Genomic DNA, 57,671 nt, shown 5'->3' with positions numbered 1-57,671 from the left:
GTCTTGGCCATCAAGCAGACGCTTTACCGCGTGGGAAAAGATTCGCCGATCGTTCAGGCGCTCATGCGCGCGGCGGAGGCGGGCAAGCAGGTGTCGGTCGTGGTCGAACTCCGGGCGCGGTTCGATGAGGAGAAGAACATCGAATGGGCGCGTCAGTTGGAAGACGCCGGCTGCCATGTGACGTACGGGCTCGTCGGTCTGAAGACGCACGCCAAGATGACGCTCGTCGTCCGCCGCGAAGCCGGGCATCTCGTGCGCTACGTGCACCTTGGGACGGGGAACTACAACCCGCAGTTGGAGCTGTACCTGCGCGACAGCGTGAACGCGCGGGAGCTTCTGCCCGACGGCCGCTACGTGCGCGTCCGACCGAAAGACGGCGAAGCGGCGGTCGACGCGCAGATGGACATCTTTGCGCTCCTCCGCGACGAGGCGCGGCGCCTTCGCCGCCGGCGGGCGTAAAAAGGCGCAAAATCAAACGATCGTGTTCAGTAGAACACGATCGTTTTATTTTGATAGGTGAGGATGCGGTCTTCCAGGTGCCACTGCACCGCCCGGGCGAGGACGATGCGTTCGATGTTCCGGCCGATCTTTTTTAAGGTCGCGACGTCCGCCCGGTGGGTGACCCGCTCGACGTCCTGCTCGATGATCGGCCCTTCGTCGAGTTCTTCGGTGACGTAGTGGGCGGTGGCGCCGATGAGCTTGACGCCCCGGGCGTAGGCCCGCTCGTACGGTCGGGCGCCGACGAAGGCCGGCAGGAACGAGTGGTGGATGTTGATGATGCGGTTCGGGTACCGCCGGACGAATTCCGGCGAGAGGATCTGCATGTAACGGGCGAGGACGAGGAGGTCGACGCGGTATTCGGTGAGCAGGGCGATCTGCCGGGCTTCGGCCTCCGGCTTCGTCTCCGGGGTGACCGGGATGTAAAAGTAGGGAAGGCCAAAAGGTTCCACCGCCGGCCGCAGCGTCTCGTGGTTGGAGATGACGAGGACGATGTCGCCGGCGAGTTCTCCCGTCTTCCATTGATAGAGGAGCTCCAGGAGGGCGTGATCGGCGGTGGAGACGAAGACGGCGATCCGCTTTCGATCGGCGGCGTAGCGGATCTCCCACTGCATATCCAGGCGGCGCGCGACCTCGGCAAAACCGGCTTCGAGCGCCTTTTTTTGTGCCGGAAGGTCGGGGAGATCGAATTCGACCCGCATGAAGAGGAGCCCGCCGGCCGGATCGGTCGTGTACTGATCGAGGGCGACGATGTTCGCCCCCTGCCGGTAGAGGAAGGACGCCGTCTCGGCGACGATGCCCGGCCGGTCGGGGCAGGAGAGGAGAATGCGGGCCCGGTTTTGGAGGATTTCCGGTCGCAGCTTTTGGGACATCGCGCTTGCGCTCCTTTTTGGGGATGTCGTAGGAAGTCGCAGATTCCGAGGCGGCGGGCGCCGACCGGTGGCCGCCGCCGTCGGATCGGCGGGAAGGGGGCGAAGAAAATTTCCGGGGCACCGGTCGAGTGGGCGCGTCGAGCGTCGCATTGGGGTTCGCGGGAGGCGCAACGTGATTTCCGCACTGAGCGGTATTCTACTCAAGCCGGGGATGCTTGACAATTTTTGTTGCGGCGGCCGGCTGGGTTTGCAAGGGGATCTTTCGGGCAGCCTTCGACGCCCCGATGCGAAAGCGGCCGCCCGCCGGCGGAGCAGATGCAGCGTCATTTAAAAACATGATACGAAGCCTTCATAGAAACTTAACCAAACCTTTACGGGACGTTAAAAGACGTCTAGTAAACTTAGAATTGCACGCGATGTCGAACCAAGGCGCTTACGGGGGGCTCGGCATGGCGTCAGCTTTCACGACCGTTGAAAAGAGGGGGAACGGAATTGGACGCGGCATCGCCATGCGCCGGGCGGTCCGGCGCCGTCCGGTGACGGTGCGGAAGGCGCAAGCGGCTTGCGGCGGACCGGCTGAGACGATGTGAGCGTTGGGGAAGCAGCCGGGCAGCAGGAAAAGTGCGGAGGAGGGGGAGCGAGAGTATGGGAGACCGAGTCATGCGCAAGATGCGACCGCTGACGGTGGCTTTGGTGCTGGCGCTCGTCGTCACGCCGCTTATGCCGCCGTTCGGCCTCCCGGCGGCGCAGGCGGAGGCGGCCGGTGAAAGCACGACGGTGACCGAGGATGTTTACGCCGGGAAAACGGTGACGTTTGCGGTGTCCGACGTCGAGCAGCGCCCGGTGCCGGCGGCGACGATGACCATCTTTACCACCGATGCGGAGGGCAAGACCGTCGGCGAGGACGTTTATGCGGGACTCGCGGTGAGCGGCGGTCAGGCGACGGTCACGCTCCCGGAGGGGACGTACGGCGTCACGCTGACCGTTGACGGCAAAGACTACCGCTATCCGGGGGTTGTGACCATCAGCGCCACGTCCCCGGATACGATCTCCCTCTTTGTCCCCGTCGTTGAAGATGATCCAAACCGCGGGCCGAGCAGCTCGAAGCCGCCGTACCTCGTGCCGACGATGGACGGCGTCGAGATCAAGTCGCTTTTGACCGTCGGGGACGCGGTCCCCGGGAAGGACGGGAAGCCTTACCGGATGGTCGGGATCCCCGACGGCCTCGGCGCTTACGACAACGGCGACGGCACGTTTACGCTCCTTATGAACCACGAACTTCGGGACACCGACGGAGCGGTCCGCGCCCACGGGGCGAAAGGCGCCTTCGTGTCGAAGTGGATCATTGATAAGGAGACGCTGGAAGTCAAAGGCGGAGAAGACCTGATTCAGCGATTTGTGCTGTGGAATAAGGAAAAGAATCAATACGATGCGCCGGTCCAGGACGTCGCCCTGTCCCGCCTGTGCTCGGCCGACCTGCCGCCGCAAAGCGCCTTTTATGATGAAAAAAGCGGCAAGGGCTATCCGGGTCGCTTGTTCATGAACGGCGAGGAAAAAGGCCGTGAGGGCCGCGCCTTTGCCCACGCCCTGGACGGGACGAGCTATGAACTCCCGGCCCTCGGGAAGGCCAGCTGGGAAAACATCCTCGTCCATCCCAAGACGGGCGAAAAGACGGTCGTCATCGGGCTGGATGATACTTCCCCTGGACAAGGGTCCGGGACGGTCTTCGTCTATATCGGCGAAAAGCAGTCCGAAGGAAATCCGGCCGAACGAGCCGGGCTGAACAACGGGACGCTGTACGGGCTCAAGGTGGAAGATTTGCCGCAAGAGAAAGACGACACCCAGTGGGAAGGCCCGAAGCCGTTCACGCTGCATCCGTTCGGCGATGCCAGAAACAAGAGCGGCGCCGAGCTGGCCCAGGAGATCATCGCCGGCGGGGTGACCCAGTTCCAGCGGCCGGAAGACGGCGCGTGGGACCCGCATGACCCGAACGTCTTCTACTTCGTCACCACCGCCACGATGAACAACAAAAGCCGGCTGTGGAAGCTTACCTTCAACGACGTGACGCAGCCGGAGGTCGGCGGGACGATCGAGATGCTCCTTAAGGGCGACGAAGGGCAGAAAATGATGGACAACCTCACCGTCACCCCCCGCGGCGAAATCTTGATCCAGGAAGACCCGGGCAAAAACGACCATATCGCCAAGGTCTGGCGTTACACGCTCGCCGACGGCAAGCTGGAGGAAGTCGCCCGGCACGATCCGAGACGCTTCGCCCCGGGCGGCGAGAAATTCCTGACCAACGACGAAGAGTCGTCCGGCATCATCGACGTCTCCGACATCCTCGGCGAGGGCTGGTACCTCCTCGACGTTCAGGCGCACTTCACACACACCGATCCGGAGCTCGTCGAAGGCGGCCAGCTGCTCGCGATGTACGTGCCGCCGGCTCAAGGCGGGGCGCCGCAGCCTCAGCCGGGCGAATCCGCGTGGCGCCTCACCATCCTGCACACGAACGATACGCATGCCCATCTGGAAAACGGGGCGCGCCTGGCGACGCTCATCAAAGAGGAGCGGGCCAAGGCGGAAAACGTCCTGTTGCTTGATGCCGGCGACGTGTTTACCGGAACGCTCTTTTTCACCCAATATGAAGGTCTGGCCGATCTGGATTTCATGGACCTTCTCGGCTATCAGGCGATGACGATCGGCAACCACGAATTTGACAAAGGGCCGGAAGGCCTGGCCAAGTTTGTGAAAGACGCGCCGTTCCCCGTTCTGAGCGCCAACATCGACTTCGGCGAAGAGCCGGCGCTCGGCGGTCTCGTCGAAACGACGATCGGCGAATCGACGATCGACGAACTTTCGTCGAATCTGGGGGGGAAGATCTATCCGGCGGTCGTCCTCGACGTAAACGGCGAAAAGGTCGGGCTCTTCGGCCTTACGACGCCGGAGACGGCCTTCATCTCCAGCCCCGGGGAACACATCCGCTTCCGCGATCCGGTCGAAGCGGCGCGAGAAACGGTCGCTCAGCTTCAAGCAAAAGGCGTGCAGAAGATCATCGCCCTGACGCACATCGGCTATGCGGAAGACCTCACGCTGGCCGAAGCGGTCCCGGAGATCGATGTCATCGTCGGCGGCCACTCCCATACCCGGTTGGACGAGCCCGTCGTCATCCAGCACGCCGACGGCACCCAGACGGTGATCGTGCAGGCCCACGAGCACCGGAAGTACTTAGGTCGCCTTGACGTGACGTTTAACGCCCAGGGCGACGTCATCGATGCAAACGGCAAGCTCATCCCCACGAGCGACAAAGACGCGGATGACAATTACACCGTCGCCGAAGATCCGGAAGCCAAGGCGCTTATCGATGAACTGGACGGGCCGATCCAGGCGCTGAAGCAGACGGTGGTCGGTCAAACGGCGGTCTTCCTCGACGGCGAGCGGGATCACGTCCGCACGCAGGAGACGAACTTAGGCAACCTTATCGCCGACGGCATGCTGGACTTTGCTCGCTCTTTCGTGCCTGAAGCTCAAGTGGCGATCACCAACGGCGGCGGCATTCGCAGCTCGATTCCCGCCGGTGAGATCACGCTCGGTCAGGTGATGGAAGTCCTGCCCTTCGGCAATGTGCTGGTCACGCTGGAGCTGAGCGGCGAGGACCTCATCGCGGCGCTGGAAAACGGCGTCTCGGCGGTGGAGCAAAAGAAAGGCTACTTCCCGCACGTCGCCGGGTTGCGCTATCGGTATGATTCATCCAAGCCGGCGGGCCAGCGCATCGTCGGCGTGGAAATCAAAACAGAAAATGGGTACCGGCCGATCGATCCGAAGGCGACCTATACCGTCGTCACGAACAAATTCATGGCGGACGGCGGCGACGGCTACACGATGTTCAAGGCGGCGCAGGATGCCGGCAAGATGACCAACCTGTTCTACCCGGATTACGAAGTGTTTGTGGCGTACCTGGAGAAGATCGGCACGGTGGGTGAAGCATACGCGGGCGTGGAAGGCCGCATCGTCGACGTGGCCGGCCAAGCAGGCGAATCCGAGGAGGCGCTCTTCGAGCGTCTGGAGTCCCATGTCGATCAGACGGACGGCATTACGGCACGGGTGACGGTGCGACCCAAGGCGCCGTACGCCTCCAAGGCAGCGGTCATCTTCGAACTTCTCCGGTCCGTAGGGGGGACGCCCGAACCGATCGCGATCACGGCCCTGGAGAAAGAGGGCTGGTCCGGGACACCCGAGACCCTTTACGGGCGGTTCAACGTCACAGGCAGCGGCTATGAAGTGAGAGTCTTCATCCTCGACGGCTTCAGCGGCAGCCCGGACAGAGCGGAAAAAAGCCTGGCGGAACCGTTGGTGCTGCCCGTCGAGTAAAACAGTGCACAGACGACATTATCCGGTTTTCGTTCGGATCATGAAAGGGATCGGCCGGGCTCGGTCGGCGCCGGGTCCGGTCCCGCCTTTTGCGGTTCGCGTAAACGGAGTTTAAGAGCGAGCGAGGTGGATCGGTCGGTGAAGACGATGGAGCTGAAGACGATGACGATAGGGCGGTTGATAAAAATCGCCGCGGGGCTCGCCTTGCTGCTCGGGCTTTTCCCCCAAGCCGCCTTGGCCGAACCTTCCCCTGCCCCGGCGGTGACCGTCGAGCCCGTCGCGCCTAATAAACCGGGAGATCGCGTCGATCTCAAAGGGACGACGACGCTGAGCCAGGTGACCGTCAAGGTCCTCCGGCCGGACCGGACGATCTTGTTCGTGGACGTGCCCGCCGTACAAAACGGCGCCTACCAGACGGCGTTTCGCCTGCCGGAAGATGCCATGGCGGGAACGTACACGGTGGTCGTCGGCTGGGGCGAGGTTACTGCGAACACCACGTTTTCAGTCGCCCCAGGCGGGAGCACGCCACCGCCGTCCGACGGCGGCGGTTCCGGCGGCGGCACGACGCCTCCTCCGCCCGGTGGCGGCTCCGGCGGTGGCGGCGGTTCCGGCGGGAGCTCTGGAGGCGGTGGCGGGAGCTCCGGTGGCGGGAGCGGCGGCGGTGGTGGTTCCGGCGGCAGCGGCGGCGGTTCTGGCGGTTCCGGCGGAGGCAGCGGCAGCGGAACGAGCCCTGCTCCCGGCGCGAAGCCTTCGACGGAGCAGACTTTCCCCGGCGGCAAAGCCACGATCACCCAGAGCGCCGACGGGACGCGATCCGTCACGCTCAGCGTCTCGCGTGAGGCCATCGATCAGGCTCTCTCTGCCGGCGGGAAAACCGTGACCCTGAACTTCTCCGGCCTTGCCCTGAAAGCCGGCGATGTCCTCGCCCTGACCGTCGACAAAGACGCCGTCGCCAAAGTCAAGGCGGGCGGACAGGCCTTAAACGTCGGGTACGGCGGTCTGACCGTCAGCATTCCCGGCGAAGCCCTCGACGCGTTCGTGGCGGGCGACGGCGGCTTGAGCCTCAAAGTGAGCGTCGCCGAGCTGAAGCGCGAGACGGTGCGCATCGCGGCCGCGCCGACGACGGAGGTCGTCTCCTTCGCCTATGCGATCGAAGGGCCCGGAAGTCTGAAACAGCCGATCGACGTCACGCTCAACCTCGTCGCCGGCGGAAGCGACGTCCGCAAGGTCGGCGCCTACCTGAAGCAGGCCGACGGCAGCTGGAAGTACATCGGCGGAAGGGCCGACGCGGCGAAGAAGACGCTCACGGCCAAGATGAGCCGCTTCGGCACCGTGGCGGCGATCGCCTATCACAAAACGTTTGCCGACCTCCAGAACCACTGGGCGAAAGACGTCGTCGAAGTGCTGGCCGCGCACCACATCGTGAAAGGAAAAAGCGAAGACGTCTTCGCCCCGAACGAGAACGTCACGCGGGCGGAATTCGCGGCGCTCATGCTGAACGCGCTCGGCCTCCCCGTCGAGCGGGCGGCGCATCCGTTCCGCGACGTGCCGGAAGGCGCCTGGTACCGCGACGTCGTGGCGACGGCTTATCGACACGGTCTTATGGCCGGCGACGGCCAAACGTTCCGGCCGAACGCGCCGATCACGCGGGAAGAGATGGCCGTCGTGCTGGTGAACGCGCTGGGGATGAAGGACGAGGCGGCCGGGAAAACGCCGACCTTTGCCGACGGCGGCAGCATCAGCGCCTGGGCCAAGGGAGCGGTCGGCCTGGCGCAGGAGAAAGGACTGATCCGAGGCGTCGGCGACAACCGCTTCGCCCCGAAAGCGAACGCCAAGCGGGCGGAAGCGGCGGCGCTCTTGTACAACGCTGTTTTTCAGCCATGATCTTGCGGAAGCCGCCCCGATTTTGATCAGCAAAAGGCCCGGCCGGTTTGGCGCCGGGCTTTTCGCTGATCACTCGATATTCTTGCGATATGCCCATTAAATGCCACGCCAAAAAATATATGGTCCGAGCCGACCAACGGGAGGTGAGCGATCGGGATGTTCGAGAAAGCGCCGTTTCGTCCGCGGCGGCGGTGGTGGCTTTCGCTTCTGCTCGTCATGGCGTTGCTCGGCGCGGCCGATGTGCCGTTGTTCGGAGCGGCGCAGGCGACGGCTGAGACGGCCGAGCGGGTCTTGGTGCTCTATGAAGGGTTTGAGCAGGGGACAAAACAGAGTTATGCGAAGGACACCGTCAATCTCCCGACGGGACCGTGGGAGCTCGACGATGCGCTGCTTGGTACAGATGCAAGGGATAAAAAAATTGGCAATCAGTCCATCCGCATCCAAAAAAGCGGATCGCTGACGATGAACTTCGATGTGACCGTGACCGATGTCGCCTACGTAGAGCTTTGGCATGCAAATGCAGGATTTTCTGGAGACGTGGGCGGCAAATGGAAGTTACAGTACTCGATCGACCAAGGGCAAACGTGGCAAGACGCCGGACCGGAAGTCCCCAGCGGTTCGACGCTGGAAAAAGCTTCCTTTGAGATTCACCACACCGGTCCGATCCGCTTCAAAGTGCAGAAGACGGATGGCTCGACCCAAACGCCGCCCCGCATCAACATCGACGATTTTGCCGTCTACACCCTGCCGTCCGCCCCGCCGGCCGAGGCCGTCCAGCAGCTCCAGGCCGACCCGGAGAACGTCGTCCTTGATCTCCAAGAACATCGCACCGGGCAGCTTTCGCTGACCGCCGTCTTCGCCGACGGGAAAACGGCGGACGTCACGCCTTACGCGACGTACGCGAGCGCCGATCCCCGCATCGCGACGGTGGATGCGGGCGGTCTCATCACCGCCGTCTCTCCCGGTCAAACGGTCGTCCAGGCGGTCTACGGCGGCCTCACGGCGCGCGTCGACGTCACGGTCCGTGAGGCGCCGCCGGCCAAGGATACGTCCGCCCTGCACATCATCCACACGAACGACATCCACGGGAAGATTCAAGATTTTGCCAAGCTGGCCAGGGTGATCGAGCGCACGCGCGCCGAACACGCCTATACGCTGGTGATCGACGACGGCGACCAGTTCAGCGGCGATGCGGTGACGGATCTGGCCAAAGGGAAACCGATGGTCGAACTGTTCAATGCGGTGGGCCTCGATGCCATGGCCATCGGCAACCATGATTTCGACTACGGGCCGGAGATCATGATGGAGCGGCGGAACGCCTCGACCTACCCGTGGCTGGCGGCCAACGTCCGGGTGGTCGATTCGGGCGCGACGCCCGTCGCCCCGCCGGACCCGTACGTCGTGATCCAGATCGACGAAGCGGGACACAAAACCGTCTACCAGCCGGGAGACGCCTACGACCGGGACAAGCCCGGCGTCCTCACCGTCGGCCTTCTGGCCATCACCCAGGCGCCGCCAGCGACGGCGCCGAAGAACGTCGTCGGGCTTGCGTTCGACGATTACGCGGAGACGATCGAACGATACCTCTGGCTTAAAGATCAGGTAGATGTCTTCATTTTGCTCAGTCACGTCGGCTACCCGGACGACCAATCGCTGGCCGAACGGTTCCCGCAGTTTGACCTCATCATCGGCGGGCACAGCCATACGACGCTGAACAAACCGTCGGTCGTCAACGGCGTCCCCATCGTCCAGACCGGCGCTCATTTGACCCATATCGGCCACACGTGGCTTACGATCGATCCGCAGACGAAGCGGGTCACGGCGGTGGACGGCGAACTGATCCCCGTCGCTTCTCTTTCGGAGGCCGATCCGAAGATCCAGGCGATCGTCGACCGCTACACCGAGGCCGTCCAAGATGTCCTCAAAGAGCAAGTCGGCGTCACGAAGAACGGACTTTCGCAGTCGGGGAAAAACAGCGGCGACGTCCCGCTCGGCAACTTCTGGACCGACGCCATGCGCTTCTATCTCCAGGACATGCATCCGGACATTGCCTTCATGAACGCCGGCGGCATTCGGGATGACCTAAAGCCCGGGCCGATCACCAAAGGCGATCTGTACCGCATCGAACCGTTTGCGAATCAGCTGACGGTGATCGACCTGCCGGGCCGCGCGCTCCGCGAGATTCTCCGGTATTCCTACACGCGCGAGGGACGCAACAGCATCGATCTGCAGGTGTCCGGGATGCGCTATACGATCGTGACGGACGCCCTCGGCAACTTCAAAGACGTCACGATGGAAATCGGCGGACAACCCGTCGACCCGGACAAGGTGTATCGCGTCGTCGTGCCGGATTACATCGGCACCGGCGGCTCCGGCTATCCGTTTCCGGCGCTCGGCGAGATTCGTTTCACGATGGTCGGTCTCGTCACCGACGCGCTGGAGCAGTATGCCCGACACTTGATGGCGACCCAGGGGAGCGTCGAAGCCCAGAAGGAAGGGCGCATCCGGATCCAGCGCACCGGCGACGTGCCGGATCTTCCGCTCCTTTCCATCCGAGAAGCGCGCAACGTCGCCGAAGGCACGCCCGTCCGCGTGCAGGGCGTCGTCACGACGACCCCCGGCGCGTGGGGCGCCAAAGGCTTTTACCTCCAGGATGACACCGGCGGGCTTTACGTCTATCAGTCGGCGTTCGATGTCCGGCGCGGGGACCTGGTCGAGGTGATCGGGAAGACGAAAAACTACTTCGGCGAGTGGGAGATCGACACGCCGCTCGACGTCCGGGTCCTGCAGACGGACCAAGCCCTTCCCGAGGCGAAGACGATTCGCCCGGATCAGGTGCAAGAGCATCAAGGGGAACTCGTGCGCCTGGCGGATGTCCTCATCTCCGAACTGAAACCGGTCAACGCGTACGGCACGTTTGAGTTCAAGGCCACCGACGAGGCGGGACGTGCCGTGGTCGTCCGGGTGGACAACCGCACCGGATTGGCGTACCCAGATTTTACGTTCCGAAACGGCGATCGCGTCGACGTCGTCGGCGTGGCGAGCGTCTACAACGGCGTTTATCAGGTCAAGCCCCGCGGGGCGGAAGACATCGCGGCGCCTTCTCTCCCCGCTCCCGAAGATCGGCCCTTCCGCATCCTCAATCCAAGCCTCGACCGGACGGACGGCCTTCGGGCGACCGTCACCGTGGGACCTGCTTCGGCCTTTGCCGGAAGCGCCGTGGTCGTCTTCCAGCTCTTAGAGCGCAGCGGGGACGCGCCTGAGCCGGCCGGCATCGTCGCGTTGGACCAGGATGCTTGGTCGGGAGAACCGGAGACGGTGCATGCTTATTTTAACGTCAGCGGGAAGGCATATATTGTAAAAATTTATGTTCTCGATGCGTTTTCGAGTGATCCGGACCGGGCGCCCCGACCGCTGGCGGATCCGGTCGAACTGCCCTGAAGCCGAACGGCGCTCACGCTTCACCGTGCATCGGCGAATGCCAGGCCGCCGGCCCTGCCGGCGGCATTTGCGTGCGGTCCGGGTTTCCCCGATCTGCGGTGCGAAACTCGTCGTTTCCCAAACGTTTACCAAATCTTTACGGAGGATTTACATCGGATCAACAAAGTCTTTACAAAATTAGTGGCTATTCGGTTGGTTCCGTGATACGATCATTTTCGGTCGGCCGGAAGCGAACGGCATTGCGGTCGTTTGAAGATTTCAAGTCAAAGTTTTCAGGGGGGAGTGCGATGCGCGCATCTCGCGGGTCCCTTTTGCTGTTCGGCGCCCTCTTGGTGGCGACGGTCGTGCTCGCGGGGGCCAACACGGCCCGGGCGGCCGGGGTGACGCTCCTCGTCAACGGGGAAGACGTCACCGTCGATGCGGAACCGTACCTGAAAAACGGCCGAACGATGGTGCCGGTCAAGTTTATCGCGGACAAGCTCGGTTACAAGAGCGAGTGGGTCGCGGCGACGAAGCAGGTGAAACTCAGCCGCGGAGGCGACGTTCTCTGGCTCCAGGTCGGCTCCACGACGATGTATAAGGGCGCCCACAAGACGACGCGCGTTCCCCTTGATGCGGCGCCGGAGATACAAAACGACCGCACCATGGTCCCGGCCAAAGCGGTGACAGAGGCCTTCGGCGGGAGCGTCTCGTGGGAACCGACGGCCAAGGTGGCGAGCGTCATCACGTACAAAGCCGAACCGTTTCCGAAGAAGGAGATCGTCGTCGGCCTCATTCCGTCGCAGGAAGCGCAGGCACTGGCCGACAAGGCGAAGCCGTTTGCCGAGAAACTGCAGAACCACCTGAAGTTGCCGGTCAAGGTCTACGTGGGAACCGATTATACGGCGACGATCGAGGCGATGGGGGCCAAGCAGGTCGACGTCGGCATGTTCGGTCCGCAATCGTATGTCCTGGCCCACGACCGAGGCTACGCCGACGTCCTCCTCGCCAGCGTTCGGAATGGTTCCAAAACCTATCGCTCGCAGATCGTCGTGGCCAAGGACGCACCGTTTCAATCTCTAAAAGATCTCAAGGGGAAAAAGATCGCCTTCGTCGATCCGGCGTCGACGTCCGGGTACACCTATCCCCTTGCGATGCTAATCGAGGCGGGGCTGGATCCGGAAAAAGACGTCACGCTTGTCGAAGCCGGCGGCCACGACAAGACGATTCTTGCGCTCCTTCGGGGCGACGTCGATGCGGCGTTCAGCTTTGACGACGCCCGGGACATCGTCGAAAAAGCCGATCCGAACGTCAAAAAGAAGACGCGTATCCTCGCGAAAAGCGATCCGATCCCGAACGACGTCATGAGCGTCCGGAGCGATCTTTCGCCCTATTGGAAGGCAAAGCTGAAGGAAGCATTCAAAGTTCTCGCGCTCACGGAAGACGGCAAAAAGGATCTCAAGGCGATCTACAACATCGACGGTTTTGCCGACGCGAAGGACAGCGAGTACGACATCGTGCGGCGGACGTTCCGGCTGCTCAAAAAATCATAAAGCGAGTCAAAGCGACGAATCCGCAACCGAAAGCGGCGTGACGCCCGATCCGCTTCCGATCGCGGCCCTCGAAGGGGACGGATGCTGCCGGCAGGGCGGAAAGAACGGGTGGGCCTCGGCGGGCCGTCGTCGTCGGATCGAGCCGTGCCCCCACCGCCCGGCAGATGCTTCCGGACGCGATGAATCTCTTCTCGAGCGAAGCGACAGATCGAGCCCGGCCTTCCTTTGGCCGGGCTTTCGTCTGGCTCCAACTTACGCGTTCTTTGCCTCGTCGCTCTCCACCTGCATTTTGCGCCAGCGGATTTTTTGTCCGGCGCCGTAGAGTTTAAGCCCGTAGAGGAGCATGATGGCGATGACGGCGATGAGCGTTTCGCTCATGCCCACGTCCTGGATGATCACCTTCCGGGCGATGGTGAAGATCATGATGTCGATGATGAGGACGAAGTCTCGTTTGAGGAGGAGAAGGGCGATCTCGAGGCCGATGAGGTAGAGGAGAGCGTCGGAAAGGAAGCTGCGGAAGCGTTCGGAGAGCTCCCAGGTGAGGATGTAGTTGGCAAGGGCCGTGACCATCATCGCCCCTTCGCCGAGGACGGCGAAGATGATGATGACGGCAAGGAGCCACTCGAACAGATGGATCGCGCGGATAAGGATGCGGCTTGGGAGGCGCACGGATGACCACCCTTTATCGTGAGAATGGGGATCGCGAGAATGAGGGAGGTTGGAAACGAACGGCAGCGGTCGGAGCCCGACCAGGGATTGACCTTATTGTAACTGAGCGTTGGCGCGTTTGACGGGGACGCGCGGGATATTTTTATGTCCGCTAGACTCCCTCCACCACGATCGCGGCTTTGGAGGCGCCCGTCCGGTTTGTTAAAATTAAAGTTGGAGGTCGGGGATCAAGGCGTAAGGGTGGGATCCTGATGGAAAGCGGGAAAATTCTCCCCTTTCGTTCCCGGTCGGCCCCCTGGTCCGACGCCGAGACTCGGAAACTGCGGGTCGAGGTGGAAGACGTCATTCGGGAGCTTCCGGAAGGTTACCGGGAGACGGCGCGGCAAATCGAAGCGGCTTTGCGGGCGGCGTATCCGGAGTCCGCGATTTTGACGGCCTTGATGCTCTGGGCGTTGTTTGCCGTCATGACAAAACCGCGGACGCGAAAGCGGGCGGTCGACGTCGCCGCCATGGTGTATTTGATGTCTCAGTTTTTTGACGAAGTTCCCCGCTCGCAGAAGGAGGTGGCGCAGCGATACGGCGTTTCGCCATCGTCCGTCACCCGGCGCGCCCAGGAGCTGGCCGATTTTTTCGTCGACGTGCTGGACGACGTGGAATCGCTTGGGGAGCGGCTGGAAGGAGACGGGGACGACGATGATGGGGGGCGCGGCGATTTCGAGGGGGACGAGGCAGAGGATCGGGACGAAAACGAGTGGGGCAAAGCGGGCGGTCGGCGCGCAGACGTCGAGGGAGAAGAGGCGGAATGGACGGCGGAGGCATACGATGGTGGCGGCCCGGCGCCGATCGTCGCGCCGCCGTTTCCGAGCGACGCCAAGATTGGCGAACGGTATTCTTTTCTGCTCCATGCTTATCTCGAGGCGCATGGCATTGAGGACGAAGAAGGGCTCCAGGAGGTCGTCCGGAAGTTTAACGCCGATCCGGATTTTTTTGAGCGCCAGGAGTCTCCCGATCCTCGTTTCAAGGCGCAGATGCTCCTCTACGATGCCTGGGAAGCGAACTCCCCCCGTCTGAAGAAGCGGCTGGCCCGGCAGGCCTTGAAGATCTATGCGGATGCGGCGGATGCCTACGTCATCCTGGCAGAACAGGCATCGACGCCGGAAAAAGCGCTCGAGCTTTTTGCCAGGGGCATCGAGGCCGGCGAGCGCGATTTGGGGCCGGAGACGATTGAAGCGTTTCGCGGGCATCTGTGGACGTATGTCCCTGCACGACCGTACATGCGCGCTCGGGCGGGGCATGCGGCGGCGCTGGATGTCCTCGGGCGAACGGACGAGGCGATTCGGGAATACGAGGCGCTTCTTGAGCTCAACTTCGACGACCATCAGGGAAATCGCTATTCCCTTTTAACCCTCTACGTCAAAGAAAGGCGGTACGAAGAAGCGGCCCGCCTGCTGAAGCGGTATGGAGAAGAAGCGAGCGCTGCTTGGGCTTACGGGGCGGTTTTGGTCGAATACGGACGCCGGGGGCGCACGCGGAAGCTCGGCCGGCTTTTGGATCGGGCGGTGGAGGTCAACCGCCACGTCGTTCCTTTTCTTCTCCATCTGCGCCCGCTGCCGAAGGTGCCGCCGGTCTGGATCGCCCTCGGCACCGAAAGCGAGGCGGTCTCGTACGTTTTCGAAAACGGCCCTCTCTGGTGGCGGGAAAAGGAGCTTATGCAGTGGCTTCGGTTGCGCTGGCGGGCGACGTCAAGGCCGTAAAGCGCCGGCGGGCAGGCGATGGCCGTCGGGCGATGTTCGTTTTTGACGTCGTCTGCCGTCGGCTCGGTCGGGCGGCGGTTTTTTTGTCTCTTTCTCGAGGTCGGGACGGCGGGCCGGTTCCGTTGCGCCCGTCCCGCCGTTAGGGTCGGCTAGGGCAAGGTCAGGCATCGGGACTTCGGGAAAAATTTCCCGGTAAGACGACGAACCGATCGGAGCGGCAAAGGAGGCGTTCACCGTGCGGCTCGATGAGGCGGCGATCGAAGCGGAACTTCGGCGGCGGCCGGAGTGGGTTCGGGAAGACGAAAAGTGGATCGTCCGGCGGTATCGTTTTCCGTCTTTTCCGGCGGCGATGGCCTTTGCCCAGGCGGTGGGGGAGATCGCCGAGGCGGCGGGGCACCACCCCCTCATCGCCGTCGATTACCGGGCGGTGACGCTCCGGCTTTCGAGCTGGCAGGCGGGGGGGCTGACGGCTCTCGATTTTGACCTGGCGGACCGGTTCGATGCGGCGTACCGGCGCTTCGTCCCGGAGGAGAGGCCGGCGGAGCGGGCGATCGACCTCAACGCCGACGTCGGGGAGGCCGCCGGAGAAGCGGCGGCGCTGGAGCTGGAGCTTCTTTCGCACCTTTCGTCGGTCAACGTCGCCTGCGGCTTTCACGCCGGCGATCCGGATGGGATGGTGCGGACGGTGCGGGCGGCCCTCGCCGCCGGCGTCGCGGTCGGGGCGCATCCGGGGCTCCCGGACCGGTTCGGCTTCGGCCGCCGGTGGATGGACCTCGCCCCGGCGGAGATCGAGGCGATCGTCCTCTACCAGCTCGGGGCCCTCGCGGCGCTCGTCCGGGCCGAAGGGGGGCGCCTCGCCCACGTCAAGCCCCACGGCGCCCTGTACAACCGGGCGGCGGACGATCCGGCGGTGGCGGCGGCGATCGTCCGGAGCGTCCTGAAGTTCGATGCGGGGCTTTTCCTTTACGCCCTCGCCGGAAGCGCCCTCGAGCGGGCGGCCCGGGAGGCGGGGCTTCGCGTCGTGCGGGAGGGGTTTGCGGACCGGGCATACACCGCCGACGGGCGCCTCCTTTCCCGGCGGGATCCCCGGGCGGTGCACCGGGACCCGGCCCGCATCCGGGCGCAGGCGCTTCATCTGGCGGCCGGAGAGGCTTTTCCGTCGGCGGAGGGGACGCCGGTCCGGGTGGCGGTCGATTCGATCTGCCTCCACGGCGACACCCCCGAGGCGGTCGCCCACGCCCGGGCGGTGCGGGCGGCCCTCGAGGCGGCGGGTTTTGCCGTTCGGCCGCCGGGCGGATGAGGCGGCCGCCGGGAGAGACGCGAGGCCGTCGGACGAAAGAGGAGACCGCCGAACGAAGGGCGAGGCCGCCAAACGCAGCGCGAGGCGGGCCGGCAGACGCTGAACAAGGAGGAGGGGGCGATGGCGGTGCCGGAGCGTCCCCAACGCTGGGTGCCGCTCGGGGAAGGGTTGCTTTTGCTCGAGTTCGCCGACCGGCCGTCGCCGGCGGTGACGGAAGCGATCGTCCGCGTTCGGGACCGGCTTTTGGCCCGGCCGTTTCCCGGCCTTCTGGAGCTCATTCCGGGATATACGACGCTCGGCCTCCTTTACGATCCGGAGGCGGTGGTCGCGGCGCTCGGCGGAGCCTCGAACGGTTCCGGAGCGGAGGCGGCGGATCCGGCGGAGGCGGCGAGGCGGCTCGCCGAGGCGAGTCTGAACGCCGGAGAGGACCCGGCCCCGGACGGCCGGGGGGATCGGTCCCCGCCGTCGGCCGCTTCCGGGGAGGCGCCCCGCCCCGCGGCGGAGCCGGTGGAGATCCCGGTGCGCTACGACGGGGAGGATCTCGAGGCGCTCGCCGAACGCACCGGCCTCTCCCGGGAAGACATCGTCCGGCTGCACAGCGGGACGATCTACACGGTGTACATGATCGGCTTTATGCCGGGGTTTCCGTATCTCGGGGAGGTGCCGGAGCCTCTTCGCGTGCCGCGGCGTTCGGTGCCCCGGACCCGCGTGCCGGCCGGCGCGGTCGGCATCGCCGGGGCGCAGACGGGCATCTATCCGTACGAAAGCCCCGGCGGCTGGTGGATCATCGGCCATACGCCGGTCAGGATGTTCGACCCGGCGGCCGACCCGCCGGTGCGGCTTCGCATCGGCGATCGGGTGCGCTTTGTCCCCGTCGAATGACGGAGCCCGTCGCAAAGGGAAAAAGACCGGATCGGGCGGCCGGCCGGGACGAATCGGACGGCCGGGAAAGATCGGCCGAAAAGATCCGTCGACCGGAAGGAAAGGGGGTCGGGCGATGCGTGGACGACAGGCCGAAGAGGAGGCGGCGTCCGGGGCCGTTCCGGCGCGGCAGGCGTCGGCGGCCGTCTTGATCGTGGAAAACGGCGGCTTTTTCACGACGGTGCAGGATCTCGGCCGCCCCGGCTACCGGGCGAGCGGGGTGCCGCCGGCTGGCGCGATGGACCCGGAGGCGCTTCGGATCGCCAACCGTCTCGTCGGCAACCCGCCGGGCGCCGCCGCCCTGGAAATCACGCTGGCCGGCCCCGCCCTTCGTCTCACCGAGGGCCGTCTCGTCGCCCTCATGGGGGCGCCGGGGCCGGCGGAGGCCGTCTTTCCGGACGGCCGCGTCGAGGCGGTTCCGTTCGGGCGGCCGTTTTTCCTTCCGTCCGGAGGCCGGCTCCGGATCGGGCGCCTGGGGGGCGCCCGGGCGTATGTCGCCGTCGCCGGCGGGATCGCCGTCCCGCCGGTGCTCGGTTCCCGGAGCACGTACCTTCCGGCCCGCTTCGGCGGGATGGAGGGCCGGCGGCTCGTCGCCGGGGATCGGCTCCCCCTCGGCGGGGGCGGCCTTTCGGCCCTCCCGCCGGATGCGGCCCGGGCGGCCCTGCGGGCCTGGGGGCGGGCCCGGCCGGCGGCGGCGTTTTTCCCGGCGGAGCATGCGGTGACGGTGCTGCGTTTTCTTCCCGGCCCGGAGTGGGACTGGCTGACGGAGGCGGCGCAGGCGGCGTTTTTGGGGGAAGTCTTTACCGTTTCGCCGGCGTCGAACCGGATGGGCGCCCGGCTGAAGGGGCCGCCCCTTCCGCTTTCTCGCCGGGAGGAGCTTTTTTCGGCGGCGGTCGACTTCGGCGTCGTCCAGCTTCCCCCCGGCGGCGGGCCGATCGTGCTTCTTTCGGACCATCAGACGACCGGAGGCTACCCCCGCATCGGCGCGGTGATCGCCGTCGACCGGCCGCTTCTCGCCCAGCTTCGCCCCGGGGACCGGGTGGCCTTTTACGCCGTCGGCCGGCCGGCGGCCCTCCGGTGGCGGATGGAGCGGCGGCGGCATCTCCGGCAGCTGGAGGCGGCGATCGCCCTGCGCTGGGCGGCGGCCCTCGCCGCGGCCGGTCTTCGGCCGGACGCCTTCGATCCGGCGGCGAGTCTCGCCAGAGCGGACGCGGCCGCCGGGGGGACGACGACGGCTTGAAATCAGGCGAACAAAATGGTTAAATAAGATCCGCAACGTACGGTTATCGTTTAACGTTTTACATTAGGAACGTCTTATCGTTACGAATCTGAAGTTCCGACCCGCCGGAGGCGGCGGGAAGCCGGAGCGGGCGACGCGGCGCGAACGCCGATCGGCGGGGTGCCGGGCGGCCCCGCTCCGGCGTCGTCCTGCCGGAGGCGGCGGCCCGGATCCGGCAAAACGTTCGGCCGAAACGCGGGGAGCGGGAGGGACGAAAAGGCGGCGAGGATAAAGCGATTCGCCCTGGCCGCGGTCCCTGGCCGCGGGGTAAACGGCCCGACCGCGAGTTCCGCGAAAAGCAGCCTCAGGAGACGGTCGCTCAGGCGGAACGCGGGAGACCGCGATCGGTGAGCCCCCGTCGATGCAGCAGGAAGCCACCGGACGGGTATCCCGCCGATGGGATATCGGTCTATGATTTGGGACGAAAGATGCCGTTTCGTTTGCCGACGCGGGACACGAAGGAAGGGTTGCCGGTTGATCGAGCGCTATACGCGGCCGGAGATGGGCGCGATCTGGAGCGAAGCGCGCAAGTTTGAAATCTGGCGGGAGATCGAGGTGCTCGCCGTGGAAGGGTGGGCGATGCTCGGCCTCGTTCCACGGGAGGACGCGGTGAAAATCCGGGAAAACGCCAAGGTGGATCTCCGGCGCATCGCCGAACTCGAGGCCGAGACGCGCCACGACGTCGTCGCCTTTACGCGGCAGCTTTCGGAGACGCTCGGTCCGGAGCGGCGCTGGGTGCACTACGGCCTGACGTCGGCGGACGTCGTCGACACGGCCTGGGCGGTGCGGATCAAAGAGGCGAACGAGCTTTTGTTTCGCGATCTCGTCGCGCTGCACGATGCGCTGGCGGAACTCGCCCTCCGCCACCGGGACACGCCGATGATCGGCCGCACCCACGGCGTTCACGCCGAGCCGACGACGTTCGGCCTCAAGATGGCGTATTTTCGCGAAGAAATTCGCCGGCATCTCGAGCGGTTTCGGGGGGTGGCCGACCGCATTCACGTCGGCAAGCTCTCCGGGGCCGTCGGTACGTATGCGTCGGTGCCGCCGGAGGTGGAGGAGTACGTCCTCGGGCGGCTCGGCCTCGGCCGGGCGCCGGTGGCGCTGCAGACCCTTTCCCGGGAGCGGCACGCCGAGTACGTCGCCTTCCTCGCCCTCGTCGCGGCGACGGCGGAGAAGATCGCCGTCGAGCTCCGGCACCTTGCCCGGACGGAGGTGGGCGAGGTCGAAGAAGGCTTCGCGCCCGGCCAGAAGGGCTCATCGGCCATGCCGCACAAGAAAAACCCGATCGGCCTGGAAAACGTCACCGGCCTCGCCCGCCTCGTCCGCGGGTATCTCCTGCCGGCGCTGGAGGACGTCGCCCTCTGGCACGAGCGGGACATCTCCCATTCGTCGGTGGAGCGGGTGGCGATCCCCGACGCGACGACGGCCCTCGATTTTCTGCTGCACCGGCTGACAGCGATCCTCCGGCGGCTCGTCGTCCGGCCGGAGCGGATGGCGGAAAACCTCCGGCGGACGGGGGGGCTTTACCTTTCCGGCCGCGTGCTCAATGCCCTCGTCGCCGCCGGCTGGAGCCGGGAGGCGGCGTACGATCGGGTGCAGGCCCACGCGCTGGCGGCGTGGGAAGGAGGGCCATCGTTTGTCGAGCGCATCCGGTCCGATGCGGCGATCGCGGAAGCCCTCGGGCCGGACGGGCTCCGGGCGGCCCTCGACGAGGCGGCCTATTTCCGGCACGTGCCGGCGATCTTCCGGCGGATCGGCCTTTGGAGGCCGGCGGACCGGGGAGGGGCGCCGTCGGAGCAAGCGGTGGAGGGCGAAAGGCCGGAAGGCGCCGAAAGGGCGGTAAAAGGAGCGGATGGCGGGATGGACGGGATGGGCGCGTGGGGCGCGGCCCTCGAACGGAGCGATCTTCTTGCCCGGGGGAAGGCGAAGGACGTCTACGGGACGAACGATCCGGCGGTGCTCTGGCTCGAGTACCGGGACGACCTGACGGCATTCGACGGGACGAAAAAAGGCGTCCGACCGGGGAAAGGCCGCCTGGTCGCGGCAATCTCCGGCTACTTCCTTTCGTATCTCAACCGGCACGGGGTGCGGACCCACTTCCTCGGGCAGCCGGCGCCGCGGGTGCACCTCGTGCGGCGGCTTGTGATGCTGCCGCTGGAAGTTGTCGTGCGCTTTGTCGTCGCCGGGTCGCTGATCAAACGCCTCGGCCTCCCCGAGGGGACGCCCCTCGGTCGACCGATCGTCGAGTTTTACTATAAGCGGGACGATCTCGGCGATCCGCTCCTCGCGGAGGCGCACATCGAGGCGCTGGGGCTTCTGGCGCCGGAGACGCTGGATGCGCTCAGGCGCGAGGCGATCCGGATCGGCGAGCTTCTCCGGGCCCATGCGGCGGAGGCGGGGCTCCTTCTCGTCGATGCCAAGTTCGAGTTCGGTCGGGACGACGGCGGGGCCCTCGTCCTCGGCGACGAGATTTCGCCGGAGACGTGCCGCTTTTGGGACCGGGAGACGAAGGACATCCTCGACAAAGACCGCTTCCGCCGGGACCTGGGCGACGTCCTCGACGGCTACCGGGCGGTCGCCGAGCGGTTTGGCCTCGCCGCCCTCGCGGACGGCGACGGAGGCGGCGCGTGAGGCACCGGGACGGAGGCGCGATGTGAAAGCGGACGAAAAACGCTTCGGTGGCGGCTTCGGTCGGACGAGACGGACAAAAGGGGCGAGGCGGATGAGCGGGCTTACGCCGGAGGAGCTTGAGGCCGTCGAGGCCGGGCTCGGCCGGGCGCCCAATGCGCTTGAGCTGGCGCTGTTTGAAGCGCTCTGGTCGGAGCACTGCAGCTACAAGCACACGAAGCTGCTTTTAAAGCGGCTTCCGACCCGCGGGCCGGGCGTCGTCGCCGGGCCGGGGGAAGGGGCCGGGGCGGTCGCCTGGCGGGACGGCCGGGCGGTCGTGTTTAAGCTGGAAAGCCACAACCATCCGTCGTACGTCGCGCCGTTCGACGGGGCGGCGACGGGACTCGGAGGCATTTTGCGGGACGTGTTCGGCATGGGGGCGGAGATCGTCGGCGCGGCCGGCGCCATCTTCGCCGACGGGGCGACGGCGAAGGCGTCGGGCCTGCTGGACGGCGTGATCGCGGGCCTTCAGGCGTACGCGGCGGCGTTTGGCGTCCCGGTCGGCGCGGTGCTGGCCGTCGACGACCCGGCGTACGCCCAAAACCCGCTCGTCAACGTCCTCGCCGTCGGCGTGGTCGCGGTCGACCGTCTCGCCCGGAGCGCCGCCGGCGAAGACGATCTCGTCTTCGTCTATGCCGGCCGGCCGACGGACTTGGACGGCGTTCGGGGGGCGGCGTTCGCCTCGGCGGCGTTCGGCGCGGCGGCGCCGGCGGTGCGGGTGCCGAAGGCCGATCCGGAGGCGGGGAAGCGGCTCTACCGGGCGACGCTCGCCCTCATCGCCGCCGGAAGGGTTCGGGCGGTGCAGGATATGGGGGCGGCGGGGCTGTTGAGCGCCAGCGCCGAGATGGCGGCGAAGGGCGGCCGCGGCGCGACGCTCTGGCTCGACCGGGTGCCGGAGGCGTTTTTGCCGGCGGGGGAGAAGGCGATCACGCCGGAGGCGGCGGAGGCGATGATGCTTTCCGAAACGCAGGAGCGGATGCTCTTCGCCGTCCGGCGCGGAGACGTCCCGGCGGTGCTCGCCGCTCTGGCGTCCCACGGCGTGCCGGCGGCGGCCGTCGGTGAGGTGCGCTCCGACGGCTGGTACGTCCTTGTCGCCGGCGGCCGGGTGCTCGCCGACGTTCCGGTCGCCCTCCTCGTCGACGGCGTGCCGCTTCACGACCTCCGGGCGCGGGTCCCGGGCGCGGTCCTCCGGTCGCCGGCGAACGGGCCCGGATCGGCCGGGGCGGCGGACGGACCTCCGGCGCCCGGCGCGGGGCTTGCGGGGAGCGAGGCGGCTGCCCTGGCGGCGTCCTTCGGCTCTGCCGTGGAGCGGGCGGCCCGTTCGGCCGTCCGGCGGTGGTTCGGTCCGGGCCGGGGGCCGGTCGGCGCCGTTCGTCTCCCGGCCGCGGCGGCGGACCGGCCGGCGGGCGGACTTTTGTATACGGTCGTCGCCGACCCGGCGCTCGTCGCCCGGGACGCCCGGCGGGGGACGGCGGCGCTCGTCGTCCGGGGCGCCCTCCGGCTGGCGCTTCGGGGCGCCCGGCCCCTCGGGGTGACGAACAACCTGAACTTCGGCGATCCGGCGGATCCGCGGGTGGCCCGGGATCTCGTCGAGGCCATCGAAGGTCTGGCCGCCGGGGCCGAGGCGCTCGCCCTTCCGGTGGTGAGCGGCAACGTGAGCCTCTACAACGCGACGGCAGGCCGGTCGATCCCGCCGTCGCCGGTCGTCGGTCTCGTCGGCGATGCGCCGGAGGCGGCGCTCGCCGGCCCCCCTCCCCTTGCGCCGGGCGACGTCCTCGTCTGGATCGTGCCGCCGGCGGACGCGGCCGGTCCGCCGCGAGACGGGGCGGCGGACGGCCTGCCGGCTCCCGCGGCCCTTCGTCCGTGGATCGAAGCGCTGGGGGCGGCCCGGCTCCGGCGGCTCTTTACGGCCGGCGTGCCGGTGGAAGGGGCGGGGCCGGTCGAGGCGGCCGCCGAACTTCTGCTCCTTCTTCTCGACGAAGAAGAGCGGTCGGGCCAGGCGGCTCCGGCGGGGGCGCGGGGGCGGTCGGAGGAGGCGGCGCTTCCCGAGCGGGCGCTCGTCTTTGTGGCGGAGGACGGCGGGCCGTTCGTCGGCGGTTCGCCGGCCGGCGGGCTGGCGGATCCCCTGGCGCCGGAGAATGTCGGCGCGGCCGTCGTCGTGGCCGCCGGGGAGGCCGTCCCGGCCCTTCGGGCGACCATCGAGGCGGCCGGCGGTCGGGCGGCGGTGCTGGCCCGGGTCGTGGCGGCGGACGATCCGGCGGCGGAAGCCGGGATCCGGCTTTCGGCCCTTCGGGCGAAGGCCGCCTCGGCGGTCGATGCATTCGTGTTCGATGAAACCGCGGCCGAGGATCCCGCCACGGCCGCGGAGCGCGTACGGCCCGATGGAACCGGTCCGGACCGGAGAGAGGAGGCGGCGCGATGACGGAAAAGGCCCCTCGCTCGGGCGCGGAAGACGCCCGGATCCCGTCCTCCCCTTCGGCCGACGGGCTTTCGGCCGAGGAGCCGGAGGCGCCCGGCACCGCGGCGTATCGCCGGGCCGGCGTCGACGTGCGGCGGGGGTATGCGGCGGTCGAGCGGATCCGGGCGCTGGCCGCCCGGACGCACGACGGGCGGGTGCTGTCGGGGATCGGGGGCTTTGCGGCGCTCTATCGCCTCCCGGCCGGAGGCGAGGCGGAGCCGGTCCTCGTCGCGGCGGCGGACGGCGCGGGGACGAAGGCGCTCCTTGCGGCGCGCACCGGCCGTCACGAGGGGATCGGCGTCGACGTCGTCGCGATGAACGTCAACGACATCGTCGCCCAGGGGGGACGGCCGCTCTTTTTCCTCGATTACATCGCCATGGGGCGGATCGTCCCCGAGACGGTCGAGGCGCTCGTCCGGGGCATGGCGGACGGCTGTCGGGAGGCCGGGTGCGCCCTCGTCGGCGGCGAGACGGCGGAGATGCCGGACGTCTACGCCGAGGGGACGTACGATGTGGCCGGCTTTGCCGTCGGCGTGCTGGAAGACGGGGTGCGCAAGCGGCGGCCGGTCGCGGCCGGCGACGTCCTCGTGGGGCTGCCGTCGACCGGCATCCACGCCAACGGGTTTTCGCTCGTGCGGCGGATTCTGGAAGCGCACCGGCCGAACCTCGAGGCACCGTTCGAGGGAGGAACGCTCCTCGAGGCGCTCCTTCGGCCGACGGCGATTTACGTCCCGTGGCTCAAGGAGGCCGGGCGGGATCCGGCGGTGAAGGCGATGGCCCACATCACCGGCGGCGGCTTTTACGAAAACGTGCCGCGGGTGCTTCCGCCGGGGCTTCGGGCCGTCGTCCGCTTCGGGACGTGGCCGGTGCCGGAGGTGTTCCACTGGCTTCGGGCGCATCCGCTCCCGGGATCGCCGCCGATGGCGTGGCCGGAGATGGCCGGCGTGTTCAACATCGGCCTCGGGATGATCGTCATCGTGGCGCCGGAGGGGGTCGACCGGGTGCAGGCGGCGATCGCCCGGGCCGGCGGCCGGGCTTTCGTCGTCGGGGAAGTCGTCTCGGGGGAGCGGGGCGTCGCGTTTGTCCCGTGAAGGAGCGTAAGGGGCGCTTTTGGCCCGAGACGATGTCCGGCGGGGGAAGATCGGGGGGCCGGCGTGCCCGCCGGGCAAGGGGCCCCGCCGGGCGCGTCGGCAACCGCGGTGAGGGGCCGAGGCGACGGCGTGTGCGGCGTCCCCCTCGGCCTGAGGAGGGATCAGAAAGAGGGGGCGATCGGATGGTTTCGGAGGGGGCGACGGAGGAGTCTTCCGCCTTTCCGTCGACGGAGGAGAAGGTGCCGGTCGCCGTCTTCGCTTCCGGACAGGGAACGAACGCCCGGGCCCTCTGGCGGGCGCAGGACCGGTGCCGCTTTCGCGTCGTCACGCTGGTGAGCGACCGGCCCGAGGCGCCGGTCGTCGCGTGGGCGAGGGCGGTCGGGCTTCCGATCTGGGCCCGTTCGCCGAAGGCGTTTCCGGACAAAGGGGCGTACGAGGCGGCGGTGCTTTCCCACCTCCGGGCGCACGACGTCCGGTGGATCGCCCTCGCCGGATACATGCGCCTCGTCGGGCCGACGCTTCTTGAGGCGTATCCGAACCGGATCGTGAACGTCCATCCGTCGCTTCTCCCGGCGTTTCCGGGCAAAGACGCCGTCCGGCAGGCGCTCGACTACGGCGTCCGCGTCACCGGCGTCACGATCCACCTGGTGGATGCGGGCATCGACACGGGGCCGATCGTCGCCCAGGCCGCCCTCCGCATCCGGCCGGGGGAAGCGGCGGAGACGCTTCTTGAGCGGCTGCACCGACTGGAACACCGGCTGTATCCCCGGACGCTCGACCGGCTCGTCGCCGAGCCCCATCGCGTCGTCGGCCGGACGGTCGTCTGGTTAACCGAAACGAGGGAGGGAAGACCGGCGTGGGGCGGTGGATGATCCAGCGGGCGTTTTTGAGCGTGTCGGATCGGACGGGGCTTTTGGCGCTGGCGGAGCGGCTTTCCCGGCGGGGGGTGGAGCTCGTCGCCTCGTCGGGGACGGCGGCGCACCTTCAGGCGGCGGGGATCCCCGCGACGGACGTCGAGGCGCTCACCGGCTATCCGCCGCTTCTCGGCGGGCGGTTGAAGACGCTCCATCCGGCGGTGCACGGGGCGATCCTCGCCCGGCCGGATGATCCGGTCCACCGGGCGGAACTCGAGGGGCACGGCATCCGGCCGTTTCAGCTCGTCGTCGTGAACCTCTACCCGTTTCGGGAGGCGCTGGAACGGTCCCGCGATCTGGCGGCGTGGGTGGAGGAGATCGACGTCGGCGGGGTCGCCCTCATCCGGGCGGCGGCGAAAAACCACGCCCACGTTCTCGTCGTCGTCGATCCGGCCGATTACCCGGCGGTGATCGAGGCGCTCGAGGGGGAGGCGGACGAGGCGGCGTGGGCGGAGCTTCGGCGGCGGTTTGCCGTCAAGGCGTTTCGCCGGACGGCCTTTTACGACGCCTTAATCGCCCGGGCCCTGGCCCACGCCTACGGACTCGAGGCGCTCCCGGACGTCTGGGTGGCGGCGTACGAGCGGGTCGCGGCGCTTCGTTACGGCGAAAATCCGCACCAGGAGGCGGCGTACTACCGGGACCCCCTGGCGGGACCGGAGGCGCTCGTCCGGTTCGTGCAGCACCAGGGAAAGGCGCTTTCGTACAACAACATCCAGGACGCCCAGGCGGCCCTCGCCCTCGTCCGGCGGTTTGAGGCGCCGGCGGCGGTGGCGGTCAAGCACATGAACCCGTGCGGCGCCGGCGTCGGGGAGACGGTCGAGGAAGCGTTCGAACGGGCCTATGCGGCCGATCCGGTGTCGATCTTCGGCGGGATCGTGGCGGTGAACCGGCCGCTTTCGGCGGCCCTGGCCGACCGCCTGAAGGGGCTTTTCCTCGAGGTGATCGTCGCGCCGTCGGCGGAGCCGGAGGCGCTCCGCATTCTCGCGGCGAAGAAAAACGTCCGGGTGCTCACTCTGCCGGAGGAAGGCGGCGTCCGGCCGGCGGCGTTTTCCCGGACGGCCCCCGACCGGTTCGGCGCCCTCGTTCCGGAGGCGGTGACGACGTCCGGAGGGCTCCTCGTGCAGACGCCGGATGCGGGCGACGACGATCCGGCCGCCTTCCGGGTGGTGACGCGCCGGGCGCCGACGGAGGCGGAGTGGCGGGCGCTTCGTTTCGCCTGGGAGGTCGTCCGCTTCGTCAAATCGAACGCCATCGTCCTCGCCCGGGAGGGGATGACGGTCGGCATCGGCGCCGGGCAGATGAGCCGCGTCGGGGCGGTGAAGATCGCCGTTCAGGCGGCCGGCGAGCGGGCCCGGGGGGCGGTGATGGCGTCGGACGCCTTCTTCCCGATGCCGGATTCGATCGAGGTGGCGGCGGCGGCCGGCGTGACGGCGGTCATCCACCCCGGCGGCTCGATCCGGGACGACGAGGTGATCGCCGCCGCCGACCGGGCCGGGATGGCCATGGTCGTGACCGGCGTGCGGCATTTTCGACACTGACGCTTGCGGCGAAGCGGCGGCCAAAACGGCGAAAGGAGGCGGCCGATGCGGACGATGCGGGTGCTCATCATCGGCGGCGGCGGGCGGGAGCACGCCCTCGGCTGGGCGATCCGGCGCTCGGCGGAACGGAGCGGGCGGGCGGTGGCGCTCTTTTTTGCCCCGGGCAACGCCGGGACGGAGGCGATCGGGACCAACGTGCCCCTTTCGGCGACGGACGCGGACGGCCTCGCCGCCTGGGCGAAAGAGGCGGCCATCGACCTCGCCGTCGTCGGGCCGGAGGCGCCGCTCATGGCGGGGGTGGCGGACCGGTTCCGGGCCCGGGGGCTTAAGGTCGTGGGCCCGGAACGGGCGGCGGCCCGCCTGGAGGGGAGCAAGGCGTTCGCCAAGGCGCTCATGGCGGCGACCGGCGTGCCGACGGCGGAATTTCGCGTCGTCGACGATGCGGCGGCGGCCCGGCGGGCGGTGGCGGAATTCGGCTTTCCGGTGGTCCTCAAGGCGGACGGGCTGGCGCAGGGGAAGGGGGTCCTCATCGCCCGGGACCACACGGAGGCGGAGGCGGCGCTCGCGGCCTTCTTCGTCGAGCGGCGCTTCGGCGACGCGGCGGCGCGGATCGTCGTCGAACGCTTCCTCCCCGGGCGGGAGGTGTCGGTGATGGGCGCCGTCGCCGGCGAGGCGGTCGTCCTCTTCCCGCCGGTCCGGGACTACAAGCGGGCCTACGACGGCGACGCCGGGCCGAACACCGGCGGCATGGGGGCGATCCTTCCGCCGCCGGATGTGACGCCGGAGGGGCTCGGGCGGATCGAGCGGGAGGTCTTCCGGCCGATCCTCGCCGGCCTGAAGGAGCGCGGCCTCGAATACCGGGGGATTTTGTACGCCGGCCTCATGCTCACCCCGGAGGGGCCGAAGGTGCTGGAGTTCAACGTTCGCTTCGGCGATCCGGAGACCCAGGCCCTCGTCGTCGGAGCGCCCTTGGACTGGCTGGCCCTTTTGTCGGCCGTCGCGGACGGAACCCTCGACCCGAGCGACCCGGCGCTTCGCCGGCCGGCCGGAGCAAAGGCGCCGCAGGCGGCGGTGGCCGTCGTCGCCGCCCGGGAGGGATACCCGACGGAGAGCCGGCCGCCGATCGAGCTTCCGGCGCTGGACGGGGATCCGCCGGCGCGGCTTCGGAAGGAAGGGGCGCCGGGCGATCGGGCGCCGCTTGAAGAGGCGCCGGACGAGCTCGTCCTCTTTCACGCGGGGACGTTCCGCCGGGCGGGGAAGCTTTTCGCCGGAAGCGGCCGGGTGTTTGCCCTCGTCGCCGGCGGCGCGTCGCTTTCGGCGGCCCGAGCGCGGGCGTACGACGCGCTTCGGCGGCTTCTTCCGGCGGAAAGCGGGCTCTTTTACCGGACGGACATCGGCGAAAAAGAAGCGGCGGAGATGGACGTCGGCGAACCGGGCGCGAAAGCCCCCGGAGATGGGGCCGGTCCTGAAGCCCCCTGAGGCGGACCCGGCGGCACAAAGGGCGAACAAGGTCGATCGATGACGCCGGTCCGGGAGGGCGGCGGCCGGCGTCGGCCGAAAAAAGCGGCGGCAAAAGAAAACGGGGGCAAAACAGCCAAAAAGCGCGGCGGAGCGCCTCTTTCGGCCTGCGGGCCGGCCGGGGGAGGCGATCTGGCCGCGCTTTTTGGATTGCGCTACAATGACGCTGACGTCTTTTGGTGTCTCCGTCGGTTCGGAGGTCGGGCGCCGGGGAAAGAAGCGGATCTCTCGAGCCGCCGGCCGGGGGCCGTCGGTCGAGAGAAAGGAGGGGGGCGATGGAGCCGCTTTTTCGTCTGGAGGGGGTCGTCGTCGCCGAGGCGGACGGCCGGCGGCGGATCGACGGCCTTTCGGCGACGATCGAATCGGGGGAGCGCCTCGCCGTCCTCGGCCCGTCGGGGGCGGGGAAGTCGACGCTTCTTTTTTTGCTGAACCGGCTGCTCGATCCGACGGCCGGGTCGATCTTCTTCCGCGGACGGCCGCTTCAAGCCTACGACCCGCGGGAGCTTCGGCGGTCGGTGGTCCTCGTCCCGCAGCGGGCGACGGCCGTTTCGGGAACGGTGGCGGACAACGTGTGTCTCGGCCGCCGGATCCACCGCCTGCCGTGTCCGCGGGAAGCGGTGGCGGAGATGCTCGCCGCCTTCGGTTTAGACACCGGCCTCATCGATCGGGACGCCCGCGCGCTTTCCGGAGGAGAGCTGGCCCGCGTCGCCCTCGCCCGGGCGGTCCTGCTCGCGCCGGAGGTGCTTCTCCTCGATGAGGCGACGGCGAGCCTCGATCCGCCGAGCGCCGAAGGGGTCCTGCGGGCTCTGTTTGCGGGACTTTCGGCGCGGGGCGAAGGGGAGCGCACCGTCGTCTGGGTGACCCACGACTGGGCGCTGGCCCGCCGCTTGGCGTCGCGGATGTGGTGGCTTGAGCGGGGACGGCTGAGCCGCCCGCCGGAAGGCGCGGATGAAGCCGGGGCCGAAGGCGAAACCCGCGGGACGGCCGCCGGGGAAGGCGGCGCCCGGCGCTAATCGCGGGGGAACACCGGGACCGGAAGGAGGGGTCAAGGTGCCGGAGTGGAAAGAGGCGCTCTCCGTGCCGGCGTTCGGTCTCGGGTTCATGCTCCTCGTCGGCGCGATCGCTTACGGGCTCCGGCTGGATCTGACGCGGGAGATCGCCGTCGGCACAATCCGGACGTTTCTTCAATTGATGGCCGCCGGGGCGGTGCTGTCCTGGCTGTTTCGCGCCCGCTCGCCCGCGTGGCTTCTTCTCCCCCTCGGCGCGATGCTCGGCGTCGCCGCCTGGACCGCCTGGAAAAAGGCCGGGCGGCGCCCCGGCGCCTTCTTCCGCATTGCGCTCGCGTTGACGCTGGCGGAGGCGGTGGCGATGGGGCTTTTTTTCGGCCTCCGAATCGTTCCGGCCCGCCCGGAAACGATCGTGCCGATGAGCGGCATGATCGTCGGCAACGCGATGATCGTCGCCGGCCTGTTTTACGATCGTCTGCTGGCGGGCCGGCGGGAACGGGAAGAGGTGCTGATCCTCTGGCTTTCGCTCGGCGCCGACCGCCGGCAGGCGTACCGGGAGATCGCCCAAGAGGCGGTGCGGGCAACGATGCTGCCGAGCCTGGATACGCTGAAGACGGTCGGGATCGTCCAGCTTCCCGGCATGATGACGGGGATGATCGTCGCCGGAGCCTCGCCGCTTTTGGCGATCGGGTACCAGATCCTCATCATGTACGCCATCGCCGGGGGGGCGGCGGTGACGGCGGCCACCCTGTACGTCCTGTCGGTGCCGCTCGTGTTCACCTCCGCCCATCAGCTCCGGCGGTAGGCGGGACGGAGGCGGCCGCCGGGTCCCCGCTTCGGCCGGCGCCCGGCCGCTTCACGCCGGCCGGGTCTCGGGGCCGCCCGGGCCATTCCTTGGCGTCGACCGGTGCCGGCTCGGGGTTTGCCGGCGGGATCGGGATCGCCCGGATCGCTTAGGAGTGAAAGACCTCCCGGATGACGTCGAGGGCGAAGTCGAGTTCGGCGTCGCCGATCGTAAGCGGCGGGGCGAAGCGAAGGACCGTCTCCCGGGTCTCTTTGACGAGGAGCCCCTTTTCCAGGAGCCGCTCGGCGTAGGGGCGGGCCGGGACCCGGAGCTCCATGCCGATGAGGAGTCCCCGGCCGCGGACGTCGACGATGTCCGGGTGACGGATGGCTTTGAGGGCGGCGAGAAAGCGTTCGCCGAGGGCGGCCGCCCGTTCCGGAAGCCGTTCTTCCTCGATGACTTCGAGGGCGGCGAGGGCGACGGCGCAGGCGAGGGGGTTGCCGCCGAACGTCGAGCCGTGGGAGCCGGGGTCGAAGACGTCGAGCACCGTTTCGTCGGCGGCGACGGCGGAGACCGGGTAGACGCCGCCGCCCAAGGCTTTGCCGAGGATGTAGACGTCCGGGACGACGCCTTCCCAGTCGCAGGCGAACATCCGGCCGGTGCGGCCGAGGCCGGTCTGAATTTCGTCGGCCATGAAGAGGACGCCCTGGGCCCGGGTGAGGGCGTACGCCTCCCGGAGATAGCCCTCCGGCGGGACGACGACGCCGCCTTCGCCCTGGATCGGCTCGACGAGGAAGGCGACGGTGTTCGGCGTGATCGCCGCCCGGAGGGCGTCGATGTCGCCGTAAGGGACGATCTTAAATCCCGGCGTGAACGGGCCGAAGCCGTCCCGATAGGCCGGTTCCGACGAAAACGAAATGATCGTCGTCGTCCGGCCGTGGAAGTTGCCGTGAGCGACGATGATTTCGGCGGCGCCGTCCGGGACGCCCTTCTTCCGATAGCCCCAGCGCCGGGCGGCCTTGATCGCCGTTTCGACGGCTTCGGCGCCGGTGTTCATCGGGAGGACGCGGGATTTGCCGGTGATCTGGGCGATTTTTTCCAGACAGGGGGCGAGCCGGTCGGTGTAAAACGCCCGCGACGTGAGCGTCAGCCGGTCGGCCTGCTCCTTGAGCGCCCGGATGATCTTCGGGTGGCGGTGGCCCTGGTTGACCGCCGAATAGGCGCTCAGAAAATCGAGGTAGCGCCGGCCGTCGACGTCTTCGACCCAGACGCCCTCGGCCCGGGCGAGAACGACGGGGAGCGGCGCGTAGTTCCGGGCGCCGACCGCCTGTTCGCGGGCGATGAAGGAATCGGAGCGGCGCATGGGGAGGCCCTCCTTTCGTTTCGGGCACTTCACGGACAGTCTATCGTTCGGCGGTGGCGGGCTCAAGGGCGGCCGGTCTTTTCGCGGGATGAACCCGACCGCTCCGGCAGGAGGTCGGCCGCCGGCGTCGAAATGAACCGTACAAAGGAGGCCTTCGATGATGAAGCGACCGAAGCGGCTTCGTCCGCCGTCGGCCCGGGAGCGGGCGGCGCTCATCCGGGTGGCCCGGCGGGAGGCGCCGGCGGACGTGTGGCTTTCCGGCGGCGTGGTGCTGAACGTTTTTACCGGCGAATGGCTTCGGGCCGAAGTCGCCTTCCTGGGCCGGCGGATCGCCTACGTCGGGCCGGAGGCGCCCCGCGTCGGGCCCGAGACGCGCCTCGTCGACGTCCGGGACCGGGTGCTCGTTCCGGGGTACATCGAACCGCACGCCCATCCGTTTCAGCTGTATCATCCGTGGACGCTGGCCGATTACGTCCTCGGCCGCGGGACGACGATGCTCATCGCGGACAACATGATGCTCTTTCAGCTTCTCCCCCTTCCGGCGTGGGAGCGGCTCATGGCGGCCTTTTCGGCGCATCCGGTGAAGTTTCTCTGGTGGGCCCGGACGACGCCGCAGGCGCACGATGGGCGCCTTTCGGCCCGGTACGCGCCGGAGCACCTCGCCGCCCTCGCCGTCCATCCCTTCGTCGTTCAGGCGGGGGAACTGACCGATTTTGTCCCGCTGGCCGCCGGCGACGAAGCAGCGCTCGCGCGGCTTTCGCCGTTTATCGAAGCGGAAAAGCGCATCGAAAGCCACGCCCCGGGCGCCTCGTACGAGACGCTCCTTCGCCTCGCCCTCGCCGGTGCCACGGCGGATCACGAGGCGATCGACGGCGAGGAACTCCTCCGGCGCCTCCGGCTCGGGTACTTTGCGCCCCTTCGCCACTCGTCGATCCGGCCGGATCTGCCGGAACTCGTCCGGGCGGCGCTGGAGGTGCCGGCGGCCTGGACCCGCCTCATGCTCACGACCGACGGGGCGACGCCGCCGGCTTTGACCGACGGCTTCCTGGACCGGCTGATCGCCCTCGCCCTCGAGGCGGGGGCGCCCCCGGCGTGGGCGTACCGGTGGGCGACGCTGAACGTCGCCGAGTATTACCGCCTCGACGATGCGGTCGGAGCGATCGCGCCGGGGCGGCTCGCCGACGTGAACGTCCTCGCCTCGCCGTCGGAGCCGACGCCCCTTTTGACGTGGGTCGAAGGGCGGCCGGCCTCGGAACTCCGGCTGCCGGAGCCGGCGTGGGAACGGCTTGTGCCGGAAGCCCGGCGCCAGAAGGTCCGCCCGGCGCCGCTTCGGCCGGACGATTTTCTTCCCCCCGGGGCACCGGGGGCGCCGCAGCCGATCGTCCACCTGCACAGCGACGTGATCACCGTCCTCGCCGAACGGCCGCTTCCGGTGCGCGGGGACCGGATCGATCCGGCGGCGCTCGGCGGGACGCTTCATCTCGCGGCGCTCGTCGACCGGGACGGGCGGTGGGTGACCGCCGCCGTGATGAGCGGCCTTGGGGAAGGATCCCTTGCCGTCGCGTCGACGTTTACCGCGAGCGCCGACGTCCTCGTCCTCGCCTCATCGCCGGAGCGGGCCCTGGAGGCGTACCGGGCGGTCGTCGAACGGCCGGGGATCGTCTGGCGGATCGGCGTCGGGGCGGCGGAGGAGGCGGGGTTTTTGCCGCTCCCCCTCTTCGGCCGCCTGAGCGACCTCGCCATGCCGGAGCTCATCGAGCGGACGGAAGCGTTCGTCCGCGCGATGCGGAAGGCGGGCTTTCCCCACCGGGACCCGCTGTACATGCTCCTTTTCCTGTCGTCGACGCATCTTCCCCGGGTGCGCCTCACCGAGCGGGGGCTCCTTTCGGTGAAAGACGGACGGATCCTGTCTCCCGTCCGGCGGCTTTCGGGGCCGGCGGCCGGCGGGACCGCCTGAACCGCGGATCGGGCGGGGCCGGTCCGGCCGCGGCGCCGGCCGGTCTTTCGGGAAAAAGCCCGGCGAGCCCGAGGGCGGGCGCGACGAGCCCGCTTAAGGCCGTCGGACATCGGGGCGCCTCCTCGGGGGATGGCGTCGGGGGCGAGGCGATCCCCGGGCCTCGGCGCGGTTCTACCGGGCCCCGGCGAGGTGGAGGATTTCCCGGGCCGCCGCTTCGGCGGCGTTCGGCGGGAGCGCCGACCGAAGGCGGAGACTCAGCGCCATCCGCGTCGTCGGGTCGGCGACCGTACCGACCCAGCGGAAAAAGGCGTCCGCCCCTCCGGAAGCGGCGAGCCCCTCATCCAGCAGGAAGCGCGCGTTTTCTTCCTCCGGACCGGGAAGGGGATCGAAGAGAAAAAGCGGGACGCCGACCGTGAGCGCCTCGGCGACGGTGAGGCCCCCCGGCTTGGTCACGAGGCCGTCGGCGGCGGCGTAGAGGGCGGCGACCTGGGGGGGAGAGAGGTACGGCAGGACGGCGAGGCGGTGGGGCGGCGGAAGGCGGAGATCGCCGAGCGTTTTACGGAGTCCGACGTTCCGCCCGGCGAGCACGGCGATGCGAAGGGGCGGAAGCGTCCTCCCGCCGTCGGCGAGGGGTTCCAGCAGGCGCTTTGCCCCTTCGGCCATCCCAAAGCCGCCGCCGGCGACGACGATTCGGAGCGGTTTTCCCGCGTCGGCGTCCCCTTGCAGGCGCCGCCTCCGGACTTCGGCCGCGGCGGAAAAGGCCGGATGGATGGGGATGCCGGTGACGCGGATGCGCTCTTCGGGAAGGCCGAGCGCGGCAAGGTGCGCCCGGGCGCGCCCGTGGGCGACCAGGAAGCGATCGATCTCGGGTTCGGCGACCGCCGGATGCGGCAGAAGGTCCGTCGCCACATAGGCGAGCGGGACGGCGAGGCCTGCCCGGCGTTTGACGCGGGCGAGGAAGAGGGCCGGAACCGGAGCCGTGATGGCCACGGCGGCGGGGCGCATCGCCTCGAGCAGGTGAAGGACGTGCCCCGCCAGGACCCGCGGGGGGCGGAAGGGAGCCGGGCGTCCGAGAGGGGCGGACCGGCCGAGGCGGAGGCGCTCCGGGAAGGAAAATTCGGGCCGCGGAACCCTGAGGCGCGGAAGGAGGATGAGCGGACCGCGGCGAAGCGAAATCGGGGGAAAACGAAAAAAGCCGGGGAAGACTTCGGCGGGCTTATTCCGCCCCGCCCGAAGGCGGGCGGTGAGCCGGTACGTCCCTCCGAGGAGTTCCGGGGCGCGGCTTAAGGTGAGCCGATAGCCCTGCAGCATGAGCGGATAAAGCTTCGGCGAAAGGGCGGCGTAAAGGTCGACGACGTGCACCGGACGGCCGGCGTCCAGATCGCGGACGGCGAGGGCCAGGGCTTCCGCCGCGCGGCGGTGGCCGTCGCCGAAGCCGCCGGTGACGATGAGGATGGGGGAGCCGGAAGCGGCGTCCACGGCCTTTCCCTCCTTTTCTGCCTCCATTGTAGCCGAACGTTCATCGCCATGTCGAAGACCGACGCGTTCGGTCTGGGAGAGGAGCGAGACCGATGTTGGCGGAGCGTCATCGTTCGATCCGGCGCCTCGTGCGCACGCTGTCGCTTGGGGCGCTTTCGCTCATTGTCCTTCTCGCCGGCTGCCGGAGCCGGCCGGCGTCCGAACCGGAGGCGCCGCCGGCCGACGGGCCGGCCGTCCGGGCGCCGGCGCCGGAGGAAAAGGGGGGCGACGCGGCCGTCGGGAAGCCGTACGTCTCGCCGCTTACGGGCCTTCCGACGGACGCCGCGCCGGGCCGGCGGGCGATCGTCGCCATCATCGAAAACAGCCCGGAGGCCCGGCCTCAGTCGGGGCTCGACCGGGCCGACGTCGTCTACGAACTTCTGGCCGAAGGCGGGATCCCGCGCTTTGCCGCCGTCTACCAGACGGCCGACGCCGGCACCATCGGCCCGATCCGGAGCATCCGGCCGTATTTCATCCGCCTCGCCGACGGCTTCGATGCGGTCATGGTCCACGCCGGCGGGAGCCCCGAGGCGCTGAAGACGATCGCCGATCGGGGGCTCCCGAGTCTGAACGGCCTTCTGGGCGAGGCGGACCCTTACTTTTGGCGGGCGTCGTTTCGGAAGGCGCCCCACAACCTCTACACCAGCCTGGAAAACGTCCGGGCCATGATGGACAAGAAGCATTACCGCGACACCGGCACCGTCCCCGGCTTTCGCTTCCTGGTCGATCCGTGGACGGGCCCCGGCCGCCCGGTCGGAAGCCCGGCGGACGAGCTTCTCGTTCGATACAACCCGTCGTACCGCGTGACGTACACGTACGACGCCGAATCCCGGACGTACCGGCGGGCGATCAACGGCCAGCCGCATTCGGACCTGGAGACGGGAAAACCGCTCACCGCGACGAACATCCTCGTCCTCTTCGCCCGGCACCGGATTCTGGATTCGGCCGGCCGTCTGGCGATCGACCTGGACGGCGGCGGCCGCGGCGTTTTCGTCAGCCTCGGCCGGGCCGTGCCGGTGACGTGGGAGAACGTCCGGGGTGTCCTTCGGGCCTACACGGAAGACCGGGCGGAGATCGCCTTCGCGCCGGGCCAGACGTGGGTCGAAGTCGTTCCGGACGTCGGCGCGACGGTTCAGTACCGCGGCGCCGGAGAGGCGCCGGACGGCGGGGCGCCGGCCGACGGCGGCGGGGCGGCGTCCCGGCCGTGACATTTTACAAAACTAAAGCGTTGAAGTATAATGTCGGCAAACGAAAGGGTGAGGGGTTCGAGGGTGGACAAAGGGGTGCTGGCGATGCGCCTGGAGAAGCTGAAGCCGTACGGCATCGATTTTTTGTTCGATGCGATCCTCACCTTGCGGACGCCGGAGGAGTGTTATGCGTTTTTTGATGACCTGTGCACGATCAACGAGCTCAAGGCGTTCGGCCAGCGGCTGATGGTCGCCAAGATGCTCCGGGACGGGGAGACGTACGCCGCCATCGAGGCCAAGACCGGCGCGTCGACGGCGACGATCTCCCGCGTAAAGCGGAGCCTTCACTTCGGCAACGACGGCTACGCCCTCGTCTTCGAGCGGCTGGAGCAGGCGGGGAAGCTCCCGCCTGCCGGCGCCGCCTTCGGAGACGGCCGGGAGGAAGCGGCGGCCGCCGACCCGCTTCGGCCCCCCGGGTCGAAAGCGCCGGCGGCCCGCGCCGGCAAAACGGCAGGAAGGGGCGCCGACGCGGCGGCCTTGGCGGCGGAGGTCCGGGACGAAGAGGCGCCGGATGAGGCCCGTGTCCGGCGAGCGGCGGCGCCGGGTCTTCCGTCCGAGGCCTAAAGCGGTCGACGGACGGCGGGGAGGGACGGGAGACGGGCGACCGCGGTTCCGGCGTCGGTCCGGCCTTCGGCGGAAGCGCCGCGTCCGGTCGAACGGTCCCGTCCCAGATCCCGGCCGCCGCCTCGGCCCGCGAACGCGGGCGCTTTTTTTATGCGCCCGCATCCGGTACAATGCGGGAAGAGAGGAGGCGCGCCGATGGAAGCGGTCGACACGCTTCTTCAGGGCCTCAACGACCGGCAGCGGGAAGCGGTGCTGGCCGGCGACGGACCGGTGCTCGTCGTCGCCGGTGCCGGAAGCGGCAAAACGCGGGTCCTCACCCACCGCATCGCCGCCCTCATCGCGCGGGGCGTCCCGCCCACCGGGATCCTCGCCATCACCTTCACGAACAAGGCGGCCCGGGAGATGCGGGAGCGGACCGAAGCGCTCATCGGCGAGGCGGCGCGGGACGTCTGGCTGATGACGTTTCACGCCTTTTCGGCCCGGGTGCTTCGGATCGACGGCGAGGCGATCGGCGTCGATCCCCGGTTTACGATCCTCGATGCGCAGGATGCCGACCGGCTGCTCGCCAAGGTGCTCCGGTCGCTCAATCTGGACGAAAAAAAATTTCCGCCCCGGACGATGCGGGCGAAGATCGGCCGGCTGAAAAACGAAGGCATCGACGTCGAGGCGTACGGCCGTCTCGCCGGCGATCCCGCCGCCCGGGTGCTCTTCGACGTCTACGCCGCGTATGAACGGGCGCTCGTCGAACACGCGGCGCTCGACTTTGACGGGCTGTTGCTTCAGACGCTCATCCTCTTTCGCCGGCGGCCGGACGTGCTGGAGAAGTACCGCCGGCGCTTCCGACACGTCCTCGTCGACGAATATCAGGACACGAACCGGGTGCAGTACCTTCTCCTGCGGGCCCTCGCCGGGGAGAACGGAAACCTGTTTGCCGTCGGCGACGGCGATCAGTCGATCTACCGCTGGCGGGGGGCCGATCTTCGCAACATCCTCGATTTCGAGCGGGACTTTCCCGGGGCGAAGACGATCCTGCTCGAAGAAAACTATCGCTCGACGGCGATCATCCTCGAGGCGGCCAACGCCGTCATCGCCCACAACACGGCCCGAAAGCCGAAGGCGCTCTGGACGCGCCGGGCCGGCGGCGAGAAGATCCGGCTGTATCACGCCATCGACGAAGCCGACGAGGCGCGTTTTATCGCCGAGGAGATCCGCGCCCTCGCCGCAGGCGGCGTCCGGCTCGGCGATGTCGCCGTCCTCTACCGGATGAACGCCCAGTCGCGGGCGATCGAAGGGGAACTGGCCCGGTTGGGGCTCCCGTACCGCGTCGTCGGCGGGCTTCGCTTCTACGAACGGAAAGAGATTAAAGACGTCCTCGCCTATCTCCGCGTCCTCGTCAACCCGGGCGACGCCCTGTCGCTGGAACGGATCTTGAACGTTCCCCGGCGGGGGATCGGCGAGACGTCGTGGCAGCGAGCGGTCGAGTACGCCGCCCAGGCGGGACTTCGGCCGTATGACGTCCTGGCGACGCCGGAGGCGGCCGGGGTCCGGGGTGCCGCGGCCAAGGGCATGCGGGCGCTTTCCGATCTTCTCGAGCGCCTCCGGGCGGATCTCGCCGCCCGCCCGCCTTCGGCGCTCCTTGAGGCGGTGCTCGAGGAGACGGGCTACCGGGCGATGCTCGAGGCGGAGGCGGAGACGGAGGAAGGGCGCGCGCGGCTGGAGAACGTCGCCGAGCTTTACTCGGTCTTTCAGGCGTATGAGGCGGAGGCGCCCGGCGGGACGCTGGCCGACTTCCTCGCCGACCTCGCCCTCGCCACCGACGTCGATCAGCTCGAGGCGGCGGACGCGGTGACGCTGATGACGCTCCACAGCGCCAAGGGCCTCGAGTTTCCCGTCGTCTTCATTCCCGGTCTCGACGAAGGCATCTTCCCGAACGGCCGGAGCCTGTTTGACGACGACGAGCTCGAGGAAGAGCGGCGGCTCATGTACGTCGGCATCACCCGCGCCAAGGAGCGGCTCTACCTCATCACCGCCGCCCAGCGGCGGCTCTTCGGTCGGGTGGAGCCGTCGGCGCCGTCGCGGTTTTTGAGCGAACTGCCGCCGGAGGTGCTCGAGATCGTCGACGGCTTCCCCGCGTCGCCCGGCGCCGGGGGGACGGCGGCCGTCGGCCTCATCCCGGCCGGAAGCGAGGGGGCGGGAGGGCCCACCGGGCCGCGGCCGGGAGGGGCCTTTCCCGCCCGGCCGGCGTCCTCTGCCGTCCCGGCCTCCGGCTTTGCCGCCGGCGACCGGGTCCGCCACGCCAAGTGGGGCGAGGGCGTCGTCATAGCGGTCGAGCGAAGCGGAGACGACGAGGTGCTCACGGTCGCCTTTTCGGCACCGCACGGCATCAAAAAGCTCCTTTCGGCATACGCGCCGCTCGTGCGCGCCTGACGGGGTGCCCCCGGACCGCTCGCCGCGGCCTCAAGCCGGTGAGGCATCGGCGGCATGCCGGCTCGTCCTTCGGCCGCACGCTTCTTTTCGGGCGCTTTTTTCTCCTTCATCGCCTCGGCGGGAAATGTTTCCGCCGAAACCATCCGTCGGTACCTCGAAGAATACGGCTCGACGGATCGGGAGGCCGGATCGGTGGACAAGCGGGAGCGAATGGAAGCGCTCGTTCGGCTTCTGAACGAATACAACTACTACTACTACACCCTCGGCGAACCGAAGGTGCCGGACGAAGAATACGACGCGCTCTACGACGAACTCGTCCGGCTGGAGCGGGAGACCGGCATCGTGCTGCCGGATTCGCCGACGCAGAAGGTCGGCGCGGAGCTTTCCGGCCAGTTTCCGGAGCACCGGCACCGGGTGCCGCTTCTTAGCCTCGATAAGACGACGACGGAGGCGGGGCTCCGATCGTGGGCGGAGCGGGTCGAGCGGCTCTGGGCGGAGGCGAACGCGGCCCGGGCGGCTCAGGGGCTTTCGCCCCTTCCGGCGCCGGTGTACATCCTGGAGCCGAAGTTTGACGGACTCACCGTCGTCCTCACGTACGAAGACGGGCGCCTGACCAAGGCCGCCACCCGGGGGAACGGCGAAGTCGGCGAGATGATCTTCGAGACGGTGAAGGTCATCCCGAGCGTTCCGCTTTCGATTCCGGAGCGGCGGGGGGTGTTCGAGTTTCAGGGGGAGGCGATCATGCCCCGGTCGCGGCTCCTCCGCTACAACGAAGAAAGTCCGGTCAAGCTCGCCAACACCCGGAACGGCGTCGCCGGGGCGCTCCGGAACCTCGATACGCGGGAAGTCCGGCGGCGGGGCGTCGACGTCTTTTTCTATCACGTGAACTACGCCTCCGACCGCCCCTTCCGGAGCCACCGGGAGATGATCGCCTTCATGCGGGAGATGCGGCTTAAGGTGACGCCGTATTCGGAAGCCTTCACCGATCTCGAGGCGCTCCTTCGAGCGATCCGGGAGAAAGAGGCGGAGCGGGCCGCCCTCGACTACGACGTCGACGGGCTCGTGATTAAGCTCGACGACCTCGCCACCCGGGAGGCCCTCGGCGCGACGGCGAAGGCGCCCCGCTGGGCGATCGCGTGGAAATTTCCGGCGGTGGAGGCGACGACCCGCCTCGTCGACGTCGTCTGGAACGTCGGTCGGACCGGAGTCGTCACGCCCCAGGCGGTGCTCGAGCCGGTGGAGGTGGGCGGGGTGGTCGTCCGCCACGCGACCTTGAACAACATCGAAGACATCGAGCGCAAAGGGCTCCGCTTCGCCCTCGGCCGCCTCGTGCGGCTCCGCCGGTCGAACGACGTCATCCCCCAGATCCTCGGCCCGGCGGAGGCGGCGGAGGAAGACCCGGCCCACGAGATCGTTCCGCCGGCCGCCTGCCCGGCGTGCGGGACGCCCCTCGAGCGGGAAGGGCCGTTTTTCTACTGTCCGAACACCCTCTCCTGCCCGCCGCAGCTCATCCGGCAGATCGTCCACTTCGCCCAGCGGGATGCGATGGATATCGAAGGGCTGAGCGAAAAGACGGCCGCCCAGTTCGTCGAGGCCGGCCTCGTCCGGGACGTCGCCGACCTCTACGCCCTCACCGCCGAGGCCCTCCTCGTCCTGCCCCGCTTCGGCGCCAAAAAGGCCGACAACCTCCTTGCGGCGATCGAGCGGTCGAAAGCCGTCTCCCTTGACCGGTTTCTCTTTGCCCTCGGCATCCACGGCGTCGGGAAGGAGACCGCCCGGCGGCTTGCGGAGCACTTCGGCTCGTTTGACGCCGTGTTCGGCGCCACCTTCGAGGCGCTTCAGGCCGTTCCCGGCGTCGGGGAGGTCGTCGCCGAAAGCATCGTCCACTTCTTCCGGGCCCCGCACGTTCGGGAGACGCTGGAGAAGCTTTTCGCCCGGGGCGTGCGGCCGCAGCCGGTGGCGAAGGAGCCGGAACCGAGAGATCGTCCGCTCGCGGGGCTCACCTTCGTCCTCACCGGCACGCTGGAGACGCTCTCCCGGGAGGAGGCGACGGCCCTCATCGAGTCGCTGGGCGGGCGCGTTGCCGGCAGCGTCTCCCGGAACACCGACTACGTCGTCGCCGGCGAAAAGCCCGGCTCCAAACGGGCCAGGGCGGAAGCCCTCGGGATTCCGATTTTGGACGGGGAAGCGGCCCTGCGGGCGCTCATCGAGGCCCGGCGGCAGGGCGATGGAAGCGGGGATCGCCGATGAGCCGCTGGGGCCGGGGGCTTCGTCTCGCCGCGGCGGCCGCGTTTTTTCTTCTGGCCGCCGGCTGCCTGCCAAAGGCGGCGACGGAAGGGGAGGCGCCGCCGGCGGCCTCACCGCCGGAGGTGACCTCGACGATTCCGCCGGAGGGCGTCCTCTACCGGATGCCGCTCCCCTACCGGCCCGGCCAGGGGCAACCGCCGTGGGAAAAGGTGTCCCGGGTCGATCGGGCCCGGTTTGAGCTCGGCCTCATGGCGCTCAGCCGAAAGACGTTTCCGCCGGAGACGCATCTTTACGAAGACGGCCAGCTCTTAAGCGCCGAGGAGATCGGAGACTGGCTCAAACCGTACGACCCCGAGCAAAATCCCGTCGGCCTGAACGACCCGGCCTATCGCCCTTCGCCATCGGGCAACGTCTTTCAGTTTTTCTGGGAGCAAGACTACCTCGACGCCCAGACCGGGGCCCTCGCCGGCGTGACGGTCGGGATGGTCTTGAATCCGACGGTAGACGTTCCCGCGGAACCGCAAGCGGCCGGCCAGGGCGCGATGAACCCGTGGATCGCCCGACCGCTCAAGCCGGAGGAGCTCGATCGCTATGCCCGGGACGCCGGCGAGAAGATCGCCCGGCGCCTCAGGGAAAAAGGCGTCGACGGCCCGATCGTCCTCGGCGCTTACCTCGCCTCGCCGCGGACCGCGTTCGAGCCGGGACATTTTTTTCTGACCGGGGAGCTCGCCAAGGGAGCGGCCGGCGGCGTTCGCTACACGCCCGTCTCCGAGCGGTATTTGCTCCTTCCGGCCTTGCAGGTGAGCGAGGCGGACAAGCGGCTTTCGCTCGTCTTTGACGAGTTCAAAGAGGCCCTGGAGCGGGCGTTTCCGCAGTTTTTGAGCGTCGTCGGCCTCGCCCGCCTGGACGGCGACCGACTTTTGGAACTCGATGCGACCATCACGGCGAGCTACCGCTCTCAGGGCCAGGTGATGGGCCTCGCCGAATACGCCGCCACCCTCGTCACCGACCGCTTTCCTCCGGAGGCGGACGTCGAGGTGATCGTCCAGTCCGCCAGCCGGCCGATCGCGCTCATCGTCCGGCCGCCGGGGAAAGAGGCGTTCGTGCATCTTTTTCGCCAGTAGGTGCCCGGGAGCCGGCCGCTCCCGACGCCGAGCGGAGACGGCAAAAAACCGGCCCTTCCGTCGCGGAAGGGCCGGTTTTTTCAGGGAACGGGATTTTTTTAACGGCCGGCGTTGAGCCGCCGGGCGATGTCGATCGCCCGGCGCACCTGATGCTCGGCCGCCCGGACGACCGCCTCCGGAAGGGGCGTGTCCGGCTCGGGGACCGTCGCCGACGTGCCGTAGGGGTTGCCGCCGGCGGCAAACACCGCCGGGTCGGTGTAGCCCGGCGGGACGACGATCGCGCCCCAGTGGTAGGCCGTGGTGTACAGGGAAAGGAGCGTCGCCTCCTGACCGCCGTGAGGATTTTGCGCCGAGGTCATGGCGGTGACGACCTTGTCGACGAGGGCGCCTTTCGCCCAGAGCGGCCCCGTCGTGTCGAGGAACTGTTTCAGCTGCGACGGGACGTTGCCGAAGCGGGTCGGGGTCGAAAAGACGATCACATCCGCCCAGACGAGATCGTCGGGCCGGGCTTCGGGGACGTCCCGGGTCGCTTCAACATGCCGCTTCCAGGCGGGATTTTGCTCGATGGCTTCCGGCGGGGCGAGCTCCGCCACCTTGCGAAGGCGGACTTCCGCGCCCGCCGCTTCGGCGGCGCGGGCCGCCGCCTGGGCCAGACGGTAATTGGTGCCTGTGGCGCTGTAGAAGATGACGGCAACGCGCATGATCCACGGTGGCCTCCTCTGACAGGTTCAGGATGGCTGCCTTCACGCGGCGGCTCGCGAAGCGGAAGACGGCACCATTATCGCCGGCTTCCTTAATTAAGTCAAGTGGATAAATCTTTTTCGATCCCGAGCTGCCGAAGCTTGTAATACAGCGCGCCGCGGGAGATGCCGAGGAGCTTCGCCGCGCGGCTTTTGTTCCCGCCGGCGGCCCCGAGCGCCGCGAGGATCCGCTCCCGCTCCAGCGCCAGGCGGGCCTCCGGGAGGCGTTCGAGACGCATCGGGGAAGAAGCCGGTTCGGGCGCCGTTACGGCTGCCGCCCCGGCCGATCGTGGAGGCGTTCCCGGGTCTTCGGCCCGGCCTTCCGTTCGATCGCCCGCCCGTCCCCTGTCCCCGGGCGCCCCCGGCGCGGCCGTCGCGATCGCTCCGGCGCCGGGAAGGCGGCCTTGACCCGACGGTTCCGGCGCGTAAGCCAAAAGCGTCCGGGCGCGGATCGGCTCCGGGAGGTGCCGGAGTTCGACCGTCCCGCCGTCGGCCATGAGGACGGCATATTCGAGGGCGTTTTTGAGCTGGGGCAGATTGCCCGGCCAGTCGTAGTGGAGAAGCGCCGCCAGCGCTTCGTCGGTCAGGCGCGGCGCCGGCCGTCCCAGGGCGCGGGCCGCCTCGTCGATGAGGTGCCGCACCAGGGCCGGGAGCTCTTTTCGCCGCGCCCGAAGCGGCGGAAGCGAGAAGACGAAAAAGCGGTAAAAGAGCTCCGGCAAAAACCGCTCCGCCTCGACCGCGGCAGGAAGGTCCGGGCCGGCGGCGGCGATCAGGCGGGCGGCGACGGGGAGCGGCTCCCGGCCGCCCTGACGGACGTACCGGCCGCCGGCGAGTGCCTCCGCCAGGGCCGCCTGGAGCGCCTCCGGCCAGGCGTCGACGTCTTTGAGGAACAGAAGCCCGTCTCGGGCCCGCTCGAGGAGCCCCGCTTCCGGGGCCCCCCCGCCGGGGCCTTCAAAGCCGAAGAGTTCCGCCGCCTGAAAGCCGTCCGGCACGAGGCGGCTGTGAAAGACGAGGAACGGCCCCTCCAGGCCGAGCGTCCGGTGGACGTAACGGGCCAGCGCCTCCCGACCGGAGCCCCGCTCGCCGAGGAGGAGGACCGGCCGGCGCTCTTTGAGCGCCGCGGCGATTCGCCCGGCGAGGTCCAGAAGGTCCGGGAACAGGATGTCGAGAAGCCGCTTTGTCGTCCCTTCTTCCGGCGCGGCCTCGGGGGCGCCGTACAGGGCCGCCGAGAGGGCGACGTGTTCGGTGATATCTTGTTCCACGGCGATGGCGCCGATCAGCTCTCTGGACGCGGAAAAAATCGGATAGGCGTTGATGAGGACGTGCTTGTCCGGCCGCGGCCGGTGGTAGAGGCGGTGCACCGGCCGGCGGCTTCGGAGCACCTTAAAGAGCATGACCGACCCCGCCGGGAAAAACCGGTCGATCGGGGCGCCGACGATCGCCTCACGCGGAATGCCGTAGATCATTTCCGCCGCCCGGTTCCAGTACAGCACCGTTCCGGTCGGGTCGACGATCGTCACGGCGTCGTTCAGACTCTGAAGGAGCGTCTCGAAAATGGCGTCGAGCCGCTCCACAGGGAAGCGCATCGAACGACTCTGTTTAATTTCCGACATCTCGATCCCCTTGCCGCCAGCGGAATGTGCAAATATCGGCGATTCCGGGAAGTAAGCGATATCAAGTATAATCATCTTACCACACTTGTTGAAAAGACAACAGGTGTTTAAATTTCAACAGATGGACAGGAGGTTGAACCATCCGATGAAACGGCGATCGGCGGATTTTTCGTCGGTTCATCCGGCGCCCCGGCGGCTCCGCCCGGGGCGGCGGACGATCACCGGCCTCGCGCTCCTTGCGTTCGTCCTTCTGGGCAGCGGCTTTCTTTCGGCATGCGGCGGGAAAACGGCGTCGACGGACGGCCCGCCGTCGGGCCAGACGGCCGGAGAGGCGACCGGAGGTTCGTCCGGCGGCGAGATCCTGATCGGCGTGCAGTCCCCGACGACCGGTTCGGAAGCGAAGATGGGCCAGGACATCAACCAGGCGATCGAGCTCGCCGTCGAAGAACTGAACGCCAAGGGCGGCGTGCTCGGAAAGACGATCAAGCTCACTTTCGCCGACGACGCCTGCGACCCGCAGACGGCGACGGCGGCGGCCAACAAGCTCGTCTCACAAGGCGTTGTCGCCGTCGTCGGCGGCTACTGCTCCGGCGCGACACTCCCGGCGACCGGCGTGTACCATCAGGCCGGCATCCCGATGGTGGTCACCGCCGCGAACTCCGAGAAGATTCCGGCGCAGGGATATCCGGAGATCTTTCTCGTCAACGGCACGACGAAACATCAGGCGAAACGGGCGGCGGAGTACATGGTCAAGGAGCAAGGGGCGAAGCGGATCGCCCTCGTCCACGACAATTCCGCCTTTGCCCGGGATCTCGCCGAGGCGACGAAGCAAGAAGTCGAGGCGCTGGGCGGCGAAGTCATCGCCTTCGAGGCGGTCAACAGCGACGAAAACGACTTTACGCCGGTCATCTCCAAGCTGAAAAGCTTAAAGCCCGACGCGACCTACTGGACGGCGTACTACTCCGCCGGCGGGCTTTTCATCAAGCAGTTTAAAACGGCGAAGGTGCCGGGGATCATCGGCGTCGGCGACGGGGCGAACGACAAGATGCTCGTCGCCATCGCCGGGAAGGAAAACGCCGAAGGGACGTTCATCACGATGAGCCCGTCGGCGGAATTCATCCCGGAGGCGAAAGCGTTCATCGAACGATACTACGCGAAATACGGCGAAGAGCCCGGCCCGTACTCCGCCCTCTCGTATGACGGCATGCGGCTTCTGGCCGACGCCATCGAGCGGGCGGGCTCGACCGAGCCGGCGGCGATCGTCCGGGCGCTCCGGGAGACGAAAGACTTCCCCGTCTTCGGCGGCACGATCACCTTCAACCCCGACGGCACGATTCAGAAGTCGAACTTCATCGTCGTCGTGGTGAAAAACGGCGAATTCGCGCTGCCGTAAGAACGATCCATGGACCCGCTTGGACATTCGGCGCCGGAACGCGGCCGAAAGGAGGCGACTCGGTGAACGTCTGGGGCGAGCAGCTCATGAATGCCCTCGTCATCGGTTCGTTTTACAGCCTCATCGCCCTCGGGTATTCGATGGTCTACGGCATCATCCAGCTCCTCAACTTCGCCCACGGGGACGTCTACATGGTCGGGGCGTTTGTCGGCTACGGCGTCCTTTCGGCGATGAGCGGGGCGCCGCTTTTCGTCGGCCTCGGGGCGGCGTTTCTCTTCGCCTCGCTGGCCACCGGCCTTCTCGGCCTCGGCGTCGAACGGATCGCCTACCGGCCGCTCCTTCAGTCGTCGCGGCTGGTGATGCTGATCACGGCGATCGGCGTCTCCCTGGTCCTGGAAAACGGCGTCATGCTCGCCCTCGGACCGAGCTTCCGCGTCATGCCGGTCGAGCTTCCCCGAAGCGGCCTCTCCCTCTTCGGCGCCGACGTGACGTATGCCCAGCTCGCCATCATCGCCACGTCCGTCGGGCTCATGCTCCTTCTGGATGCCTTCGTCCGGCGAACGCTCTACGGCAAGGCGATGCGGGCGATCGCCGTGAACCCGACGGCGACGGCCCTCATGGGCATTCCGGTGCACCGGGTGATCGCGCTGACGTTTTTCATCGGATCGTTTCTCGCCGGGAGCGCCGGGGTCCTCGCCGGCGTCTACTACGGGAAGATCAACTTCATGATGGGCTTCATCGTCGGGCTCAAGGCGTTTACGGCGTCGGTCTTGGGCGGCATCGGCTCGCTGCCGGGGGCGATGCTCGGCGGCTATCTCCTCGGCTTTCTCGAAACGTTCGGCGCGGCGGCCCTCGGCGGGGAGTGGAAGGACGTGTTCGCTTTCGTGATCCTCATCCTCATCCTCACCCTGAAGCCGACGGGCCTGCTCGGGCGGACCGGGACGGAGCGGGTCTGAAATGACGGCGACTTCGTTTCGGGCGCGGGCCTCCCAGGGGGCGACGGCGGGGCTTCTTCTCGCCCTGTTCCTCTTTCCGCGGGTGGCGTCCAACTACTGGCTGGACGTGTTCACCTCGGCCTTTTTCTACGTCATCCTCGCCCTCGGCCTCAACGTCGTCGTCGGCTTCGCCGGGCTTTTGGACCTCGGCTATGCCGCCTTTTTCGCCATCGGCGCCTACACGACCGGCATCCTCACGACCGTCTATCACGTGCCGTTCCTCTTAACGGTGCCGGCGGCGGCCGCCCTCGCCGCTCTTTCGGGCGTCGTCATCGGCGCGCCGGCCCTCCGGCTTCGGAGCGACTACCTCGCCATCGTCACCCTCGGCTTCGGGGAGATCATCCGCATCACGGCCAAGAACCTCACCCTGACCGGCTCGGCGTCGGGCATCTACGGCATCCCGAGGCCGACCGTGTTCGGCCATGCGCTGAAGACGCAGCAAGACTTTTATTATCTCCTTCTCATCCTCGCGATCGTCACGTACCTCGCGATGCGGCGGCTCGAACATTCCCGCGTCGGCCGGGCGTGGAAGTACATCCGGGAAGACGAAGACGCGGCGGCGGCGATGGGCATCGATCCGTTCCGCTACAAGCTGCTCGCCTTCGTCGTCGGCGCCGTCGTCGGCGGCCTCGCCGGAACGGTGTTCGCCGTCCGGATGACGGCCATCGCGCCGGAAAGCTTCGGTTTTATGCAGTCGGTCCTCATCCTGCTGGCGGTCATCCTGGGCGGCCTCGGCCGTCTGCCGGGAGTGGTGCTCGGGGCGTTTCTCATCGTCCTCTTGCCGGAGGCCATGCGAGAATTTGCCAGCTGGCGGTATTTTCTTTTCGGCGCGCTCCTCATCGCGATGATGCACTTCCGGCCGGAAGGGCTCTGGCCGGCCGGCCGGCGCAAGATGCCCCAGAGCGGTCGGGCGGCGCTGAATGGAGGCGACGGGCGGTGATGCTCCTGGAAGTGGAACGGCTCTCGCTCCGCTTCGGCGGGCTTGAGGTCATCCGCGACCTTTCGTTCGCCGTCCCCGCCGGGACGATCGCGAGCTTCATCGGACCGAACGGCGCCGGGAAGACGTCCCTCTTCAACCTGATCACCGGGTTTTACCGTCCGACCGCCGGCGAGATCCGCTTTGCCGGCGAGCGGATCACCGGCCTTCCGCCGAGCGCTGTCGCCCGCCGGGGCCTCGCCCGAACGTTTCAGAACATCCGGCTGTTCAAAACGCTTTCGGCCCTGGAAAACGTCCTGAGCGCCCTCCATCCCCGGACCCGCTCCGGCGTGTTCGCCGCCCTTTTCCGGACGCCGGGCATGCGCCGGGAGGAAGCGTGGGCCCGGGAGGAGGCGCGTCGGGCCCTCGCCTTCGTCGGCCTTCAGGACGTCGCCGACCGGAGCGCCGGGACGCTGCCGTACGGTCATCGGCGGCTTTTGGAAATCGCCCGGGCGATCGCCCTTCGGCCGAAACTGCTGCTCCTCGACGAGCCGGCGGCAGGGCTCAACCCGGCAGAAAAGGCCGCCCTCGCCGACCTCATCCGCCGCATCCGGGACGAGCTCGAAATCGGCGTCATCCTCATCGAACACGACATGCGCCTCGTGGCGAATGTTTCGGAGCACGTCGTCGCCTTAAGCTACGGCGAGAAAATCGCCGAAGGGCCGCCGGCGGACGTCCTCCGGCATCCCAAGGTCGTCGAGGCGTACCTCGGAGAGGAGGCGGTCGGATGACGGCGCTCCTTCGCGTCGAATCCCTCACGGTCGCCTACGGCCCGGTGACGGCGGTGCGGGCCCTCGACCTCGCCGTCGGCGACGGCGAGATCGTCGCCCTCCTCGGCGCCAACGGCGCCGGCAAGACGTCGACGCTCCGGGCCCTGTCCGGCCTCGTCCGGCCGGTCGGGGGCCGGATCCGCTTCGCCGGCGAAGACGTCACCGGCCTTCCGCCCGACGCTCTGGTCGGTCGAGGCATCGTGCACGTCCCTGAGGGACGGCAGGTGTTCGGCCCGCTTTCGGTGCTGGAGAATCTGGAGCTCGGCGGGTTTACGCAGCGGAAGGATCGGGCTTTTCTTCGCGAGACGCTGGCGTTCGTCTTCGAGCTCTTTCCGCGCCTCAAAGAACGGCTGCACCAGCCGGCGGGGACGCTCTCCGGCGGCGAGCAGCAGATGCTCGCCATCGCCCGGGGGCTCATGAGCCGGCCGCGGCTCCTTCTCCTCGACGAGCCGTCGATGGGGCTCGCGCCGATCGTCGTGCAGGACATCTTCCGAACCTTGCGGGCGATCAACGGTCGAGGGACGGCCATCCTCATCGTCGAGCAAAACGCCAAAGCGGCCCTCGCCCTGGCCCACCGGGCGGTCGTGCTGGAGCTCGGCGAAAAGGTGCTGGAGGGGCCGTCCGAAGCGCTGGCGAGCGACCCTCGCGTGGTGGACGCCTATCTTGCCCAGGCGGAGGGACGCCGATGAGCACGTTCATGCAGAACACATTTCTCTATCTTTCGAAAAGCCGTCTCGCCAACCGCCTCGCTCGGCGGTACGGGCTTCGCCTCGGCGCCCGGCGTTTTGTCGCCGGCGAGACGGTGGAAGAGGCGATGGTGCGGGTCAAGGCCTTCAACGACCGGGGCATCCAGGCGACGGTCGACCACCTCGGCGAGTTCGTCACTTCCCGGGCGGAAGCCGAGGCGGCGGCCGCGGCGGCGATCGAGGCGCTCCGGGCGATGGACCGCGCCGGCGTCGATGCTTACCTCTCGGTCAAGCTCACCCAGCTCGGCCTCGACGTCGACGAGGCGCTCGCCCACGCCCACATGCGCCGCATCCTGAGCGAGGCGAAGCGGCGCGGCCGCTTCGTCCGCATCGACATCGAAGACTACGCCCGGAACGAGGCGACCTTTCGCCTCTTTCGCGCCCTTCTGGACGAATTCGGGCCGGAGACGATCGGCATCGCCATGCAGGCGTACCTCTACAAGAGCGCCGACGACCTCGAGGCGCTCCTTCCCGACCGGCCGAACATTCGCTTCGTCAAGGGGGCGTATAAGGAGCCGCCGAGCGTCGCCTATCCGAACAAGGCCGACGTCGACGAAAACTATTTCCGCCTCGTCGCGCGGCACCTTTCGGCCGGCGGCTATGCCGCCGTCGCCACCCACGACGAGCGGCTGATCGAGCGGGTGAAGGCCTACGTCCGGGAGGCGGGCATCCCGCGGGAGCGGTTTGAATTCCAGATGCTCTACGGCATCAAGGAATCGCTCCTCGAGCGCCTCGCCCGGGAAGGCTACACCGCCCGCGTGTACGTGCCGTACGGCATCGACTGGTACGGCTACACGATGCGGCGCCTCGCGGAGCGGCCGGAAAACGCCTGGTTCGTTCTCCGCTCGCTGTTTGCCCGCTGACGCTGTTTGGCCGCTTCCGGGCCTGATCCGCGTTCGCCCTGCCGACCGATCCGGCGTCGGTCTCGGCGGTCGAACGCCTCCGTCGGAAGGCTCCTCCTTCGGGGCGGGGGTTTTCCGGTGGAAGAGATCCGCCGGCGGGCCGAACGCTTCGGTCGGATCGGTCGGCGGCCCAAGCGACGGCGTCTTCGCCTTGGACCGGAACGCCGGGCGGCGGGCGCCGCGGCGTTTCGATAGAAGATCATCCGGTGAAAGGAGCAATGCCCGATGATGCAGATCTTCCGCCCGGAGCCGCTCACCGATTTCAGCCGGCCGGAGAACGCCGAAGCGTTTCGGGCGGCCCTCGCCAAGGTCGAGTCGGAGCTCGGGCTCAAGACGCCGCTCGTCATCGGCGGAAAGGAGATCTACACCGACGACGAGATCGTCTCCACCAACCCGGCGAACCACCGCCAGGTGATCGGCCGGAGCTCCAAGGCGACCCGGGAGCACGCCGAGATGGCCTTAGAGGCGGCGTGGAAGGCGTTTGAGACGTGGTCCCGCATCCCCGGCGTCGAGCGGGCCCGCACCCTCTACAAGGCGGCGGCCATCCTCCGGCGGCGGAAGCACGAGATCTCCGCGTGGATCGTCAAGGAGGCGGGGAAAAGCTGGGTCGAGGCCGACGCCGACACCGCCGAGGCCATCGATTTCCTCGAGTACTACGGCCGGGAGATGGAGCGCTACAGCCGGCCGCAACCGCTTTATCCGCTCCCCGGGGAGGACTCTGTCCTCGAGTACATCCCCCTCGGCGTCGGCATCATCATCCCGCCGTGGAACTTCCCGGTGGCGATCCTCACCGGCATGACCTCCGGCGCTTTCGTCGCCGGGAACACCGTCATTTTGAAGCCGGCTTCGAACACACCGATCGTCGCCTACAAGCTCTTCGAAATCCTCCGGGAAGCCGGCGTCCCGGACGGCGTGGTGAACTTCCTCCCGGGAAGCGGGAGCGAGATCGGCGACTTTCTCGTCGATCACCCGAAGACGCGTTTTGTGAGCTTCACCGGCTCCCTCGAAGTCGGCGTCCGCATCTACGAGCGGGCGGCCAAGGTGCAGCCCGGGCAGAAGTGGTTGAAACGGGTCGTCACCGAAATGGGCGGGAAGGACGCCATCATCGTCGACGAGACGGCCGACCTGGAAGCGGCGGCCCAGGGCATCGTCACATCCGCCTTCGGCTTCCAGGGGCAGAAGTGTTCCGCCTGCTCCCGAGCCATCGTCGTCGACGCCGTCTACGACCAAGTCCTCGAGCGGGTCATCGAAAAGACGAAGGCCCTCAAGCAGGGCGATCCCGTCGATCCGACGAACGTCATCGGGCCCCTCATCGATCAGTCCGCTTACGAAAAGGTCCTTGCGTACATCGAGATCGGCAAGCGGGAAGGGCGCCTCGTCCTCGGGGGCGAGGGCGATCCGTCGACGGGCTGGTACGTCAAGCCGACGATCTTCGCCGACGTCGACCCGAAGGGCCGGATCGCCCAGGAGGAGATCTTCGGGCCGGTGCTCGCCTTCATTCGGGCGCGGGATTTCGACCACGCCCTCGAGATCGCCAACGACACGATCTACGGCCTGACCGGTTCCGTCTATTCGAAAGACCGGGCCCGAATCGAAAAAGCCCGCAAGGAATTCCACGTCGGCAACCTTTACTTCAACCGGAAGTGCACCGGAGCCATCGTCGGCGTGCATCCGTTCGGCGGCTTCAATCTGTCCGGAACGAACGCGAAGACCGGCGGCCCGGACTACCTCGGCCTCTTCATGCAGCTCAAGTCGTCCTCGGAAGTGCTCTAACCGGCGAGCATGCGGCGACGGCGTCTCCCGCGGCCGGGGGCGCTCCCCGACGGGCGTTCTCCGACCGCGGGACTTTTTCGACGCTTTATTCAGAAAATATTTTTTTTACGCCACGGAAAGGCGGTTCTCGTCACGGCGAGGGCAAAGGTCGTGGAGACGGCGCCGTTTTATCTGTTTTCGACGTTCATCGTCTCCTGCGCGACGGGCACACCCGAGATGGATCGGCGGGCGGTGCTCATTGCCGTCTCGCTGGCGACGCTGGTCGCGACCGTCCTCATCCCGCTGATGGGGGCGCCGTCCGATCGCGTCGGGCGAAGGAAGCTGTACGTCGCCGGGGCCATGCTCCTCATGCGGTACGCGTTCCCATCCTTTCCCGGGAAAAACCGGGAAGGGTGTCGGAGGAGGCGCTGGTGGTGATGAAATCGGTCGGCGTCGGATGGCTCGATGTGGCGGTCGCTCTCGCCCTTGTCGAAGGAGCGGAGGCCGAACGGTAGAGAGGTTCTCAACGGCCCGTTGTGGAACGGCGTTCGCGGGCGAGTTCGGCATGGGGGCGGTCCGGCTTCTAGAAGACGAGCTCGACGGCATAGAGCACCGCGGTGAGGGAAAAGAAGCTGAGGAGCGTCGTCACGAGCGTCACCGAGGCGACGTAATCGGGCTGAACCCGGTATTCGGCGGCCATCATCGTCATGATGACGGCCGCCGACGTGGCGTTTTGGACGATGAGGACTTTGGCCGGAAGGGGAGAAAGGCCGAGCGCGAAGACGACGGCGGCCATGACGACCGGCGAGAGGACGAGGCGGATCGCACTCGCCAGCGCCGTCGCCCGGGCGTAGGCCGCCGGCCGGGCCTCGGCGAGCTGCATGCCGAGAATGAGGAGCGCCACCGGCACCATGGCGTCGCCGACGAGGCGGATCGGCTGGTACAGCGCGTCGGGGAGCGGCAGGTGAAAAAGGCCGAAAATGAGTCCGAGCCCGGTGGCGACGGTCGTCGGAAGCGCGAGGATCTGGCGGATCGTCGCCGGCCAGGACGTCCCCCGCCCGGCGGCGAGGGCGATGCCGACGGTATACATCAGGATAAAATTGAGCACGACGACGAAAATCGCCAGCGAAAACGCGCCGTCGCCGTAGGCGAACAGGATGAGCGGGAGGCCGTAGTTGCCGGTATTCGGAAAGAGCGTCGTCATGAGCGCCGGTCGAAGGAGCGCCTCGAGACGAAACAGCCGGAAGAGGGCAACCGTAATCGCGGCAAGCAGGGCCGTAAAAAGAAGAAGCGCCAGCGCCATGGCGCCGGCGAGATCAACCGGAATCGGACTCTTGGCGAGATACGCGAAGATGAGAAACGGGCTCAAAAGCTGCGACGAAAAGCGGGCGAGAGCGACCGTGTCGACGGCGTACGCCCGGCGGTAAGCGTAGCCGGCGGCAACGATGACGAGGACCGGCAGGACGACGTTCCAGAAGAGCTGAAGCATCGGCGTATATCCCCTCGATTCTGTTTCTAAAAACCTGCCAAGCACTCACAATATCAATCCCCTGGCAGGTTCGGGATGCTTTTACGCGCTTCGAGGGACGGGAGGAGAACCCGCATCTTCCCGGCCGCGATGCGCCTTCCGTATCTGGAGCCCCGCCCATACGGTGACCCGTGCGGGCTTCCAAACGGCGGGGGGTTCAAACGCCCATCCCGAAGCTCCCGCCCGGAAGACCGAAGGGCGCTTCAGGCCGAACCGGAACTCCGCGCCTGGCGGCCGCCCCGATGCCGGGCCGCCCTAGCGCACGACCGCCTCCGGCGTTCGGGCGCCGTTCGCCAGCGTCTCCAGGAGCGTTCGGGCGATCGTCCGGGCGGCCTCCGGGCGGCCGAGGCGCCGGGCCGCCGCCTCGAGCGCCGCCCGCCGGTCCGGATCGCCGAGGAGGGCGCCCACCGTTCGGGCCGCCTCCTCGGCGTCGTCCACCACGGTAGCGGCGCCGTGCCGTTCGACGAAGTGGACGTTTCTCGTCTCCTGGCCGGGGATCGGCTGCAGGAGAACCGCCGCCTTCCCGAGGGCAAACAGCTCCGACAGCGTGAGTCCTCCGGGCTTGGTCACGACGACGTCGGCGGCGGAAAGCCACGTTGCCGTCTCGGTGATCCAGCCGGTGACGATCAGGCGGTGGGAAAGGTGCGGCCGCAGGGCCTCCAGCGCTTCCCGCAGGGCGGCGTTCCGCCCGGAGACGGCGGCGACGGCGAACGGCTCCGGCCGCCGATCGAGGGCCTGAAGGACGGTCGGCATGTCCAGCAGGCCTTCGCCGCCGCCCATGAGGAGGACGAGGGGCTCCGCCGGACCGAGTCCAAGGGCGGCGCGGAGCGCCCGGGCCCGCTCGGGAAGCGTCGGGTCGGCAAAGCGCGGGTCGATCGGGATGCCCGTCGCCTGAAAACGCCCGACGTCCAGTCGGTAGCGGGCGGCGAGCGTCCGGGCGACGTCGGGATGGGCGACGAAGTAATGATCAACCCGGCGGTTGATCCAAAAACCGTTGGCGTCGAAGTCGGTGATGGCGACGGCGAGGGTAAACGGCCGCCGCCGCTTCAGCCGGGCGAAGGGCGGGACGCTCAGGGCGTGGGTCGAAACGACGACGTCCGGGCGAAAGGCGTCGAACAGCTCCTTTGCCCGGGACAGCCCCGAAACGCCAAAGGCCCGTTTGGCCAGGATGCTCGTCCAGCGTTCGCTGGCGTAGGCGGCGCCCCAAAGGTGGGGCATCCGGGCGAGGGTCTGGCCGTACAGGCGGTTGAAGAGCGCTTCGGCCTGAGGGACGAGAGCGGTCGTCACCCGGACGACGGCGTCCGGCGCCTCCGTCAAAAAGGCGTCCCGGAGCGCTTCCGCCGCCCGGGTGTGCCCCATCCCGAGGGTCGCTTCCGTCACGATCAGGATGTTCGGTCGAAGCGTTCCTGGTTCGCTCATCGCGCAAACCCTCCTTCGGGATCGCGATGCGCCGTGGGAGAGACTTCTAGTTTGATCTTACTTCATTCGCCCCTTTTTTGCCAGAGGGGTTTCCATCGTTTCCCAGATCCAACCGACGCCTTTTGCCACCGGCGGGGCATTCTGGTATCATTCCGATGTTGGCGAGGTGGGCGACGATGGCCGAACGACTCACCGAGGAAACGGTGCAGAAGATCGCCGACGCGGCGGCGATCGCCCTTACCGACGAAGAACGACAAACCATCCTGAAAGAACTGCAGGAAATCCTCGATTTTGTCGACGTCCTACGGGCGGTGCCCGTCGACGGCGTCGAGCCGACCGTCCATCCGGTGCCGCTTGCGATCTTCATGCGGGAGGACGAACCCGAGCGGCGCCATGACCGCGAGGCGCTCCTCGCCCGGGCGCCGGAGGCGGAAGGCGGCTTTATCCGCGTGCCCCGGGTGCTCGGGGATTGAGAAGGGGTGGCCATGGCAGCCTACGGTGATCTTTTGGAAGAGCGCATTCCGGATCTCCGCCGGCGGCTCGAGACCGGGGAGCTCGCCCCGGAAGCGCTTCTGGAAGCGGCCCTGGAGCGCATCGCGGCGGTGGAAGATCGGATCGAAAGCTTCATCGCCCTGGACCCGGACGCCGCCCGCCGGCGGGCGGCGGCGCTTTCGGAGAAGCGCCGGCGCGGCGAGGCGCTTGGAGCGCTGTACGGCATCCCCGCGGCGGTGAAAGACAACATTGCCGTCGCCGGCCTGCCGATGACCGCCGGAAGCCGGATGCTCGAAGGCTTTCTGCCGCCGGACGACGCCGTCGTCACCGAACGGCTGCTGGCGGCGGACGCCGTCATCGTCGGCAAGGCGAACCTCGACGAGTTTGCCATGGGCGGGTCGACCGAGACGTCCGCCTACCGGACGACGAAAAACCCGTGGCATCCAGACCGCGTCCCGGGCGGCTCGAGCGGCGGCTCGGCGGCGGCGGTCGCCGCCCGGGAAGTCTGGTATGCCATCGGCACCGACTCCGGCGGCTCGATCCGCCAGCCGGCGTCCTTCACCGGCATCGTCGGCTTCAAACCGACGTACGGCCGCATCCCCCGGACCGGCGTCGTCGCCTTCGCCTCGTCGTTCGACACCGTCGGCGTCCTCGCCCGGACGGTGGAGGAGGCGGCGATCGTCTACGACGCCCTTCACGGCTTTCATCCGAGCGACACGACGTCGCTTCCCCGGGATCGGGAACCGGTCGCGCCGACCCTCGGCCGGGACGTCCGGGGGCTTAAGGTGGCCGTGCCGACGTTCTGGCTCGTCGGCCTTCACCCGGATGTCCGGGCTCGGACGGAAGAGGCGCTTCGGGTGCTGGAGGGGCTGGGGGCGATCGTCGAGCCCGTCGATATGCCCCATCTAGCGTATGCCGAAGCGGCGTACACCATCCTGACGATGGGCGAGGCGGCGTCGAACCTCGCCCGCTTCGACGGCCTCCGCTACGGCCGGCGGTTTTCCGATGCCCGGGATCTGGCGGCCCTTTATGCCGAAACCCGCGCGCGGGGGTTCGGCCGGGAAGTGAAGCGGCGGGTGCTCCTCGGGACGTACTTCCTCTCCGCCGGCCGTTACGAAGACATGTACGTCCGGGCGCAGAAGGTCCGGACGCTCATCCGGCGGGATTTCGAGCGGGTGTTTGCCGACTACGACCTCGTCGCCGGCCCGACGGTGCCGACGCCGGCTTTTCCTCTGTCGGAGCGGCTTTCCGACCCGGTGGCGATGTACCAGAGCGACCGGCTGACGTCGCCGGCCAACCTGGCGGGACTTCCGGCGGTGAGCGTCCCGGCGGGCTTTTCCGCCGAGGGGCTTCCGATCGGGCTGCAGCTCGTCGGCGACGTCGCCGAAGACGCCCTCGTG

Annotated in this window: 39 protein-coding genes and 3 pseudogenes (2 of these 42 only partly in view); 34 read left to right on the top strand and 8 right to left on the bottom strand. The window is 68.1% G+C overall.

Annotated elements, in window-relative coordinates; translation table 11 throughout:
* Positions 1–288: pseudogene (locus SA87_RS14165) on the top strand (RNA degradosome polyphosphate kinase); its annotated part reaches 112 nt to the left of the window's first position; the annotation flags it as partial.
* 197 nt (positions 289–485) lie between these two features.
* Here the strand turns inward: SA87_RS14165 and purU are convergent.
* Positions 486–1,370 carry a formyltetrahydrofolate deformylase gene (purU, locus tag SA87_RS11400; protein WP_066203262.1) on the bottom strand — a complete coding sequence of 295 codons (885 nt, stop codon included), beginning with the start codon at positions 1,368–1,370 and terminating at the stop codon, positions 486–488.
* Between the two features lie 645 nt (positions 1,371–2,015).
* On the opposite strand from purU, the gene SA87_RS11395 reads away from it, so the two are divergent.
* From SA87_RS11395 to phnD, 4 genes are all read left to right on the top strand, one after another.
* Positions 2,016–5,738: a 5'-nucleotidase C-terminal domain-containing protein gene (locus SA87_RS11395; protein ID WP_066441525.1), complete on the top strand. Its 3,723-nt coding sequence runs from the start codon at positions 2,016–2,018 to the stop codon at positions 5,736–5,738.
* Positions 5,739–5,864: 126 nt separating this feature from the next.
* A complete protein-coding gene (locus tag SA87_RS13350; protein WP_066203255.1) occupies positions 5,865–7,622 on the top strand; it encodes an S-layer homology domain-containing protein in 1,758 nt (585 codons plus the stop codon).
* A gap of 156 nt (positions 7,623–7,778) precedes the next feature.
* Positions 7,779–11,063, top strand: coding sequence for a 5'-nucleotidase C-terminal domain-containing protein (locus SA87_RS11385; RefSeq protein ID WP_066203250.1), 3,285 nt, complete (start codon positions 7,779–7,781; stop codon positions 11,061–11,063).
* 287 nt (positions 11,064–11,350) lie between these two features.
* Positions 11,351–12,595, top strand: coding sequence for a phosphate/phosphite/phosphonate ABC transporter substrate-binding protein (gene phnD, locus SA87_RS11380; protein WP_082910550.1), 1,245 nt, complete (start codon positions 11,351–11,353; stop codon positions 12,593–12,595).
* Positions 12,596–12,847: 252 nt separating this feature from the next.
* On the opposite strand, the gene SA87_RS11375 is transcribed toward phnD, so the two are convergent.
* Positions 12,848–13,264 carry a hypothetical protein gene (locus SA87_RS11375; RefSeq protein WP_066203248.1) on the bottom strand — a complete coding sequence of 139 codons (417 nt, stop codon included), beginning with the start codon at positions 13,262–13,264 and terminating at the stop codon, positions 12,848–12,850.
* A gap of 251 nt (positions 13,265–13,515) precedes the next feature.
* On the opposite strand from SA87_RS11375, the gene SA87_RS11370 reads away from it, so the two are divergent.
* The 13 genes and pseudogenes from SA87_RS11370 to SA87_RS11310 all read left to right on the top strand — a co-directional run bounded on the left by SA87_RS11370 (position 13,516) and on the right by SA87_RS11310 (position 30,519).
* On the top strand, positions 13,516–15,018 hold the full coding sequence (locus SA87_RS11370) for a hypothetical protein (protein ID WP_066203245.1): 1,503 nt from the start codon (positions 13,516–13,518) through the stop codon (positions 15,016–15,018).
* A 235-nt stretch (positions 15,019–15,253) separates the two neighbouring features.
* A complete protein-coding gene (locus SA87_RS11360; protein ID WP_169793272.1) occupies positions 15,254–16,318 on the top strand; it encodes a 4a-hydroxytetrahydrobiopterin dehydratase in 1,065 nt (354 codons plus the stop codon).
* A 120-nt stretch (positions 16,319–16,438) separates the two neighbouring features.
* A complete protein-coding gene (pxpB, locus tag SA87_RS11355) occupies positions 16,439–17,200 on the top strand; it encodes a 5-oxoprolinase subunit PxpB (protein WP_066203241.1) in 762 nt (253 codons plus the stop codon).
* A gap of 115 nt (positions 17,201–17,315) precedes the next feature.
* Positions 17,316–18,479 (top strand): 5-oxoprolinase subunit C family protein, encoded by a 1,164-nt coding sequence (locus SA87_RS11350; protein ID WP_082910555.1) that lies wholly within the window; start codon positions 17,316–17,318, stop codon positions 18,477–18,479.
* Between the two features lie 513 nt (positions 18,480–18,992).
* Positions 18,993–20,282: pseudogene (purB, locus tag SA87_RS14155) on the top strand (adenylosuccinate lyase); the annotation flags it as partial.
* Between the two features lie 99 nt (positions 20,283–20,381).
* Complete coding sequence (purC, locus tag SA87_RS14150; RefSeq protein ID WP_342669837.1) at positions 20,382–21,152, top strand: phosphoribosylaminoimidazolesuccinocarboxamide synthase; 771 nt, start codon at positions 20,382–20,384, stop codon at positions 21,150–21,152.
* A 91-nt stretch (positions 21,153–21,243) separates the two neighbouring features.
* Positions 21,244–23,610: an AIR synthase-related protein gene (locus SA87_RS11340; protein WP_066203230.1), complete on the top strand. Its 2,367-nt coding sequence runs from the start codon at positions 21,244–21,246 to the stop codon at positions 23,608–23,610.
* A complete protein-coding gene (gene purM, locus SA87_RS11335; RefSeq protein WP_082718237.1) occupies positions 23,607–24,737 on the top strand; it encodes a phosphoribosylformylglycinamidine cyclo-ligase in 1,131 nt (376 codons plus the stop codon). Before SA87_RS11340 ends, purM begins: the two co-directional genes overlap by 4 nt.
* Positions 24,738–24,919: 182 nt before the next feature.
* Positions 24,920–25,609, top strand: coding sequence for a phosphoribosylglycinamide formyltransferase (purN, locus tag SA87_RS11330; RefSeq protein ID WP_082718238.1), 690 nt, complete (start codon positions 24,920–24,922; stop codon positions 25,607–25,609).
* Entirely contained in the window at positions 25,606–27,189 is a 1,584-nt protein-coding gene (gene purH / locus SA87_RS11325; protein WP_066203332.1) for a bifunctional phosphoribosylaminoimidazolecarboxamide formyltransferase/IMP cyclohydrolase, read from the top strand. The genes purN and purH overlap by 4 nt, the downstream gene beginning before the upstream one ends.
* Positions 27,190–27,234: 45 nt before the next feature.
* Positions 27,235–28,668, top strand: a complete 1,434-nt coding sequence (gene purD / locus SA87_RS11320; protein WP_066441460.1) for a phosphoribosylamine--glycine ligase — start codon at positions 27,235–27,237, stop codon at positions 28,666–28,668.
* A 314-nt stretch (positions 28,669–28,982) separates the two neighbouring features.
* Positions 28,983–29,720 carry an ABC transporter ATP-binding protein gene (locus tag SA87_RS11315; protein WP_066203228.1) on the top strand — a complete coding sequence of 246 codons (738 nt, stop codon included), beginning with the start codon at positions 28,983–28,985 and terminating at the stop codon, positions 29,718–29,720.
* A 37-nt stretch (positions 29,721–29,757) separates the two neighbouring features.
* Complete coding sequence (locus SA87_RS11310; protein WP_066441462.1) at positions 29,758–30,519, top strand: ABC transporter permease; 762 nt, start codon at positions 29,758–29,760, stop codon at positions 30,517–30,519.
* A gap of 148 nt (positions 30,520–30,667) precedes the next feature.
* Here the strand turns inward: SA87_RS11310 and rocD are convergent, their stop codons facing one another.
* The gene (rocD, locus tag SA87_RS11305) at positions 30,668–31,861 is read right to left on the bottom strand and encodes an ornithine--oxo-acid transaminase (protein WP_066203227.1); all 1,194 of its coding nucleotides are present in this window, start codon (positions 31,859–31,861) and stop codon (positions 30,668–30,670) included.
* Positions 31,862–32,021: 160 nt separating this feature from the next.
* Here rocD and SA87_RS11300 point away from each other — a divergent pair, with 160 nt between their 5' ends.
* A complete protein-coding gene (locus SA87_RS11300; RefSeq protein ID WP_066203328.1) occupies positions 32,022–33,818 on the top strand; it encodes an adenine deaminase C-terminal domain-containing protein in 1,797 nt (598 codons plus the stop codon).
* 171 nt (positions 33,819–33,989) lie between these two features.
* On the opposite strand, the gene SA87_RS11295 is transcribed toward SA87_RS11300, so the two are convergent.
* A complete protein-coding gene (locus tag SA87_RS11295; protein WP_169816966.1) occupies positions 33,990–35,297 on the bottom strand; it encodes an MGDG synthase family glycosyltransferase in 1,308 nt (435 codons plus the stop codon).
* A 92-nt stretch (positions 35,298–35,389) separates the two neighbouring features.
* On the opposite strand from SA87_RS11295, the gene SA87_RS11290 reads away from it, so the two are divergent.
* From SA87_RS11290 to SA87_RS11270, 5 genes and pseudogenes are all read left to right on the top strand, one after another.
* Positions 35,390–36,544: a DUF3048 domain-containing protein gene (locus tag SA87_RS11290; RefSeq protein WP_066203221.1), complete on the top strand. Its 1,155-nt coding sequence runs from the start codon at positions 35,390–35,392 to the stop codon at positions 36,542–36,544.
* 84 nt (positions 36,545–36,628) lie between these two features.
* Positions 36,629–36,910: pseudogene (locus SA87_RS14145) on the top strand (YerC/YecD family TrpR-related protein); the annotation flags it as partial.
* A 432-nt stretch (positions 36,911–37,342) separates the two neighbouring features.
* Positions 37,343–39,574: a UvrD-helicase domain-containing protein gene (locus SA87_RS11280; protein ID WP_066203219.1), complete on the top strand. Its 2,232-nt coding sequence runs from the start codon at positions 37,343–37,345 to the stop codon at positions 39,572–39,574.
* A gap of 192 nt (positions 39,575–39,766) precedes the next feature.
* Positions 39,767–41,824, top strand: coding sequence for an NAD-dependent DNA ligase LigA (gene ligA / locus SA87_RS11275; protein ID WP_066203327.1), 2,058 nt, complete (start codon positions 39,767–39,769; stop codon positions 41,822–41,824).
* Positions 41,821–42,945, top strand: a complete 1,125-nt coding sequence (locus tag SA87_RS11270) for a CamS family sex pheromone protein (RefSeq protein WP_066203216.1) — start codon at positions 41,821–41,823, stop codon at positions 42,943–42,945. The genes ligA and SA87_RS11270 overlap by 4 nt, the downstream gene beginning before the upstream one ends.
* Positions 42,946–43,043: 98 nt before the next feature.
* Here the strand turns inward: SA87_RS11270 and wrbA are convergent, their stop codons facing one another.
* The gene (gene wrbA / locus SA87_RS11265; RefSeq protein ID WP_066203213.1) at positions 43,044–43,646 is read right to left on the bottom strand and encodes an NAD(P)H:quinone oxidoreductase; all 603 of its coding nucleotides are present in this window, start codon (positions 43,644–43,646) and stop codon (positions 43,044–43,046) included.
* A 101-nt stretch (positions 43,647–43,747) separates the two neighbouring features.
* The gene (locus SA87_RS11260) at positions 43,748–45,298 is read right to left on the bottom strand and encodes a sigma 54-interacting transcriptional regulator (protein WP_169793296.1); all 1,551 of its coding nucleotides are present in this window, start codon (positions 45,296–45,298) and stop codon (positions 43,748–43,750) included.
* 145 nt (positions 45,299–45,443) lie between these two features.
* Here SA87_RS11260 and SA87_RS11255 point away from each other — a divergent pair, with 145 nt between their 5' ends.
* The 8 genes from SA87_RS11255 to SA87_RS11220 all read left to right on the top strand — a co-directional run bounded on the left by SA87_RS11255 (position 45,444) and on the right by SA87_RS11220 (position 53,270).
* Complete coding sequence (locus SA87_RS11255; protein ID WP_082718296.1) at positions 45,444–46,691, top strand: branched-chain amino acid ABC transporter substrate-binding protein; 1,248 nt, start codon at positions 45,444–45,446, stop codon at positions 46,689–46,691.
* Between the two features lie 62 nt (positions 46,692–46,753).
* Positions 46,754–47,647 (top strand): branched-chain amino acid ABC transporter permease, encoded by an 894-nt coding sequence (locus tag SA87_RS11250; RefSeq protein WP_211258055.1) that lies wholly within the window; start codon positions 46,754–46,756, stop codon positions 47,645–47,647.
* Between the two features lies 1 nt (position 47,648).
* The gene (locus SA87_RS11245) at positions 47,649–48,626 is read left to right on the top strand and encodes a branched-chain amino acid ABC transporter permease (RefSeq protein WP_066203206.1); all 978 of its coding nucleotides are present in this window, start codon (positions 47,649–47,651) and stop codon (positions 48,624–48,626) included.
* On the top strand, positions 48,623–49,393 hold the full coding sequence (locus SA87_RS11240; RefSeq protein ID WP_066203204.1) for an ABC transporter ATP-binding protein: 771 nt from the start codon (positions 48,623–48,625) through the stop codon (positions 49,391–49,393). Before SA87_RS11245 ends, SA87_RS11240 begins: the two co-directional genes overlap by 4 nt.
* Positions 49,390–50,121 (top strand): ABC transporter ATP-binding protein, encoded by a 732-nt coding sequence (locus SA87_RS11235; protein WP_066203200.1) that lies wholly within the window; start codon positions 49,390–49,392, stop codon positions 50,119–50,121. Before SA87_RS11240 ends, SA87_RS11235 begins: the two co-directional genes overlap by 4 nt.
* Entirely contained in the window at positions 50,118–51,041 is a 924-nt protein-coding gene (locus SA87_RS11230) for a proline dehydrogenase family protein (protein ID WP_066203198.1), read from the top strand. Before SA87_RS11235 ends, SA87_RS11230 begins: the two co-directional genes overlap by 4 nt.
* 264 nt (positions 51,042–51,305) lie before the next feature.
* Positions 51,306–52,853 (top strand): L-glutamate gamma-semialdehyde dehydrogenase, encoded by a 1,548-nt coding sequence (gene pruA, locus SA87_RS11225; protein ID WP_066203194.1) that lies wholly within the window; start codon positions 51,306–51,308, stop codon positions 52,851–52,853.
* A gap of 150 nt (positions 52,854–53,003) precedes the next feature.
* Entirely contained in the window at positions 53,004–53,270 is a 267-nt protein-coding gene (locus tag SA87_RS11220) for a hypothetical protein (protein ID WP_156516542.1), read from the top strand.
* A 145-nt stretch (positions 53,271–53,415) separates the two neighbouring features.
* Here SA87_RS11220 and SA87_RS11215 read toward each other — a convergent pair whose 3' ends face one another.
* Together SA87_RS11215 and SA87_RS11210 are read right to left on the bottom strand one after the other, a co-directional pair.
* Positions 53,416–54,321 (bottom strand): AEC family transporter, encoded by a 906-nt coding sequence (locus tag SA87_RS11215; protein WP_066203189.1) that lies wholly within the window; start codon positions 54,319–54,321, stop codon positions 53,416–53,418.
* 294 nt (positions 54,322–54,615) lie between these two features.
* On the bottom strand, positions 54,616–55,779 hold the full coding sequence (locus tag SA87_RS11210; protein WP_066203186.1) for an MGDG synthase family glycosyltransferase: 1,164 nt from the start codon (positions 55,777–55,779) through the stop codon (positions 54,616–54,618).
* Between the two features lie 155 nt (positions 55,780–55,934).
* On the opposite strand from SA87_RS11210, the gene gatC reads away from it, so the two are divergent.
* Together gatC and gatA are read left to right on the top strand one after the other, a co-directional pair.
* Positions 55,935–56,252 (top strand): Asp-tRNA(Asn)/Glu-tRNA(Gln) amidotransferase subunit GatC, encoded by a 318-nt coding sequence (gene gatC, locus SA87_RS11205; RefSeq protein WP_082718135.1) that lies wholly within the window; start codon positions 55,935–55,937, stop codon positions 56,250–56,252.
* Between the two features lie 12 nt (positions 56,253–56,264).
* Positions 56,265–57,671, top strand: partial view of an Asp-tRNA(Asn)/Glu-tRNA(Gln) amidotransferase subunit GatA gene (gene gatA, locus SA87_RS11200; protein ID WP_066203180.1) — the 5' portion only. It continues 63 nt past the right edge of the window; 1,407 of the gene's 1,470 nt are visible here — the first part of the coding sequence; it begins with the start codon at positions 56,265–56,267; its stop codon lies beyond the right edge, outside the window.

This window comes from Hydrogenibacillus schlegelii (assembly GCF_001653195.1).
Classification (GTDB): Bacteria; Bacillota; Bacilli; order Thermicanales; family DSM-22653; genus Hydrogenibacillus; species Hydrogenibacillus schlegelii.
The sequence above is the reverse complement of the archived record's forward strand: the minus strand, read 5'-3'. Positions and strand labels throughout refer to the sequence as shown.

Excerpts from the sequence above, each read along its gene's own strand:
- purU (WP_066203262.1), bottom strand. The coding sequence starts at position 1,370 with ATGTCCCAAAAGCTGCGACCGGAAATCCTCCAAAACCGGGCCCGCATT.
- SA87_RS11395 (WP_066441525.1), top strand. The coding sequence starts at position 2,016 with ATGGGAGACCGAGTCATGCGCAAGATGCGACCGCTGACGGTGGCTTTG.
- SA87_RS11385 (WP_066203250.1), top strand. The coding sequence starts at position 7,779 with ATGTTCGAGAAAGCGCCGTTTCGTCCGCGGCGGCGGTGGTGGCTTTCG.
- phnD (WP_082910550.1), top strand. The coding sequence starts at position 11,351 with ATGCGCGCATCTCGCGGGTCCCTTTTGCTGTTCGGCGCCCTCTTGGTG.
- SA87_RS11370 (WP_066203245.1), top strand. The coding sequence starts at position 13,516 with ATGGAAAGCGGGAAAATTCTCCCCTTTCGTTCCCGGTCGGCCCCCTGG.
- pxpB (WP_066203241.1), top strand. The coding sequence starts at position 16,439 with ATGGCGGTGCCGGAGCGTCCCCAACGCTGGGTGCCGCTCGGGGAAGGG.
- SA87_RS11350 (WP_082910555.1), top strand. The coding sequence starts at position 17,316 with ATGCGTGGACGACAGGCCGAAGAGGAGGCGGCGTCCGGGGCCGTTCCG.
- purC (WP_342669837.1), top strand. The coding sequence starts at position 20,382 with ATGGACGGGATGGGCGCGTGGGGCGCGGCCCTCGAACGGAGCGATCTT.
- SA87_RS11340 (WP_066203230.1), top strand. The coding sequence starts at position 21,244 with ATGAGCGGGCTTACGCCGGAGGAGCTTGAGGCCGTCGAGGCCGGGCTC.
- purM (WP_082718237.1), top strand. The coding sequence starts at position 23,607 with ATGACGGAAAAGGCCCCTCGCTCGGGCGCGGAAGACGCCCGGATCCCG.
- purN (WP_082718238.1), top strand. The coding sequence starts at position 24,920 with ATGGTTTCGGAGGGGGCGACGGAGGAGTCTTCCGCCTTTCCGTCGACG.
- purH (WP_066203332.1), top strand. The coding sequence starts at position 25,606 with ATGATCCAGCGGGCGTTTTTGAGCGTGTCGGATCGGACGGGGCTTTTG.
- purD (WP_066441460.1), top strand. The coding sequence starts at position 27,235 with ATGCGGACGATGCGGGTGCTCATCATCGGCGGCGGCGGGCGGGAGCAC.
- SA87_RS11315 (WP_066203228.1), top strand. The coding sequence starts at position 28,983 with ATGGAGCCGCTTTTTCGTCTGGAGGGGGTCGTCGTCGCCGAGGCGGAC.
- rocD (WP_066203227.1), bottom strand. The coding sequence starts at position 31,861 with ATGCGCCGCTCCGATTCCTTCATCGCCCGCGAACAGGCGGTCGGCGCC.
- SA87_RS11300 (WP_066203328.1), top strand. The coding sequence starts at position 32,022 with ATGAAGCGACCGAAGCGGCTTCGTCCGCCGTCGGCCCGGGAGCGGGCG.
- SA87_RS11290 (WP_066203221.1), top strand. The coding sequence starts at position 35,390 with ATGTTGGCGGAGCGTCATCGTTCGATCCGGCGCCTCGTGCGCACGCTG.
- SA87_RS11280 (WP_066203219.1), top strand. The coding sequence starts at position 37,343 with ATGGAAGCGGTCGACACGCTTCTTCAGGGCCTCAACGACCGGCAGCGG.
- SA87_RS11270 (WP_066203216.1), top strand. The coding sequence starts at position 41,821 with ATGAGCCGCTGGGGCCGGGGGCTTCGTCTCGCCGCGGCGGCCGCGTTT.
- wrbA (WP_066203213.1), bottom strand. The coding sequence starts at position 43,646 with ATGCGCGTTGCCGTCATCTTCTACAGCGCCACAGGCACCAATTACCGT.
- SA87_RS11260 (WP_169793296.1), bottom strand. The coding sequence starts at position 45,298 with ATGTCGGAAATTAAACAGAGTCGTTCGATGCGCTTCCCTGTGGAGCGG.
- SA87_RS11255 (WP_082718296.1), top strand. The coding sequence starts at position 45,444 with ATGAAACGGCGATCGGCGGATTTTTCGTCGGTTCATCCGGCGCCCCGG.
- SA87_RS11245 (WP_066203206.1), top strand. The coding sequence starts at position 47,649 with ATGACGGCGACTTCGTTTCGGGCGCGGGCCTCCCAGGGGGCGACGGCG.
- SA87_RS11235 (WP_066203200.1), top strand. The coding sequence starts at position 49,390 with ATGACGGCGCTCCTTCGCGTCGAATCCCTCACGGTCGCCTACGGCCCG.
- SA87_RS11230 (WP_066203198.1), top strand. The coding sequence starts at position 50,118 with ATGAGCACGTTCATGCAGAACACATTTCTCTATCTTTCGAAAAGCCGT.
- pruA (WP_066203194.1), top strand. The coding sequence starts at position 51,306 with ATGATGCAGATCTTCCGCCCGGAGCCGCTCACCGATTTCAGCCGGCCG.
- SA87_RS11215 (WP_066203189.1), bottom strand. The coding sequence starts at position 54,321 with ATGCTTCAGCTCTTCTGGAACGTCGTCCTGCCGGTCCTCGTCATCGTT.
- SA87_RS11210 (WP_066203186.1), bottom strand. The coding sequence starts at position 55,779 with ATGAGCGAACCAGGAACGCTTCGACCGAACATCCTGATCGTGACGGAA.
- gatC (WP_082718135.1), top strand. The coding sequence starts at position 55,935 with ATGTTGGCGAGGTGGGCGACGATGGCCGAACGACTCACCGAGGAAACG.